The organism is Erythrobacter sanguineus, assembly GCF_900143235.1.
Lineage (GTDB): Bacteria > Pseudomonadota > Alphaproteobacteria > Sphingomonadales > Sphingomonadaceae > Erythrobacter > Erythrobacter sanguineus.
Map to the genome: position 1 here is coordinate 54536 of NZ_FRDF01000016.1, position 43297 is coordinate 97832.

46 protein-coding genes, 2 tRNA genes and 1 pseudogene (1 of these 49 only partly in view) are annotated in these 43297 nt (G+C 64.4%); 25 read left to right on the top strand and 24 right to left on the bottom strand.

The features are described from left to right. Together BUA05_RS12940 and BUA05_RS12945 are read right to left on the bottom strand one after the other, a co-directional pair. On the bottom strand, positions 1-1036 hold the 5' portion of the coding sequence (locus tag BUA05_RS12940; protein ID WP_072675438.1) for a lipopolysaccharide biosynthesis protein. Its footprint begins 461 nt before the window's first position; only the first 1036 of its 1497 coding nucleotides appear in the window; its start codon is at positions 1034-1036; its stop codon lies beyond the left edge, outside the window. Then, the gene (locus BUA05_RS12945; RefSeq protein ID WP_072675439.1) at positions 1029-2126 is read right to left on the bottom strand and encodes a GNAT family N-acetyltransferase; all 1098 of its coding nucleotides are present in this window, start codon (positions 2124-2126) and stop codon (positions 1029-1031) included. The genes BUA05_RS12940 and BUA05_RS12945 overlap by 8 nt, the downstream gene beginning before the upstream one ends. Before the next feature lie 240 nt (positions 2127-2366). Here BUA05_RS12945 and BUA05_RS12950 point away from each other — a divergent pair, with 240 nt between their 5' ends. Further along, the gene (locus BUA05_RS12950; protein ID WP_178139186.1) at positions 2367-2876 is read left to right on the top strand and encodes a flavin reductase family protein; all 510 of its coding nucleotides are present in this window, start codon (positions 2367-2369) and stop codon (positions 2874-2876) included. Here BUA05_RS12950 and BUA05_RS12955 read toward each other — a convergent pair. After that, on the bottom strand, positions 2873-3985 hold the full coding sequence (locus BUA05_RS12955; protein ID WP_072675441.1) for an S-(hydroxymethyl)glutathione dehydrogenase/class III alcohol dehydrogenase: 1113 nt from the start codon (positions 3983-3985) through the stop codon (positions 2873-2875). The two genes, BUA05_RS12950 and BUA05_RS12955, sit on opposite strands and share 4 nt — an antisense overlap. A gap of 55 nt (positions 3986-4040) precedes the next feature. Beyond that, positions 4041-4226 carry a C1orf53 family protein gene (locus BUA05_RS12960; protein WP_072675442.1) on the bottom strand — a complete coding sequence of 62 codons (186 nt, stop codon included), beginning with the start codon at positions 4224-4226 and terminating at the stop codon, positions 4041-4043. Between the two features lie 182 nt (positions 4227-4408). On the opposite strand from BUA05_RS12960, the gene BUA05_RS12965 reads away from it, so the two are divergent. Together BUA05_RS12965 and BUA05_RS12970 are read left to right on the top strand one after the other, a co-directional pair. Continuing rightward, positions 4409-6844, top strand: a complete 2436-nt coding sequence (locus BUA05_RS12965; protein ID WP_086616581.1) for a M1 family metallopeptidase — start codon at positions 4409-4411, stop codon at positions 6842-6844. Continuing rightward, complete coding sequence (locus BUA05_RS12970) at positions 6844-7347, top strand: DUF6702 family protein (protein WP_072675443.1); 504 nt, start codon at positions 6844-6846, stop codon at positions 7345-7347. The genes BUA05_RS12965 and BUA05_RS12970 overlap by 1 nt, the downstream gene beginning before the upstream one ends. 51 nt (positions 7348-7398) lie before the next feature. On the opposite strand, the pseudogene BUA05_RS12975 reads toward BUA05_RS12970, so the two are convergent. From BUA05_RS12975 to BUA05_RS13000, 6 genes and pseudogenes are all read right to left on the bottom strand, one after another. After that, a pseudogene (locus tag BUA05_RS12975) lies at positions 7399-7722 on the bottom strand (antibiotic biosynthesis monooxygenase family protein). Between the two features lie 18 nt (positions 7723-7740). After that, positions 7741-8163, bottom strand: coding sequence for a PRC-barrel domain-containing protein (locus BUA05_RS12980; protein WP_245790199.1), 423 nt, complete (start codon positions 8161-8163; stop codon positions 7741-7743). A 371-nt stretch (positions 8164-8534) separates the two neighbouring features. Continuing rightward, a complete protein-coding gene (locus BUA05_RS12985; protein ID WP_072675444.1) occupies positions 8535-8777 on the bottom strand; it encodes a hypothetical protein in 243 nt (80 codons plus the stop codon). A 113-nt stretch (positions 8778-8890) separates the two neighbouring features. Then, a complete protein-coding gene (locus tag BUA05_RS12990) occupies positions 8891-9490 on the bottom strand; it encodes an exopolysaccharide biosynthesis protein (RefSeq protein WP_072675445.1) in 600 nt (199 codons plus the stop codon). Between the two features lie 85 nt (positions 9491-9575). Then, positions 9576-10025, bottom strand: coding sequence for a CHRD domain-containing protein (locus tag BUA05_RS12995; RefSeq protein ID WP_072675446.1), 450 nt, complete (start codon positions 10023-10025; stop codon positions 9576-9578). Between the two features lie 42 nt (positions 10026-10067). After that, a complete protein-coding gene (locus tag BUA05_RS13000) occupies positions 10068-10652 on the bottom strand; it encodes an HPF/RaiA family ribosome-associated protein (protein WP_072675447.1) in 585 nt (194 codons plus the stop codon). A gap of 348 nt (positions 10653-11000) precedes the next feature. On the opposite strand from BUA05_RS13000, the gene BUA05_RS13005 reads away from it, so the two are divergent. Further along, positions 11001-11483, top strand: coding sequence for a baeRF12 domain-containing protein (locus tag BUA05_RS13005; protein ID WP_158093716.1), 483 nt, complete (start codon positions 11001-11003; stop codon positions 11481-11483). 15 nt (positions 11484-11498) lie between these two features. Here the strand turns inward: BUA05_RS13005 and BUA05_RS13010 are convergent, their stop codons facing one another. Further along, positions 11499-12242, bottom strand: a complete 744-nt coding sequence (locus BUA05_RS13010) for a Crp/Fnr family transcriptional regulator (protein ID WP_084662701.1) — start codon at positions 12240-12242, stop codon at positions 11499-11501. A gap of 338 nt (positions 12243-12580) precedes the next feature. Here BUA05_RS13010 and BUA05_RS13015 point away from each other — a divergent pair, with 338 nt between their 5' ends. After that, positions 12581-12841 carry a hypothetical protein gene (locus BUA05_RS13015; protein WP_143150318.1) on the top strand — a complete coding sequence of 87 codons (261 nt, stop codon included), beginning with the start codon at positions 12581-12583 and terminating at the stop codon, positions 12839-12841. Positions 12842-13241: 400 nt separating this feature from the next. Here BUA05_RS13015 and BUA05_RS13020 read toward each other — a convergent pair whose 3' ends face one another. Together BUA05_RS13020 and BUA05_RS13025 are read right to left on the bottom strand one after the other, a co-directional pair. Beyond that, positions 13242-13499, bottom strand: a complete 258-nt coding sequence (locus tag BUA05_RS13020) for a hypothetical protein (protein ID WP_072675449.1) — start codon at positions 13497-13499, stop codon at positions 13242-13244. 318 nt (positions 13500-13817) lie between these two features. Continuing rightward, on the bottom strand, positions 13818-14588 hold the full coding sequence (locus BUA05_RS13025) for an SDR family NAD(P)-dependent oxidoreductase (protein ID WP_072675450.1): 771 nt from the start codon (positions 14586-14588) through the stop codon (positions 13818-13820). Positions 14589-14873: 285 nt separating this feature from the next. Here BUA05_RS13025 and BUA05_RS13030 point away from each other — a divergent pair, with 285 nt between their 5' ends. Then, positions 14874-15056 carry a hypothetical protein gene (locus BUA05_RS13030; RefSeq protein ID WP_072675451.1) on the top strand — a complete coding sequence of 61 codons (183 nt, stop codon included), beginning with the start codon at positions 14874-14876 and terminating at the stop codon, positions 15054-15056. Positions 15057-15297: 241 nt separating this feature from the next. On the opposite strand, the gene BUA05_RS13035 is transcribed toward BUA05_RS13030, so the two are convergent. Both BUA05_RS13035 and BUA05_RS13040 read right to left on the bottom strand, forming a co-directional pair. Continuing rightward, positions 15298-15384: transfer RNA gene (locus tag BUA05_RS13035), tRNA-Leu, on the bottom strand. 141 nt (positions 15385-15525) lie between these two features. Next, complete coding sequence (locus tag BUA05_RS13040) at positions 15526-16521, bottom strand: MJ0042-type zinc finger domain-containing protein (RefSeq protein ID WP_245790200.1); 996 nt, start codon at positions 16519-16521, stop codon at positions 15526-15528. Positions 16522-16627: 106 nt separating this feature from the next. Between BUA05_RS13040 and ftsE the strand changes: the two genes are divergently transcribed. The 4 genes from ftsE to BUA05_RS13060 are packed head-to-tail and all read left to right on the top strand — an operon-like array spanning position 16628 to position 19538. Continuing rightward, complete coding sequence (gene ftsE / locus BUA05_RS13045; protein ID WP_072675452.1) at positions 16628-17371, top strand: cell division ATP-binding protein FtsE; 744 nt, start codon at positions 16628-16630, stop codon at positions 17369-17371. Further along, entirely contained in the window at positions 17368-18306 is a 939-nt protein-coding gene (locus BUA05_RS13050) for a cell division protein FtsX (protein WP_084662703.1), read from the top strand. The genes ftsE and BUA05_RS13050 overlap by 4 nt, the downstream gene beginning before the upstream one ends. Before the next feature lie 9 nt (positions 18307-18315). Then, positions 18316-18849, top strand: a complete 534-nt coding sequence (locus BUA05_RS13055; RefSeq protein WP_072675453.1) for a YdcF family protein — start codon at positions 18316-18318, stop codon at positions 18847-18849. Beyond that, positions 18846-19538 carry a lysophospholipid acyltransferase family protein gene (locus BUA05_RS13060; RefSeq protein WP_072675454.1) on the top strand — a complete coding sequence of 231 codons (693 nt, stop codon included), beginning with the start codon at positions 18846-18848 and terminating at the stop codon, positions 19536-19538. Before BUA05_RS13055 ends, BUA05_RS13060 begins: the two co-directional genes overlap by 4 nt. A 421-nt stretch (positions 19539-19959) precedes the next feature. Here BUA05_RS13060 and BUA05_RS13065 read toward each other — a convergent pair whose 3' ends face one another. Together BUA05_RS13065 and hisC are read right to left on the bottom strand one after the other, a co-directional pair. Next, complete coding sequence (locus BUA05_RS13065) at positions 19960-20868, bottom strand: prephenate/arogenate dehydrogenase family protein (RefSeq protein ID WP_072675455.1); 909 nt, start codon at positions 20866-20868, stop codon at positions 19960-19962. After that, positions 20865-21971: a histidinol-phosphate transaminase gene (hisC, locus tag BUA05_RS13070; RefSeq protein WP_072675456.1), complete on the bottom strand. Its 1107-nt coding sequence runs from the start codon at positions 21969-21971 to the stop codon at positions 20865-20867. Before hisC ends, BUA05_RS13065 begins: the two co-directional genes overlap by 4 nt. A 133-nt stretch (positions 21972-22104) precedes the next feature. On the opposite strand from hisC, the gene metX reads away from it, so the two are divergent. Both metX and metW read left to right on the top strand, forming a co-directional pair. Then, a complete protein-coding gene (gene metX, locus BUA05_RS13075; RefSeq protein ID WP_072675457.1) occupies positions 22105-23220 on the top strand; it encodes a homoserine O-acetyltransferase MetX in 1116 nt (371 codons plus the stop codon). Then, on the top strand, positions 23217-23804 hold the full coding sequence (gene metW, locus BUA05_RS13080) for a methionine biosynthesis protein MetW (RefSeq protein WP_072675458.1): 588 nt from the start codon (positions 23217-23219) through the stop codon (positions 23802-23804). The genes metX and metW overlap by 4 nt, the downstream gene beginning before the upstream one ends. Positions 23805-23806: 2 nt before the next feature. Here metW and BUA05_RS13085 read toward each other — a convergent pair whose 3' ends face one another. After that, complete coding sequence (locus tag BUA05_RS13085; protein WP_072675459.1) at positions 23807-24199, bottom strand: VOC family protein; 393 nt, start codon at positions 24197-24199, stop codon at positions 23807-23809. 112 nt (positions 24200-24311) lie between these two features. Between BUA05_RS13085 and BUA05_RS13090 the strand changes: the two genes are divergently transcribed. The 4 genes from BUA05_RS13090 to BUA05_RS13105 all read left to right on the top strand — a co-directional run bounded on the left by BUA05_RS13090 (position 24312) and on the right by BUA05_RS13105 (position 28291). Further along, positions 24312-24695 carry a hypothetical protein gene (locus BUA05_RS13090; RefSeq protein WP_072675460.1) on the top strand — a complete coding sequence of 128 codons (384 nt, stop codon included), beginning with the start codon at positions 24312-24314 and terminating at the stop codon, positions 24693-24695. Positions 24696-24771: 76 nt separating this feature from the next. Then, positions 24772-25440, top strand: coding sequence for a glutathione S-transferase family protein (locus tag BUA05_RS13095; protein WP_072675486.1), 669 nt, complete (start codon positions 24772-24774; stop codon positions 25438-25440). Between the two features lie 140 nt (positions 25441-25580). After that, the gene (gene msrB / locus BUA05_RS13100; RefSeq protein ID WP_072675461.1) at positions 25581-25988 is read left to right on the top strand and encodes a peptide-methionine (R)-S-oxide reductase MsrB; all 408 of its coding nucleotides are present in this window, start codon (positions 25581-25583) and stop codon (positions 25986-25988) included. Positions 25989-26107: 119 nt separating this feature from the next. After that, positions 26108-28291, top strand: a complete 2184-nt coding sequence (locus tag BUA05_RS13105; RefSeq protein WP_072675462.1) for a transglycosylase domain-containing protein — start codon at positions 26108-26110, stop codon at positions 28289-28291. Positions 28292-28354: 63 nt separating this feature from the next. Here BUA05_RS13105 and BUA05_RS13110 read toward each other — a convergent pair whose 3' ends face one another. From BUA05_RS13110 to hflK, 3 genes are all read right to left on the bottom strand, one after another. Further along, entirely contained in the window at positions 28355-29881 is a 1527-nt protein-coding gene (locus BUA05_RS13110; RefSeq protein ID WP_084662705.1) for a Do family serine endopeptidase, read from the bottom strand. A 189-nt stretch (positions 29882-30070) separates the two neighbouring features. After that, on the bottom strand, positions 30071-30916 hold the full coding sequence (gene hflC / locus BUA05_RS13115; RefSeq protein ID WP_072675488.1) for a protease modulator HflC: 846 nt from the start codon (positions 30914-30916) through the stop codon (positions 30071-30073). Positions 30917-30921: 5 nt separating this feature from the next. Then, a complete protein-coding gene (gene hflK / locus BUA05_RS13120) occupies positions 30922-32028 on the bottom strand; it encodes a protease modulator HflK (protein ID WP_072675463.1) in 1107 nt (368 codons plus the stop codon). A gap of 132 nt (positions 32029-32160) precedes the next feature. Here hflK and BUA05_RS13125 point away from each other — a divergent pair, with 132 nt between their 5' ends. The 4 genes from BUA05_RS13125 (at position 32161) to BUA05_RS13140 (ending at position 38059) form a co-directional block, all read left to right on the top strand. Continuing rightward, complete coding sequence (locus BUA05_RS13125) at positions 32161-33162, top strand: Mrp/NBP35 family ATP-binding protein (protein WP_072675464.1); 1002 nt, start codon at positions 32161-32163, stop codon at positions 33160-33162. A gap of 3 nt (positions 33163-33165) precedes the next feature. After that, positions 33166-35439 carry a molybdopterin cofactor-binding domain-containing protein gene (locus BUA05_RS13130; RefSeq protein ID WP_072675489.1) on the top strand — a complete coding sequence of 758 codons (2274 nt, stop codon included), beginning with the start codon at positions 33166-33168 and terminating at the stop codon, positions 35437-35439. A 79-nt stretch (positions 35440-35518) separates the two neighbouring features. After that, positions 35519-36553 (top strand): ferrochelatase, encoded by a 1035-nt coding sequence (gene hemH, locus BUA05_RS13135; RefSeq protein WP_072675465.1) that lies wholly within the window; start codon positions 35519-35521, stop codon positions 36551-36553. A 66-nt stretch (positions 36554-36619) separates the two neighbouring features. Beyond that, positions 36620-38059, top strand: a complete 1440-nt coding sequence (locus BUA05_RS13140) for a cytochrome P450 (RefSeq protein ID WP_072675466.1) — start codon at positions 36620-36622, stop codon at positions 38057-38059. 199 nt (positions 38060-38258) lie between these two features. Here BUA05_RS13140 and BUA05_RS13145 read toward each other — a convergent pair whose 3' ends face one another. Further along, positions 38259-38429 carry a DUF1674 domain-containing protein gene (locus BUA05_RS13145; protein WP_072675467.1) on the bottom strand — a complete coding sequence of 57 codons (171 nt, stop codon included), beginning with the start codon at positions 38427-38429 and terminating at the stop codon, positions 38259-38261. Between the two features lie 54 nt (positions 38430-38483). Between BUA05_RS13145 and BUA05_RS13150 the strand changes: the two genes are divergently transcribed. After that, positions 38484-39737 carry an RsmB/NOP family class I SAM-dependent RNA methyltransferase gene (locus BUA05_RS13150; protein ID WP_072675468.1) on the top strand — a complete coding sequence of 418 codons (1254 nt, stop codon included), beginning with the start codon at positions 38484-38486 and terminating at the stop codon, positions 39735-39737. 106 nt (positions 39738-39843) lie between these two features. Here the strand turns inward: BUA05_RS13150 and msrA are convergent, their stop codons facing one another. Next, positions 39844-40398 carry a peptide-methionine (S)-S-oxide reductase MsrA gene (gene msrA / locus BUA05_RS13155; RefSeq protein WP_072675469.1) on the bottom strand — a complete coding sequence of 185 codons (555 nt, stop codon included), beginning with the start codon at positions 40396-40398 and terminating at the stop codon, positions 39844-39846. 96 nt (positions 40399-40494) lie between these two features. Between msrA and BUA05_RS13160 the strand changes: the two genes are divergently transcribed. The 4 genes from BUA05_RS13160 (at position 40495) to BUA05_RS13175 (ending at position 42967) form a co-directional block, all read left to right on the top strand. After that, on the top strand, positions 40495-41391 hold the full coding sequence (locus tag BUA05_RS13160; RefSeq protein ID WP_072675470.1) for a class I SAM-dependent methyltransferase: 897 nt from the start codon (positions 40495-40497) through the stop codon (positions 41389-41391). Positions 41392-41467: 76 nt separating this feature from the next. Beyond that, the gene (gene aguB, locus BUA05_RS13165) at positions 41468-42346 is read left to right on the top strand and encodes an N-carbamoylputrescine amidase (protein ID WP_072675471.1); all 879 of its coding nucleotides are present in this window, start codon (positions 41468-41470) and stop codon (positions 42344-42346) included. Then, complete coding sequence (gene folK / locus BUA05_RS13170; RefSeq protein WP_072675472.1) at positions 42321-42860, top strand: 2-amino-4-hydroxy-6-hydroxymethyldihydropteridine diphosphokinase; 540 nt, start codon at positions 42321-42323, stop codon at positions 42858-42860. Before aguB ends, folK begins: the two co-directional genes overlap by 26 nt. 31 nt (positions 42861-42891) lie before the next feature. Continuing rightward, a tRNA-Lys gene (locus BUA05_RS13175) sits at positions 42892-42967 on the top strand. A 92-nt stretch (positions 42968-43059) separates the two neighbouring features. Here BUA05_RS13175 and BUA05_RS13180 read toward each other — a convergent pair. After that, positions 43060-43297: integrase core domain-containing protein (locus tag BUA05_RS13180; RefSeq protein WP_084662706.1), on the bottom strand; the 238-nt coding region annotated here is incomplete at its 5' end.

The following is a 43297-nucleotide window of genomic DNA, read 5'->3' on the forward strand; positions in this document are numbered from 1 at the left end:
TAGCCATTGCCATGGCGAGGATGGGCAGCAGGGGGACAATCTCGATCCACTTTTCGCCCAGCAGCACCGGCACCAGCACCGGGGCGACAACCGCCATCCCGGCATAGGCCGGCAGCGCCACCAGCATCACCAGCCGGATGGTGGCGAGCAGTGGCTCTGATCCCATTCCCTGCTGGCCCGTGCCCTGCTGGCGCGAATAGGCGGCATAGGCGACCTCGTTGATCGGCGGCACGAACTTGGAGGCGAGCAATTGCGCAAGGAACAGCCCGGTGGTGTAGACCCCCAGCGTATGGGTATCGAGCACGCGCCCGGCGATCATCACGTCGGCTTGGCTCTGCACGAACCAGAACAGTTGGGTCGCGGTCATCACGCCGCCGAAACCGGCGATGTGGCCAGCCCCGGTAAAGCGGAAGCTGGGGCGGATCGGCGCACGCGCGGCCCAGGTCATGCCGATGGCCTCGGTGACGAGCATCGCCATCGGTGCGGTCACCAGCGTCCATACGCCCCAGCCCGACAGCGCCCCTGTCAGCGCCGTGACCGCTCCGGTCAGCGCGGCGGCAAGGCGTACCTGTGCCGGACGACGGAAATCCATCTTCCGGCTGAGGATCGCGTGCGGCAGGGCGCAGAACGGCACCGCCAGATACAGCAGCGATTGTACCCGCAGCAGATCGGCAACCTCGGGTTGTTCGAACCACAGCGCCACCAGCGGCGCGGCAAGAAACTGTATCAGTGCCAGCCCGAAATTGAGCAGGATCAGCATGCCCAGCGTCTGACGCAGGCGTTCCTCGGTCACCTCCTTTTCGCGGATCAGCGCGCTGGCAAGGCCCCAGCCATTCATGGTGGAAAGCAGCACCAGCATCACCTGCGCCATCGCGAACAGCCCGTAATCCTCGGGCGCGAGCAGGCGGATCACGATCAGCGTCGAACACCACGAGACAATCTGGGTCAGCACCTGGCTGCCCGAACGCCAGATCACCGCCGTGCGCACCTGCGCGGCGAGCGACGGGCCAGCGGAAAGGGGATCGGCCTCAGCCATTGCGGGCAGCGTGCTCCCCGCCCGGGCCGTTGCCCCATAGTCTGGCGAGCACGCGCGAGGCGGTGCGGCTGCGCACGAACAGCAGGTCGGCAAAGTCATAGCCGGGGACCGCACCCATCGCACGTTTATAGCCGCTGTCGCCTGCGCCCATATCCATCATCGACTGGCCATCGGCGATCGCATCTTCCAGTGCCTTGTAATTGACCAGCTTGCCGATGTTGCATTCGGCAAAGTCTTCGACATAGCTGCCAGCGATCCCGTATTGCCATGCGCCGTCATCAAGATCGAAGCTGAAGGCTATGGCACGATCATCGAGCATCAGGATGGTGGCGGCGAGATTTTCGGCGATCACCGGGTCGGCCAGCACGCCTTGCCACAGCCGTTGCTGGTGCGGGCGCATGAATTTCGCCCCGCTGCCGTCGGTGGTGCGCGCGATCCAGCTGGCCGCCTCGATCCGGCCCATGTCTTTGATCACGGCATCGTTCCAGTCGTTTCCGCGCACATGCCGCCAGCGCGGGGTGCCGCGCTCCTCAAGCTTGCGCCATGCCACCCGCAGCCGCCGCGCGGTGGAGGATTTCGGCCAGCCTTCGGCCCGCAGGGCATCGCAGTCGATCAGCCATGCGGTGCCCGCTGGCCGCGAGAGCACCTGCCAGCCTGCCAGCCGCGCGGCTTCGACGAGCAACAGGGTCGAGGGATCATCGCTGCGCGCCGGGCCGAGCCGCCACACCGCGCCCAGACTGCGCGCGGCCGGATGGCCGAGCGCCTGCGCAAGCTCGAAGGTATCGGCATCGTCTGCCAGCAGGATATTGCGCAGCGGCCAGTAGCTGCCCGGCACCTTGCGCGCGCCGAGCATAGCTGTGACCAGCGGCGCAGGGCCGAAGCCGCAAGTGGGAATCGCCGCGACAAGCGCGCCATTGTCGCGGCGCACCAGCAGGGTCTGCCCCTTCTCCGATGCGCTGGCGCGAAACCACGCGGCACGCAGGAAATGGTGGCCCGACAGGCTGCTCTGGGCGAGCCTGTCCACCTCGGGCGGGAAGCCCGCGTGGGTTTCCAGCGTCAGCGGGGCAGCTGCGATCTTGGTTTCAAACATCAGTCACCTGCTGTGCCGCTCGGTTGGAGTGGCGCCTTGTCTCCCCCCTAGTGCAGCGGCGTAACCACCCGGTTAACCAAGCACCGATTTCGCGGTGTGTCTGCGCTTGCCCGGAACCTCCGGCCCTACGATTGATTGACAAGCTGCCGATGCTCGGGGCAACGCAGCCGCGCCCGATCCCGCCTGTTGCCCCGCCCGCCCTTCATGCCCTTGCCGGAGACCCCCTTGCCTGCCCCCCCATTGCCTGATCACTCTCCGACCGCACCGGCTGCGTTTCGCCAGCTTATGGGCCAGTTTGCGACCGGGGTTGCAGTGGTTTCGGTGGTGCCGGGGGATGGCGACCCACAGGCCGGCGGAATCGCGGCGATGACGATCAATTCGCTCGTCTCGGTTTCGCTCGATCCGATGCTGGTGTGCTGGAATCTGCAGAATTCATCGAGCCAGTTCGGTGCCTATGCGCAGGCTGAACGGTTCGCGGTCAGCATTCTGGCGGAAGGTCAGCAGACGCTGGCCCGGCGCTATGCCGCGCGCGGCAGCAACGCGCTGATCCCTGATGATTTCGAAACCGGGCCGCATGGCCTGCCCGTGATTGCGGGCGCAATCGGCCATCTCGCCTGCCGCCGCTGGGCGGTGCACGAAGCGGGCGATCACACGCTGATCCTCGGACAGGTCGAGGGGATGGCGCACCCCGAATCCGGCGTTCGCCCGCTGGTGTTCTTCGGTGGACGGTTCGAGGAACTCGCGCCCTAGAACACCACCACGCTGCGGATCGATTTGCCTGCATGCATCAGATCAAATGCGGTGTTGATCTCCTCCAGCCCCATGACATGGGTGATCATCGGATCGATCTGGATCTTGCCGGTCATGTACATATCGACGATCTTGGGCACGTCGGTGCGGCCCTTGGCGCCGCCGAAGGCTGTGCCGCGCCAGTTGCGCCCCGTTACGAGCTGGAAGGGGCGGGTGGCGATTTCCTTGCCCGCTTCGGCCACGCCAATGATGATGCTGGTGCCCCAGCCGCGGTGGCAGGCTTCCAAAGCGGTGCGCATGACCTCGGTGTTGCCGGTGGCATCGAAGGTGTAATCCGCGCCGCCATCGGTCATCGCGACGATTTGGGCGACGGTTTCCTCGCGGCTCAAACCTGATGAATTGAGGAAGTGGGTCATGCCGAATTTTTTGCCCCATTCCTCGCGGTCTGCGTTGATGTCGACCCCGATGATGAGGTTTGCGCCTGCCAGCCGCGCGCCCTGAATGACGTTGAGGCCAATCCCGCCAAGGCCGAACACCACGACATTGTCACCCACCTGCACCTTGGCCGTATTGGTCACAGCGCCGACCCCGGTGGTCACCCCGCAGCCGATGTAGCAGGCGGACTGGAACGGCGCGTCCTCGCGGATCTTCGCCACCGCGATTTCGGGCAGCACGGTGAAATTGCTGAAGGTGGAACAGCCCATGTAGTGATAGATCGGCTGGCCTTTGTAGGAAAAGCGCGTGGTGCCATCGGGCATCAGCCCCTTGCCTTGGGTGGCGCGGATCGCCGTGCACAGGTTGGTCTTGCCCGAAAGGCACGACTTACACTGGCGGCATTCCGGGATGTAGAGCGGGATCACGTGATCGCCGGGTTTGACGCTGGTGACGCCCGCGCCCACCTCGCGCACGATCCCTGCGCCTTCATGGCCTAGAACGCCGGGGAAGATCCCTTCGCTGTCGTACCCGTCGAGCGTGTAGGCATCGGTGTGGCAGATGCCGGTCGCCATGATTTCCACCAGCACTTCGCCCGCCTTCGGCCCTTCGAGATCGAGTTCGACGATTTCGAGCGGTTTTTTCGCTTCAAAGGCAACGGCAGCGCGGGTTTTCATCAGCGGGTTCTCCTTGAAACGCGCCTATTCCCGTCCCTGCGGCGCTTGGCAAGTATCAGCGGCGAGCAGGCACGGCCTCGTGATCATAGGGACAATGGCGGCAGGCCGATCCGCAGCATTTGCCGCGCTTCAGATGCGCCACCCGCGTGAACACGGTGTAGCCCGTTTCGGGATCGCGATAGGTCGTCTCCCCGCGCGTGCAGGCGGCTTGGTGCAGGGCGTGCCACATGGGTTCGGTCATCGTGCAGGGCGATAGAGCGATTGATCGCCAGCGCCAAGAGCGTGACTTCGATGCCGCATGTTATATGATATCCCGCATTGCGCTGGGCGCCGGATTGGATAGTCACTTGCGCAAGCCACGCTTTTGCGCTGTGTCGTGGGGCCAGCGATCTGTCACATTCTCGGAGACCGCCGTTGCGTTTCGTGCTTTTTCTCGCCGCCCTGCTGTTCGCCATCCCCGCCCCGACCGCGGTTCATGCACAGGGCGTGCAGCAGACCAAGGGCAGTTTCGAAGACAAGTTTCGCCAGCTCGATGAAGTGCTGCCCGATCCCAATGTCTATCGCACCGCTGGCGGCGCACCGGGGCATCAGTACTGGCAGCAGCAGGTCGATTACCGGATCGCCGCCGAACTCGATGAACCGCGCCGCCGCATGACCGCGCGGGCGACGATCCGCTACACCAACAATTCGCCCGACACCTTGCCGTGGCTGTGGATGCAGCTTGATCAGAACATCTTCCGCAAGGATTCAATGGCCGAACTCACCGATGCCTTCGGCGGCCCCGGGCGGCGCGGGCCGAAGGTCAGCCTTGGTTCGGCGAGCGAGCCGACCAGGCTTTCAATGGACGAATTGCGCCGCCAGCAGGCAATGGCGGATAATTCCTACGGGTACGACATCAATGCGGTGCGCACCATGGACGGGGTGGATCTGGCGCACACCATCGTCGGCACGCTGATGCGGATCGATCTGCCGGCACCGCTGGCCTCGGGCGAAAGCATCGAATTTACGATCGAATGGGCGTTCAACATCGTCGAGGAAGACGCTGTGGTGGCGCGTTCTGGCTATGAACATTTCCCCGATGATCCGCGCAAGGGCGGCAATGACATTTTTCTGCTGGCCCAGTGGTTCCCGCGCATGGTGGTCTATTCGGACTACGAAGGCTGGCACAACAAGGAGTTTCTGGGGCGCGGCGAATTCACGCTGGAATTTGGCGATTACGAAGTCGAAATGACCGTGCCCGACGATCACATCGTCGCTTCCACCGGGGTGCTCCAGAACCCCGATGCGGTGCTCACCGCAGCGCAGCGCCAACGGCTGGAAACCGCCAGGAACGCCGATGCGCCGATGTTTATCGTCACCCCGCAGGAAGCCGCCGCCGCCGAAGCGGGCAACCCGCGCGGCAAGAAGACGTGGAAGTTCTCCGCCCGGAACGTGCGCGATTTCGCCTGGGCCTCCAGCCGCAAGTTCATGTGGGATGCGCAAGGCCACAAGCAGCCGGGTGCAGAGCACGAAACCGTGCTGGCGATGAGCTTCTGGCCCAAGGAAGGCGGCGAGTTGTGGCGCAAATATTCGACCGCGGCCGTGGTCCACACCATGAAGGTCTATTCGCGTTTCAGCTTTGATTATCCCTATCCTACCGCGCAGAGCATCAACGGGCCGGTCGGCGGGATGGAATACCCGATGATCACCTTCAACGGCCCGCGCACCACGCTCAACAAGGATGGGACCCGCACCCATTCGCTGGCGGAGAAGGTGTTCCTCGTTGGCGTGGTGATCCACGAAATCGGCCACATCTATTTCCCGATGACAGTCAATTCGGATGAACGCCAATGGACGTGGATGGACGAAGGCCTCAACTCCTTCCTTGATTCGGTCGCCGGGTATGAGTGGGACCCGGACATGCCCTGGACCCGCAGCCTGCCGCGCGACATGGTCAGCTATATGGTGTCGAGCCAGCAGGAACCGATCATGACCCAGTCGGATTCGGTCACCAACCTCGGTGCCAATGCCTATGGCAAACCGTCGGCGGCCTATCATATCCTGCGCGACACGGTGATCGGGCGCGAGCGGTTTGATTTCGCGCTTAAGGAATATGCCCGCCGCTGGAAGTTCAAGCGGCCCACGCCGGCCGATTTCTTCCGCACCATCGAGGAAGCGAGCGGCACCGATCTCGACTGGTTCTGGCGCGGCTGGTTCTACACCACCGATCATGTCGATATTTCGCTGGATTCGATCCACCGGCTGAGGATCGACACTGAGGACCCCGATATTGATCTGCCCCGCCGCCGCCGTGAGCGCGATGACGAACCGGATGCGGTCGGCATCGGCCTCAACCGGGATCAGGGACTGCCGATCTGGGTGCTGGAAAACCGCAATGTGCGCGATTTTTATGACAGCAATGACGAATTCACCGTCACCCCCAAGGACCGCAAGAAATATACCGGCTTTCTCGAAGGGCTGGACCCGTGGGAACGCAAGGTGTTCGACCGCGCGGTCAAGGAGGATGCAAATTACTACGTCCTCAACTTCTCCAACAAGGGCGGGCTTGTCATGCCGATCATCCTTGGCCTCACCTTCAAGGACGGCAAGACCGAGAAGATGAACATCCCGGCGGAAATCTGGCGCCGCAATTCGCGTGAGGTGGCCAAGCTGCTGGTGTTCCCCAAGGGCAAGGAACTGGTACAGGTGGTGGTCGATCCCGATTGGGAAACCGCCGATGCCGACATCGAGAACAACCACTATCCGCGCCGCATCATCCCCAGCCGGATCGAGGCATTCAAATCCGAAAGCAGCAAGGCGCGCGTCAGGCGTGACCTGATGGGTGAGGCAGCCGGCGCCGAGCCTGACGGGCGCAAGTGATGCTGCGGTCGCTCGTGCTGCTCGCCGCATTGGTGCTGGCCCCGCCGGGGGCTGCGCCGCTGCTCGCGCACCAGCAGAAGATCGCGATCAGCACTGTATCGGTGAACCCGCGCACCGAACGGATCGAGGTGGTGCATCAGGTGCCGGTGCACGATGCCGAACATGCGCTGCGCGCGCAGGGGATCAAGAGCGCGGACATCGTCGGCAGCGCCGACAGCCGCGAAGCCTTTGCCCGCTATGTCGCGCGCCGGTTCCTGTTCGAGGTGGACGGCGAGGCGGTCAGCCTCGACTATGTCGGCAGCGAAATTTCGGGCGGCAGCCTGATGGTCTATCAGGAAGCCCCCGCACCGCGCGCCGATGCCATGGCACGCGTCAATTCGCAGATCCTCACCGATGTCTGGGCGCGGCAGGAAAACCGCGTCAATCTTGGCAGCGGCACGAATGTGACCACCTTCATCTTCACCGCCGGGGAACCGCCGCGCGAAGTGGTGCTTGCACGCTGAGCCGCCGCGCCGGGCCTGTCGCAGGGATCGCCGGGCCAGCGAGGCCGGCTGTCATTCCGGCACGGGTAACAGCAGGTCATCGGTCACTTCCATCAGCAGAAACGGCTCCTCGGCCGAATCCTCAAGCGCCTCCAGAAATGCCTCGCGCACGGCCTCGTCATCATAGGCCATCGCGGCGTCATAGGCGCGCTGCCAGGTCTCGCGGTCAGGCCATTCGGCAATCCCGATGAACCGCCCGTCCTGATCGCGATGCAGCCGCGACCCGAGCGATCCGTAACGCTCGCGGATCAACCTCGTGCCTTCGCGCCACGCCTGACGAAACCGGGCGTGGTAGCCGGGCCTGACCTTCCACTAATATGCCGCGACAAAAGTCATCGCATCATGGCCGCGCGATCAATAGGGCACGCCCCAATAGCCATAAAGCGTCCTTGCATAGGCGCTGTCCCATGCCGGCGCTGTCCCGCCTTCGATGAAGGGGCTGTTGCGGAACACATCATCCTCTGCCGCAACCACATAGCCTTCCTGCTCGCTGTCATATTCGAGCGCATCCCGCGGCAATGGCCGCAATTCCTCGCCCAGACCAAGAAAGCCGCCAAAGCTCATCAGGGCATATTCGACCTGGCCCGAACGCTTATTGACCATGAAGTGGTCGATCTTGCCGATCCGGTCGCCGTTCGGCCGGAACACCTTGGTGCCCTCGACACGGTCGGAGGCGATCAGTTCATGGTCCGGATCATTGATCGGCCCTGTCCCGTGCTCCTGCGGATTCCGGGCGTCAGGGCTGACGCTGTGGTGCTTGTCTGACGGATTCATCATGATGGCCTCCTATGTCAGTGATTGCGAATGCAGTTCGGAAGGTTCGGCAACCCTCGCAAAGCACCCGCCGGTATCGGGCCGAGATCCCTCCCGGCCATCGTTTCGGCAGCGCGCCGAAGCGGGGTGTCGGGACTGATGGTGCAGACGTTGGTACTTATACCAATGCGCGATGAGCTTGACTCATCGTGCCTTGGTTAAGCCCGTGCGGCGCCTGAGCATTTCCAGCGCGTGATGCGTCAGCATCTTGGCGCGCTGGTATTACGCATTCTTGAACATGCATTTTCTTCTCCCTTCGCCGGTTCCTGCATGGTCAACTGGAACGGCGGAAGCGGACGGCGCGCTCCATGATGGCGCAATCGGTGCGCATCCGGTCAGTATCCGCCGGGCGGATCGCTGGCCGGGAAGCTCTGGTCGCTGTCCTCGTCAACTTCAGTCCATTCGCGCTTCGGCTGATCGCGCATGGCCCGGGGGCCGGCATCGCGCACATCGGTGTGGCTCTTGTGCGGCTGATCGGGCGCAAAGGCAGCGTTTGATGAGCTCTTGTTGCGGGTAAGGAAATGATATCCCAGATAGCCAGCAGCACCGGCCAGCAATAATTTCGGAGTGAAGGACATGAAATTCTCCTGAAAACATAAGAATGATAAAGCATCATCTTCAAGATTTTGTTCAAGGCGGGCGGCTACAATGTTTGAGTTTCAGATGGTTCGGCATAAAACGACTTTGTCCTCTATAATATCTGGGCAAGACCAAAACAGGCGGCAGCAGCGATCAGGGCGAAGGACAGCAGCACCAGCAATCCATCGCGAGCGACCAGTCCCAAGGCCAGAATGGTGATGATCGACGAAGGTATTGTCGCCCCGAACGGGACCACCTCCAGCGGGGGGAGGGCCAATGCGAGCACCCCGCACAAGGCCGCGATCAGCCGGGCGAACGGGCCTTGGGTAAGGCGGGTCAGCCGCGGCCGGAAAACCTTGCTCAGCAGTTTCAGCACGCTTCGCAGCGGCTTCACGACCTGACCAAGGCGTTCCGCCTTCACGCTGCGCCGTGCAAGCAGACCCGGTACCCACAGCGTATCGCGGCCCACCGCCATTTCGGCGGCAATGGTGACGATCCCGATGCTCATGATCGTCGGGCCACCGGGAATATCGCCTAGCGGGCTCAGCGCCATCAAGCCCAGCAGCAGCAATGCCGGACCAAATGCCTCGCGCCCAAGCGCATCGATGATCTGCGTGACCTGCAGGCGATCGGCGCTTTCGCCAAGGTCTTCCAGACGATCGAGAAAAGTGGCGATCCGGGTAAGTTCCCCGCCATTGCCGTCGCGCGTCATCGCCGCTTGCACCCCATTTTCGCACCACCGGGCGTGTGCGGAACCACACCCGCACCGGAACGGTCGAGGCCGGACGGTGGGCGGCTCAATCGCGCAATTGTCCACGGATCGCGCCATCGGGATACCGGGCTGTATGGGCGTTGACGTAGAACAGTTCGGGATTGTTCTCGATCCGGTCGCCGGTCCATTCCAGGGCGTCGGAGCAGCCCTTGTAGCCCCCTTCGTTCGCGCGCTTCAGCGTGAACACCGGCGGGCCGTTGGTGCCCTGCGCGCCGCGGTGAATATGGGCTGCGGTGATCGGGACGATATTGGCGACATTGTTGAGATCCCAGCAGATCTGGTCGAGCTCGTCGGAAACGGTGATTTCCGCTCTGGCCGCGCCGTCCGGATCGCCGCCGCCGATGACCTGGCGCCCGGTCAATGTGGCGTAGTAGGTCTTTGCAGTCTCCTCCGCGATGCCTTCCTCCAGTGTCGCGCAGGCGGACAGCGCGATGGCGCCGGTCAGGACTGCGGCCAGAAGTGATCGCTTCTTCATGATCTGCTCCTTTTTTGCGACCGGGGTTTGCGAACGGGGTCTTCAGCGCGAACGGGCGCCCGGATCATATTCCATCGCCCCGATCGGGCGGACCGTGCTGGCCTGCGGCCCGATCTCGCTTTCGCCCGTCTGCACGACCAGTTCGACGGGATCACGCCGCCTAAGGTCATCGAAATTCCCGTCGACGACACTGTTGCGATGAAAATAGATCAGGCGGTGGTCGGTCGCGATGATCTGGCCGAATCCCCGGTTGAAATCGATTTCGGCGATTGTGCCTTGCAGCGGTCCGCTGTGATGCTTGACCTCGCCGCGATGGCGTTCCTTCCATCGTTCGAGCTTGCGCGTCATCGCGCTGAACGCATCGCGCACGGCAACCCGCGGATGTTCGTGTTCGGGCGCGTCATTCTGTGTGCGCACGACCAGTTCATCACCGGGCACGCGCACCTCGATGGTCACCTCGTGGCGATTGCCGCTGCGCTGGCTCTGATGGGGCGCGCGGACATAGACATGGCAACTGGTTATCCCGCCATAGAATTGTTCAAGATGATCGATCTTCTCGCGGATCAGGGCGTCGATTTCCTCAGACGGCTCCATGTCCGTGAAAGCGATTTCGGCGGGCGTTTCCATCCAGCAGGCTCCCAGACCTATCATTCATCCTGGTGACGGCCGCGGGTGAAACCCGGACGGCTCGCGTCTTTGGGGCAGGCATGGAGGCAGGCATCTGGACAGTGCGGTCTGATTGGCAACTGCCCGGTCATGTGTCCGCTCATGCGGCCCATGACGCAAATCATGCACCGGGGGGCGGAGCGCGCGCATTAACAAAAATCAATTCGGTCGGCGCGCAGCATGATATTGGTCACGGAGAGCCGCGGATTTGCGGGGCTGGGTCGCTGCCGTTGGTCAATGTCGGCGCCCCATGCCGGAAGCATGCGGTTTCCGGCCATCCGGCACCATCGGGAACCGCTATCGGGAGAGGTGAACATCGTGGAAATCGAACATGATACTTGGGTGGTTGTCGCCGACGGAGAAAAATTCCTGCTGCTGCGGAATGATGGCGATGCCAAATATATCAACCTTCAGGTGGTCGAGGAGGAGAACAGCCCCAATGCGCCCGCGCGCGAACTGGCGACTGACCGTGCGGGCCGACGGTTCGATTCCACCCGGCCGGGCCGCAACGGGGTTGTAGCCTCGGGCAAGAGCGGTCTTGAAGAGACCGACTGGCACCGGGTTGCCGAAACGCGCTTTGCCGAGCATCTGGCGGAATTGCTCAACCAATGGGCCGGGCAGAAGCGATTCCGCAAGCTGGTCGTCATTGCCGATCCGCGCACGCTGGGCGCGCTGCGCCCGGCCTATGGTTTCGATCTTGAACCGCTGATCCAGACGGAAATCGCCAAGGACCTGACCAACCTTCCGCTTGACCAGATCGAAGCCTCGATCAGCGCTTTTTCGGATGATTGACCGCAACCGGCACGATCACTGGTATTCTTCGACGCACAGGTATTTGGCATCGAACAGGGCAATGTCGCTGAGCCGGGCAAGGTCGAGGATCTTGAGGTGCCCGTTGGCATATTCGATCAGATCCTGCCGCCGGAGCGCCTGAACCGTCCGGTTGACATGGACCGGGGTCAGGCCGGTCGCCTCGGCGAGATGGCTTTGCGTGATCGGAAATTTAAGGCCTTCGCGGCTTGCCAGTCCGATTGCCCGGTTGCGCAGGAAAAGCTCGATCAGCAGATGCGCAAGGCGCTCTATCGCGGTTCTCTGGCCGGTGTTCAGCAGCCATTCGCGCAGGATCGCGGCATTGGCCTGCTGCTGCAACAACAATGCCTTCCACACACGCGGATGATCATCGGGCAGCGCGCGGACCTGGCTGGGCAGCAATTCGGCAAGACGGACCCGGGTGAGCGCGCTGACCGAACAATCCTGTTCCCGCAGGCTGTCGAGATTGAGGTCGAAGACATCGCCGGGCAGGAGAAAACCCAGAATCTGCCGGCGGCCATCCGGCAGATCCTTGTAACAGCACGCCCAGCCCGAGATCACGGCATGCGCAACTCTGGCCCGCTCGCCTTCGCGGGCAATATCGGTGTGCGCAGGCTTTTCCACCTGCGAGCGATCGCCGAGCGCGGCAATTGCTGCGCGATCATCGGGCGTCAGCGCGACATAGCGGTCAAGGTTTCTGATCAGTGGCTGCAGCGCAGCGCAGGAAAGTGAAAGCATCATCTGGCATCCTTTTGGAACCTCCGCCCTGCCGTGGCAGCCGTTTCAGGCGCAATCCGGGAATCCCCAAGTGAGACCACGGGTCAGCCAGAGCGAAGGGCAAGAACAATCGGATTGGATGATTGGACTTGCCGGGTCATTGGCCGGATCGCTATCCGCCAATGCGATTGTCCGGCAGCATGGTCGGGAACAGGCCAAAGGCCTCCCCGCCCGCCGGGGCTGCACCATGATCGCGGGCCGCCGCTGCGCCGGTGTTGTCGGGATGATCCTAACATAGGTGATATTGGCGCGAAATCCTCTCGTGCATCGTGATGGGCCCAACCCAAGCAGGAAGGCCGGAAATGTCAGCCAGAACAAATGTGAAGATGCCAGTTGCCGCGGGCATGGCCATATGGCTCGGTGCCATTGGCCTGTCGTTTGCCGGATGCGATCAAAGTGTCGGGGATGCGCAGGAAGATCTCGCCGAGACGACGTATGAAGCCAAGGAAGACGTGATCGAGGAGGAGGCTGATCTGCAAGAGGCGCTGGGCAACGATACCGCCAGCGAAGTTCTTGACGAGCGGGCCGATGCCATGGGCGAAGCCGCCGACGAAATGGATTGAGGCCTGGCCTCAGGGCAACAGCTGAACGGATCTGATCATGGCCTGGTTTGTCGCAGCGCTCATCGTCTTTCTGATCCTGGCCTTGCCCGCATGGCCTTATACCAAGGTTCGCTGATGCGAACCCATGCGCTTCCCGCCCCGCCTCCCCGCCCGGCCGCCAATGATGCCATCAGGCTATGGTGGCCGGGCGGGGAGGCGGGGCGGGAGGTATGAGTCGCGCTTGGCGCGACTTCGTATCACGCACGGGGCCGATGGCCTTATCGCCGCGGCGGCCTGTGGCCTTATGCGCTGAGTGCCTTGGCAACAGGCTTGCTTGTCCTGCTGTTTCTGCTGGCCTGGATGGGCATGATTGTGGCGACCTGTCCCTGATCCGCGCGCCTGCGATGGGCGCGCGGCGGGTTCAGGTCGCGGCGGTTGGCAGCATTCCTGCGGCATGGAGTGCGATCAGGAGACAGGCTCCCGCCCCGCCGACCAGCAGCAGCATGGCGATGAGGATCCGGACGCGCGAAACCCGCGGCCGTGCGTCGGCCGGGACCAGATCGGCATAGCCATCGAAGGCCGCAGCAAGGCTGACCAGATGGAATATCAGCCAGACACCTGACATAAGCGAAACCACGAAAAATACGGCTGCGAGCAGTTGGATCAAGGGAAGGCTCATGCGCGTCTGAACTCCTTGGCAAAATGTTTGCAGGGCCTGAAACAACGTGCCCGCCGCTTGTACAGGGATGGGGACAGGACAGAAGCGACGGGCGCGCACGGAACCGACCTCAAAGGCTGCAACCTGAAAAACTGGCCGGCCCGGTCAGGGCATCGCAAGCCGCGATTGGCTGACTGTCGAAGGCGAAAAGACGCTTCACCGCCTCGCCCACCTTGCTGCCTGCGAATGCCCGCCAATGATAGGCGGCCAAGGAAGCAACGAAATAATCCATGTTAAGATCGGCCGATCCGCGGATCCTGTCCGCAGTTTCCGCAGCAATTATCTGGCGGTGTATCCGCCGTCGATCACCAGTTCGGATCCGGTCACGAACTTTGCGTCTTCAGACGCCAGATAGGCAATTCCGGCGGCAATGTCCTCCGGCTCGCCGATCTCGCCGATCGGGTGCAGATCGCGCAGATTCTCGCAAAAGGCATCGCGGCCTTCGTCCGATGCCTCGGCCATTGCCTCGACCAGCGGGGTCCAGATGAAGCCGGGATGGACCGAATTTACCCGGATCCCGTCGTCGGCGAAGAACATTGCATCGGTCTTGCTCATCTCGCGCACGGCACCTTTGGAAGCATGATAGGGCGGAATGTCAGGCGCGCCGACGATCCCGTAGATCGAGGAAATATTGACAATGCTCCCGCCGCCCCGTTTGCGCATGTGGCCAATGGCCGCCTTGGTGCAGAAGAACACCCCCATCACGTTGACGTCCATGACGTTGCGCCATTCCTCGGCGGTCACTTCATCGGTCGGCTTGTCCGGGCCGGCAATGCCCGCATTGTTGACCAGCACATCGATCCCGCCGAAGGTATCGGCCACCTCGGAGAACACTTTCGCGAGTTCGTCCTCGTCGGTGACGTCGAGATGCCAGAATTCGGCGCGCTGCTGGGTCTGGCGGATGTCTTCGCACAGCGCGGCGGCCTGATCGTCCTCGATATCGGCAATGATCACTGTGGCGCCTTCCTCCGCAAGCCTCAGGCACGTCGCCTTGCCGATCCCCTGCGAGCCGCCGGTTACGATGCATACCTTGTCTGCCAGTCCGCGCATGTGATCCTCCCTCGCCATCCTTGGAAAAGGTGCAGCCTATCTCCCGCGGGCCCGCTGCGCATTAATGCAGGTTAGAGCGTTTTCGAGCCGGATCGAATCACCCGGCGACCCGGAAACCGCTCGAAGGCGCGCCATCGGCACCTTTGCCGGATGAGCGCCGCCTCAACCCAGGGACATGCACGGGCTTAGCTATCTGGCGTTTGCCGCCGGATATCGCAGGGTCAGCTTCGTGTTTATCGAGAACGGCCAGCTGGCGATCTGGCAGACCTCAATCCCCGCGACTACATGCTGCTGATGCTGTTTGCAGCGGTGTTCGCTCTGATGGGGCCGGTCCTGGGCATCAAGACCGAATTTGCAAAGACAATGGTGGGCGTCATTGCCACCCTGCTGCTGGTACCCGCTTGGGGAATTGCCCGGCCTTTTCCGATCGTGCGATGTGCCGCGGTGATTACAGAACAAGCTCGTTGAGCTGACGCTTCGATAGTATCCTCATCACGATGTTCCCATGAAGAGAGCATCGCGATGCCCCGGTTTACGACAATACCCAGGCAGCCATGGCGCTATCAGGAACTGCGGGAGTCGCCAAACAGGCTGAACATGGCGGCACATTTCTGGTCGCCATGACGCATGATTTCAGGTGGGCTGGAGGGTGGGCCAGATTTGCAGCCTTGACCCAAGACCTTGAAATACTGATATAAATTGAAGGAATTGGTGCGGTCGAGAAGACTCGAACTTCCACGGCCTTTCGGCCACAACGACCTCAACGTTGCGCGTCTACCAGTTCCGCCACGACCGCACTCGGGTATGTCGGGGCTGCCAAGCGCTTGCCCCGCGGTAGGAGCGCGCCACTAGCAAGGGGTTCGAACCCGCGCAAGCTCTTTGACGTATCGCCAGTTCGGGGCCAAGTGCGGGCTGCGCAAAAGCGCCTCCGCGGGCTTTACCGGGGTGCCCAGCCGAGGTCGGCAACCGCTGCGCCGGGGGGGATATTGGCGATTGCTTCGGTCACGCTGACACTTTCGCCCGGCGCCAGTTCGCGCTTGGCCGGCACCACCACCCAGTCACCAACCTTGCGTTCGCGCGCGTCGCTGAACACGACCATCAGGTTGGGCACTGCCAGCGTCTCACGCGCGGTGTTGCTGATGGTGCCGCGCACCTGGAAGATCTTGTCGCCATTTTCCAGCGTTTCGCTGCGCTGTTCTTCACTCGGGAAATCAAGCTCCAGCCCGGGCTTGCCGACACCAAAGGCCGGGCGGCTGAACGGCGCCCAGTCGGGCACACCGAAGTAATTCACCGCAACCATGGTGCCGGCCGCCAGCAGGGCGAACAGGGCAGCGGCCATGGTCCACATCTTGAGCGTGTTGCGCCGCTGGGTGAAGGGCGCGCGGTAATCGAATTGCGAAACACCGCCTTGATCCTCGTCCTCATCGGCAAAGGGCGGTTCCTGCTCATATTCGCCCAGAGCAGCGTCTTCGGAAAGCGGCGGTCCGGGCGTTCGGGGCTGCTGACCATCCGGCTCGTGCTGGGCAAGGCCGCGGCGCAGGGCGCGCACCGCAATGCTTGCGTCCCCATCCGCGCCGGATGCGGCTTGTTCTGCCTCATCGGTGCGCCAGTGGCTGACCGAAGGACCTTCAGCGCCCGCCGCCGCTGCTGGTTTTGCAGCGCGCGGCTGTTCGGGCGTGCTTGCCGGATCATCGGCGGGTACCGGAGCCGGAGCCGGCGTATCGGCTAAAGCTGCGGGTTGGGGCCGCGGCGGCAGGTCAAGCTCGGCCGGTTCCTGAAACCAGCTATGCTTGCACTTGGCACAGCGCACGGTCCGGCCTTCGCTGCCAATGGCAGAATCCGGCACGGCATAGCGGGTACCGCAGGCAGGGCAGGCGATGATCATTGCACCATCGGCAATAGTCCACAGGCCCGCACGCACAAGAGGCACCATGGCAATGCGAGCCGATTCGGCGCTTTTTTCCACATTGCGGGGCCACTATAGGGCTTGGGACCATGTACGACTTTCCCCGGCCCGGCGGCGCTGATAGGTGCGAGCGATGAACGAACGCGGCGCCGAGATCGTGAAATTCGACAATGTCGGGCTGCGTTACGGCACCGACCCCGAAGTGCTGAGCAATCTCAGCTTCACGCTGTATCCGGGCAGCTTCTACTTTCTGACCGGGGCGAGCGGGGCGGGCAAGACCAGCCTGCTCAAACTGCTCTATCTCGCCCAACGGCCTTCGCGCGGGGCGATCCGGATGTTCGGGCAGGATCTGATGACGATGCCGCGCGAGCGCCTGCCGGACTTGCGGCGGCGGCTGGGGGTGGTGTTCCAGAACTTCCGGCTGGTGCCGCACCTTACCGCCTTCGACAATGTCGCGCTGCCCTTGCGGCTGGCCGGGGCGGACGAAGTGCGGGTGGTCAAGGCGGTGTCGGACATGCTCGAATGGGTCGGGCTTGGCCACCGCGCGCAGGCGATCCCGGCGACCCTTTCGGGCGGCGAACAGCAGCGCGTGGCGATAGCGCGGGCGGTGATCGCGCGGCCGCGGATGCTGATCGCCGACGAGCCGACCGGCAACGTCGATCCCGATATGGCCTTGAAGCTGCTGCGCCTGTTCGAAGCGCTCAACAACCGCGTCGGGACCACCGTGGTGGTGGCGACCCACGATGTCCATTTGCTCAAGAAGGTGCCGGATTCGCTGATCATGCGGTTGAACAAGGGGCAGTTGTCCGATCCCACCGGCGCGCTGCGCTATCCGCCGCGGCCCGCCGCCGCGCCGGTGCCGGGCAGCACCGGATGAACGTGCCGCCGCTTCCCGATGCACTGGACGAAGTGCCCGCCAATGCCGCGCCAGCCCGCATGCCGCGCGCGGCGCGTCTGCTGCCGCGACCGCGGCTGGGCGGGCTGATCCCCTGGGTCATCGCGATCCTGATCGGGCTGGTGGTGATCGCCGCCGCAGGGGGCCTTGCGCTGCGCAATCTTGCCGATAATGCCCGCGCGGATCTCGCCTCGGCGGTGACCGTGCAGGTGATCGAGCCGAACCCCGATCTGCGCGCGCAGCGCGGGCAAGCGGCGCTGGCTGTGCTGCAGGACATGGAACTGGTGCGCACGGTGCGGCTGGTGCCGGGCGAGGAACTGGCCGCGCTGCTTGAACCATGGCTCGGCGCGGCGGCGACCAGCGGCGACGTGCCGATCCCGGTGCTGGTCGATGTCGAGCTGGTTCGGCGGGCCTCCCCAGAGGAAGTCGCCACCATCCAGACCGCGCTGGCAGAGGCTGTGCCTGGTGCGCGGGTCGATGCGCAGGGCGACTGGCTGCGCCCGGTCTACCGTGCGCTCGCCGCGCTGCAATGGCTTGCGCTGGGCCTGATCGCGCTGGTCGCATTGGCGACGGCGGCGGCGGTGTGGCTGGCTGCGCGCAATTCGCTCGCCCAGCATCGCGAAACGGTGGAGATCATTCACCTGCTGGGCGGGGCCGACCGGCAGATCACCCGCATTTTCCTGAGAACGGTGCTGCGCGAGGCGGCTTTCGGTGCGCTGATGGGCACCTTGCTCGGGCTTGGCGCGGTGTGGCTGCTGGGGCAGCAATTCGCCGCGCTCGACAGCGGGATGGCAGGCGGGGGCGGGCTGACCTTGGCGGACTGGATGGTGATCGCCGCGGTGCCGCTGGGCGGGGTGCTGCTGGCGCTGCTGACGGCGCGCATGACCATTGCGCTTGCCCTTCGCGACATGCTTTAGGCGCCGGCGATGATCCGCCATATTCTCTCCGTGCTGTTCCTTGTCTGGGCAATCGGCTTCCTGTGGTTTGCGGTCGCGCTGCCGCGCCCTGCTGTCGAGACGGAGGCGACCGATGCCGTGATCGTGCCCACCGGCGGGGCCGGAAGGATCGCGCGCGGGCTTGCGGTGCTTGATCAGGGGCTGGCGACAAAAATGCTGGTCAGCGGGGTCGATCCCGAGGTCAGACCGGGCGAATTCGCGGCCGAGTTCGACGTTGCGCCCGGTCAGATGGACTGCTGCATCACGCTGGGCTTTGCCGCGGTCGATACCCGCTCCAACGCGGCCGAGACCGCCAAGTGGGTGGCGCAGAACGAGGTGCGATCCTTGCGGCTGGTGACAACCGACTGGCACATGCGCCGCGCTGCGGGCGAGCTGAACCGGACCCTGCCCGATCATGTGAGGGTGATCCGCGATGCGGTGCCTTCCCAGCCCGATCTCGGCACGCTGTTTCTCGAATATCACAAGCTGCTCGCAAGCCGGGCGGCGGGACTGGCGAACCTTTGAACACCCTTGTCGCCGGCCTGCGTTCGCTCGCCTTCTATGTGCTGTTTTATGGCGGCAGCGCGGTGCTGGTGCTGGCGTCTGTGGTGGCGGTGCTGGCGCGGCGTGGGTGGCTGCGTCCGCTGGTGGCGCGGTGGGGGCATTGGCACCTGTGGTGCACGCAAAACCTGCTCGGCATCAAGGTCGTGGTTGACGGCACGCTGCCGCAAGGCCCGGTGCTGGTCGCAATCAAGCACGAGAGCATGTTCGAGGCGATCGATACCCCGCGGTTGTTCACCTACCCGGCGGTGTTCGCCAAGCAGGAACTGTTCCGCATCCCCGGCTGGGGCCATTCGGCGCAGGTCTATGGCCTGATCCCGGTGGCCCGCGAGGAAGGCGCGCGGGCGCTGCGGGCGATGATCGCGAGCGCCAAACAGCGCGCCGCAGCGGGACGCCCGCTGGTGATCTTTCCCGAAGGCACGCGGGTGGAACACGGCGCACAGCCGCCCTTGCAGGCGGGGTTTGCGGGGCTTTACAAGCTGCTGGGCCTGCCCGTCGTGCCGATCGCGGTGGATAGCGGGCGGGCCTATCACCACATCATCAAACGCCCGGGGCAGATCACCTACAAGATCGGCGAGATCATCCCGGCGGGCCTCCCGCGTGATGAGGTCGAGGCGCGGGTGCACGCGGCGATCAATGCGCTGAACGGATAGGCTCACACCGCGCTATGTCCGCTGTTGGACGATGCGGCCTGTGGCGCTTATGTCCGGGATTGGGTGGTTTGCTGCCCTTTTCGTCATCCCAGCGAAAGCTGGGATGACGGTTAAGTCCGTTCCGGGGTCGTTTGCTGAACGGCAGCTTTTTTCTGGTGCCCCTGAAAAGCGGACCTCCTCTCGCGAGCCATAATGGGCCGCGCCTTGGCCTCCCCTGTCCGATTCTTTTCCGGTCATCGCAGGCCCGCTTTCCTACTTGGGCCTGACCTGTCAGCTTCGCCCGCATGATCTGCCCGCTAGCCCCCTTTCCCGCCGCGCAAAGCTGCCCTCTGGCGGCCTTCGCGGGGCAGGCGGTTTTTGCGCTTCTGGACAGTGTCTCATGTGTCTCCAACAAGCGCGGCAGAATGAGGCATGAGGGGCGTCAGGCGCCGTGTTCGCGCCCGAAATCGGGCCGCTCGTCGTCCTGCCCCTGTTCGATCACCTGCCGCCGGATCGCGCGGGTGCGGGTGAACAGATCGAACAAGGTATCGCCGTCGCCCGACCGGATTGCGCGTTGCAGGGCGGTGAGGTCTTCGGAAAAGCGCCCGAGCATCTCCAGCACCGCGCCACGATTGGTCAGGAACACGTCGCGCCACATGACCGGATCGGATGCGGCAATGCGGGTGAAATCGCGGAAACCCCCGGCGGAATACTTGATGACCTCGCTTTGGGTCACGTCCTCCAGATCGCTGGCCGTGCCGACGATGGTATAGGCGATAAGGTGCGGGATATGGCTGGTGACGGCGAGAACCAGATCGTGGTGGGCGGCGTCCATCAGTTCGACCTTGGAGCCGAGAGCGGTCCAGAAATCGCTCAATGCCGCCAGTGCTGCCGGGTCGCAGCCTTCGGGCGGGGTGATGATGCACCAGCGGCCCGCAAACAGGGTTGCGAAGCCCGCTTCCGGGCCGCTCTGCTCGGTGCCGGCGACCGGGTGGGCAGGGATGATGCAGGCGCCCGGCAGCGCGGCGGCCAGCGCTTCGGCCACGGCGGCCTTGGACGATCCGACATCGCTGACGATGGCGTGCGCAGGCAGGGCCGGGGCAAGGTCGCTCGCCGCCGCGCCCATCGCGCCCACGGGGACGCACAGGATGACGAGGTCGGCTTCGGCCACGGCACCGGCGGCGGTTTCGCACACCTGATCGACCAGCCCGCGCTCTGCGGCTGTGGCGCGCACCTGCGGGTTGCGGTCGTGGCCGGTGGTGGTGATGCCAAGCCCGCGCGCCTTGACCGCCAGCCCGATCGATCCGCCCAGCAGGCCAAGACCGATGATGGCGACGCGCCTGATCGTCATGCGGGTTCTCCGCAAAGGCTGCGAAGGCAGGCGATCACGCGGGTCATGTCGTCGGTCTTGCCGATGGTGATGCGCAAGGCATCGGGCAGGCCCTGACCCGGCAGATGGCGCACAGCATAGCCCCCCTCGGCCAGTGCATCGAGCGCTTGCGCGGCGGTGACCGCGCCATTGAAATGCACCAGCAGGAAGTTGGCTTCGCCGGGGGTGATCGACAGCCCGTGGTTGTTCAGCATCCCGATGGCTTCGGCCAGACGCGCGCGTTGTTTTGCATTATGGTCACGGCTGGCGGCAACAAAATCCTGATCGCCCAGCGCTGCCAGCGCCGCCAGCTGCCCCCCGGTGGTGACGTTGAACGGGCCGCGGATGCGGCCCAGCACATCGATCAGGCCGGGCGCGCCCGTGGCCCAGCCGATCCGTTCGGCGGCAAGCCCATAGATCTTCGAGAAGGTGCGCGTCACCAGCACGTTGCCATGGCGCGCGGCGAGATCGAAAGCGGCGGTTTGCAGCGCCGGATCGACATATTCGCCATATGCCTCGTCAACCACCAGCAGCACGTCGCCAGGCAGCCCTGCGTGCAGGCGCGCGACTTCGGCCGGGGGCAGAAAGGTGCCGGTCGGGTTGTTGGGGTTGGCAAGGAAGACAACGCGGGTGCGTTCGGTCACCGCAGCCAGCAGCGCATCCACATCCGCGGTGAGATCGCGGTCGGGCGCCTCCACCGGGATTGCCCCGCAGCGCCGTGCGGCGATATCATAAACCGCAAAGGAAAAGCGGCTGAACAGCACTTCATCCTGCGGCCCGGCAAAGCCTTGCGCGGCGAGGTTGAGCAATTCGTCCGACCCTGTCCCGCAGACGATCCGTTCCGGATCGAGGCCATGCACCTGCGCGATCCTGTCCCGCAAGGCGCGCGAATCCGGATCGGGATAGCTTGCCGCTTCGGCGCGCGCCTCGGCCAGCGCGGTCAGAGCCGCCGGGCTGGTGCCAAGCGGGTTCTCGTTGGCCGACAACTTGATCAACGGCTTGCCGGCAGCCGATCTGGACTTGCCGGGCTGGTAGGCATGGATGCCGAGGATCCACGGCTTGGGTTGGGGCGATGTGGCTGTCATGTTGGTCTGGGCGGCTTGAACAAAAGACGGAGCTTCGACAAGCTCAGCACGAACGGATTATCGAAAAAAATCCCCCTAACCGTTCACCCCACGCTTGTCGAAGGGCTGTTTTTCCGCTTTGCGCATTCTGGCAATGGCACCTGCTGGCTCCTCACCGGTCTATCATCTCCCTCATCCCCTGCCGCTCGACAGCGGTCAGGCGCTGGAGGGCGCGCAGATTGCCTACGAGACTTACGGCACGCTTGCCGAGGACGCGTCGAATGCGGTGCTGGTGTGCCATGCGCTGACCGGCGACCAGTATCTGGCCAGTCCGCACCCGATCACCGGCAAGCCGGGCTGGTGGGAACGGATGGTCGGGCCGGGCAAGCCGATCGACACCGACCGCCATTTCGTGATCTGCGCCAATGTCATTGGTTCTTGCATGGGATCGAGCGGCCCGGCCAGCCTCGGCCCCGATGGCCAGCCTTACGCCATGCGCTTCCCCGTCATCACCATCCGCGACATGGTGCGCGGATTGGTGGCATTGCTCGATGGGCTCGGGATCGAGCGGCTCCACGCCGTGGTTGGCGGATCGATGGGCGGGATGCAGGCGTTGAGCCTCGCCGCCAACTGGCCGGAGCGCGCCGCGCGGGTGCTGGTGATTGCGTCCACCGCGCGCCATTCGGCGCAGAACATCGCCTTCCACGAAGTCGGACGGCAGGCGATCATGGCCGATCCGGCGTGGGCGGCAGGCGATTACTACGCGGGCGACGCGCGGCCCGACAACGGCCTCGCCGTGGCGCGGATGGCGGCGCATATCACCTATCTTTCCGAAGCGGGCCTCACCGAGAAATTCGGGCGGCGCTTGCAGGATCGTGAGGCCAAGGGTTTTGGCTTCGATGCGGATTTTCAGGTGGAAAGCTACCTGCGCTATCAGGGCAGCGGGTTCACCCGGCGGTTCGATGCGAACTCGTACCTCTACATCACCCGCGCGATGGATTATTTCGACCTTGCTGAAGAATTCGGAACCGAGGAACACGGCGGCAAGCTTGCCAATGCCTTTGCGGGCACCGAGGCGCGGTTCTGCATTGTCAGTTTCGATACCGACTGGCTCTACCCGACCTCGGAAAGCCGTCACGTGGTTCACGCCCTCAACGCAGCCGGTGCGAAGGTCAGCTTCGTCGAGCTTTCCGCGCCGCATGGGCATGACAGTTTTCTGCTGGAGCATGACCAGCTTGACCGTGTGGTGAAGGGGTTTGTCGAACAATGACCCTGCGCCCCGACCTCGCCGCGATTGCTGCGCATGTCGCGCCGGGCAGCCGAGTGCTCGATATCGGCTGCGGCGACGGCGCGTTGATGGCGGAACTGGAAAGCGCCAGCGGCTGCGATGCGCGCGGTATGGAGCTGGATGGCGCGCTGGTCGAACGCTGCGTGTCGCGCGGGCTCAGCGTGGTGCAGGGCGATGCCAATGTCGATCTTGCCAATTATCCCGACAAGGCGTTCGACTACGCGATCCTCAGCCAGACGCTGCAAACCGCCACCCGGCCCGACCTGATCCTCGACGAATTGCTGCGCGTCGGGCGGCGGGCCTTCGTCTCGTTTCCCAATTTCGCTCACTGGCGCACCCGCGCCGCGCTGATGTTCGGCGGGCGGATGCCGGTGACGCGCGCCCTGCCGGTAAGCTGGTATGAAACCCAGAACATCCACCACGTCACGGTGGATGATTTCCGCGAACTGGCCAAGGCCAAGGGCGCGGTGATCGAGCAAGCGTGGTTCTTTGCCAATGAAAGCGGAATCGGCGCGTCAGGTGCCAACTGGCGCGCCGAATTCGCAGTGTTCGAGTTAAGCCGTTAACCTCAGCCTGCGCGGTGCAGCATGCACAGCTTGTGTCCATCGGGATCAAGCACATAAGCAAGGTTGAGCGTGCCCATCGCGCCCGAGCGCGGGCCCGGCGGGTCTTCGATCGAGGTGCCGCCTGCGGCAACCGCAGCATCGTGGAACGCCTGCACCTGTTCCAGACTGTCGCAGGCAAACCCAATGGTCGATCCGTTGGCGACCGTTGCCGGCTGGTCGTTGATCGGCTCGCTGATCGCGAAAATCCCGCCGCCGTGGAAATAGAACGCGCGCTTGTGACCGGTGGCGGCTTCATTGATCATCGCCGGGCTTGCGCCGAGCGTTGCCAGCACCGCATCATAGAACGCCTTGGCGCGGTCTATGTCGTTGGTGCCGATCATTACGTGACTGAACATTATGCAGGGTCTCCTCTCATAAGACAGGCCCGCGGATTAGGACGGATTATCCGGCGCGGCAATCTTCATTTCCGGTAGCCACAGGTTCATCGCGCGGTGCATAGGAAGAGGCATGATTCATGTCCTTGCCTCGGTCGCACTCGCCTCCGCCGCACTTGCGCTGCAGGCTGCGCCATCTCCGGCGCCGCCCGTCCGCCTTGAAGATCTTACCGTTCAGGAATCCGCTGCGCTGCGGTGCTCGGTCGCCTTTGCCTATGTCAGCGACTGGCAGAAGGACGGCGATGCCCGCGGCGCGGCATGGCCCGGGCTGGAAGCGCAAGGCGGGCGCGAATTCTTCGTGCGCACCATGGCGCAGCTGATGGACCGGCGCGGGCTTGACCGGCGCGGCGTGTTCGATCTGATCGCGCTGCAGACCGAGCGGCTGAAGGCCAGTCCTGACGATATTCCGGCCATGATGCCCGCCTGTCTGCTGATGAAGTCCGCCGCCGGGCTGTAAGCGCCGACATATCCCCCGCGGCGGCCCCATGCGGCGCTGGATTCCGCGCGCCAAGTGCGGCATTGAAGCAGGTGCAATGTGGCTCCTCCATCAATTCCCGCTCTGCCCGTTCAGCCGCAAGGTCCGGCTGCTTCTGAGCGAAAAGAACATCCCCTTTGATCTGGTGCGCGAGGACCCGTGGGCGCCGTCGGACATGTTTTTCAACCTCAATCCGGCCGGTTGCACCCCGGTGATCGTCAATCGTGAAAAGCATATCACCTTGCCTGACAGCCGGGCGATTGCCGAATATTTCGAAGAGACGGTCGATCGCAACCCGATGATCAATGGCACCGCCACCCAGCGCGCCGAGATCCGCCGGCTGGTCGCGCTGTTTGACGAGAATTTCTACGCCGATGTCACCGCGCCGCTATTGTCCGAACGCATGCGCAAGCGCATCCTTCGCCAGCCGCCCGATAGCGGCGTGCTGCGCAATGCCATGAAGCTGGCCCATGGCCATCTCGATTATCTCGACTGGCTGATCGACAACCGCCCGTGGGTGGCGGGATCGACCATGAGCCTTGCCGATCTGGCGGCAGCAGCGCAGATTTCGGTCGCGGATTATCTCGGCGGGATCGACTGGAGTGGCCATGAACAGGCGCGCGGCTGGTATGCCGTGTTCAAGAGCCGCCCGAGCTTCCGCCCGCTGCTGACCGAGCGGATGGACGTGATCAAACCGCCAGCGCATTATGCGCTGGTGGATGGTTAGAGGTATTTGTTTTCGGCACGCCCTCTGGCGTGCGAAATCCTCGCTCCCTTCGGTCGCTGCGGGCGGGCGCTCAAACTCCTTGGCGGCCTTGCGGATTGTCTGAGACAATCCGATATCAGCGCCCACAGGAGAGGTGACCTATGACTGACGATCCCCGCAGCGTGACCGACGCCGAATGGCGCGAGAAACTCGACCCGATGCAGTATCACGTGCTGCGCGAGGCGGGGACGGAACGCGCTTTCACCGGCGAATATGACAAGTTCTATGACGAAGGCGAATACCATTGCGCCGCCTGCGGCACGCAGCTGTTCTATTCAACCGCGAAATACAATTCCGGCTGCGGCTGGCCCGCCTTCACCCGCCCCGCCGATGACGAGGTGATCGAGGAGCACCGCGACACCGCTTACGGAATGATCCGCACCGAAGTGCGCTGCGGCACATGTGGCGGGCATCTGGGCCATGTGTTTCCCGATGGCCCGCCCGAACAGGGGGGCTTGCGCTACTGCATCAACTCCGCCGCGCTGATTTTTACCCCGGCCGAAGACTGATCCGCACCGCTGAGCCGGGGACGACCGCCTCCCGGCCATTCACCCCCGGTTACAACTCGCCTATGCAAGGCGGCGCTGCGCCCTGTCGTGACGGGCGCTAACGGATAAATCATCAGACCATGTCCAGAAGGGGTGACCGGTTGCAGAAAAAGGGCGCGCGCGGCACCCGCCGGGCGGCGGCGCAGCGGAGCGAAACGCCCGCAGCCCGAAGCAAGGCGGGCAGCGCCGGGGGCAAGCCGCCCTCGCGCCTGCGGCTCTGGCTGAAACGCGGTGCGCTGTGGGGCGGCGGGCTGGCGCTGCTGGGGGTTGTCATGCTCGGCATTGCGGTCGCCATGGCCGCGCGCTCGATCCCCGGCTATTCCGCGCTCAAGGCCAACCAGCCCGGCCAGACCATCATCGTGCGCGCGCGCGACGGGCGCGAGATTGTCGAGCTTGGCCCCAGTTTCGGCGAATGGCTCGATCACGACGAGATCCCCAGCACCATGACGAACGCGATGATCGCGGTCGAGGACAAGCGGTTCCATTCGCATTTCGGGATTGATCCGGTGCGCCTGACAGGCGCGCTGGTCGAAGGTGTCACCGGGTCGCGTGCGCGGCTGGGCGGCACATCGACCATCACCCAGCAGCTTGCCCGCAACCTGTTCCTCAATTCCAACCGCACCTTTGACCGCAAGGCGCGCGAGGCGGTGCTGGCGCTGGCGCTCGAATGGAAGTTCTCCAAGGAGGAGATCCTCGAGCTTTATCTTAACAAGGTCTATTTCGGCGGCGGCGCCTACGGCATTGATTCTGCGTCGCGCAAGTTCTTCAGCCACCCCGCGACAGAACTCAGCGTGGGCGAGGCGGCGATCATCGCCGGGCTGGTCAAGGCGCCGAGCCGCTATTCCCCCACCGCCGATGTGCAGGCCGCGGTCGACCGCGCGCAGGTGGTGCTGCGGCTGATGCGCGAACAGGGCTACATCTCGTCCGATCAGGCGATGGTCGATGTGACTGCGGTGCAATTGAAGCAGGCGGCAGGGCAGAATTCGGTGCGCTATTTCACCGATTGGGTGCTGCCGCAGCTCGACATCATCCTACCCGAAACCTTTGAACCTATCGAGGTCTGGACCACGCTCGACATCGGGATGCAGCGCGCGGCGACGACTGCGATCGAAGCCAACACGCCGCGCGGAGCGCAGGGCGCGCTGGTCAGCCTTGACCGGGATGGTGCGATCCTCGCGCTGGTGGGCGGCACGGATTACGTCGCCACCAATTTCAACCGCGCCACCGCTGCGATGCGCCAGCCGGGGTCATCGTGGAAGCTGTTCGTCTATCTCGCCGCGCTGGAGGCGGGTTACACGCCCGAGGACATGGTGGTCGATACCCCGGTGACGATCGACGGTTGGAGCCCGCGCAATTCCAACGGGCGCAATGTTGGCGAAACCGATGTGCGCACCGCCTTCGCCTTTTCGATCAACACCGTCGCAGCCCAGCTTGGCAATGAAGTCGGGTTCGGCACGGTCGCCTCGATGGCGCGGCGGTTCGGGATTACCTCCGAAATTGCAACCTTCCCTTCGATGGTGCTGGGCTCCTCGGAAGTGCGCCTGATCGAGATGACCCGCGCCTTTGCCGCGATCTCGGCCAAGGGGGTGGGGATCGAACCCTATGGCATCGCCAAGGTGACCACTGCCGATGGCGAATTGCTCTACCAGCACGAGGAACGGCGCGACCGTGCGCTGGTGCCCGATTATGTCGTCGCGGGCATGACCGATCTTCTTCAGGCGGCGGTGCAGACCGGCACAGGCCGCGCCGCGCAGATCGGGCGACCGGTGGCGGGCAAGACCGGCACCACCTCGTCAAACAAGGATGGCTGGTTTGTCGGCTTTTCCTCGGGCGTGACCACCGGCGTGTGGATGGGCCGCGACGATGCCCGTGCGGTGCCCGGATTGCAGGGCGGGCGCGCTCCGGCACAGGCCTTTGCCGCCTTCATGCGCTATGCGGTCAAGGATCGCCCGATCGAGGAATTCGATATCACGGTCGAGCTGCCAGAATGGCAGTTGGAGCCGGATCAAGAGGCGATGTTCGGCGAGCCGGATGATTACTACTTCATCGACGAGCAGGGCAATCTGGTCGAACCCGGGCGGCGCGAGCAGATCCCGAGCCCCTTCGGCATCGAGGGCGAACGCGCGCGCGATGCGCCGGCTGCGGCGAGCGAGGACTTCCTTGAACAGGCGACTGGCGGCGCCTTGCCACAGGACCGGCGCGAGCCGCGTCGCCCGCAAGCGCCGCCACCAGCAGCGGTGCTGCCGCCACAACCGAACGATTAGGCGGGCAGCAAGAAGGGCGCCGGAATCTGCTCCCGGCGCCCCCTGCCTTGCCTGCGCCCGCGATCAGCGCAGACGGATCGGGAAGAATGCCGGTGGCTGGGTACGGCGCTGGATGCGCAGCAGCAGGGCCTCGCGGCCTTCGCTGGTGGCGACATTGACCTGCGCCAGCAGATCCTCGACCGATTCGACCGGCTGGTAATTGGCCGACAGGATGATGTCGCCGCGGCGCAGGCCCTTGCGTGCCGCGTCCGAATTGGGATCGACCGTACCGATCACCACACCCTTGATGTCGACCGGAACGCCCAGCGAGCGGGCGATCTGCGGGGTCATGCCGAGCACCTGCAGGCCCAGCTTCTCCTCGATTGTGCCGTCCGAAGTGCCGGGTGCCATCGGCTCTTCCGCTTCGGGATCGAACGTCTGGGCCTGTTGCTGGAGTTCCGCTTCGCTCGGACGCTTGCCGAGCGTGACGTTGACCGCCACGCGCTTGCCGTCGCGCAGCAGCTCGACCGGCACCTGCGCGCCCGGCTGGAGATTGGCGACGAGGAAGCTGACGGTCTGGTCTGCGCTCACGTCCTTGCCGTTGACCTTGGTGATGATGTCGCCCGCCTTGATCCCGGCGCGGCCGGCAGGACTGGTTTCCTCGACCGTCTGGACCAGTTCTCCCCGGCGCTTTGGCAAGCCGAGCGAGGCGGCGAAATCCTCATCAATCGGTTGCAGGCGCACACCGAGATAACCGCGCTCGATCTCGCGACCTGCCCGAAGTTGCTCGACGATCGGTGCGGCGATCTCGGCAGGAATCGCAAAGCCGATGCCCACACTCCCGCCAGAAGGCGAGAAGATCGCGTTGTTGATGCCGATCACATTGCCGCGCATGTCGAACAGCGGGCCGCCCGAATTGCCGCGGTTGATGCTGGCATCGGTCTGGATGTAGCGGTCATAGGCGCCGCCCTGCCCGGTGTTGCGATAGACCGCCGAAACGATCCCGCTGGTGACGGTGCCGCCAAGGCCGAAGGGATTGCCGATTGCCACCACCCAATCGCCCACGCGTGCCGCGCTCGAATCGCCGAAGGTGACAAAGGGGAAGGTCTTGCTGGCCTTGATCTTGAGCACCGCGAGGTCGGATGCAGCATCAGCGCCGATCAGTTCGGCTTCGTATTCGGTGCCGTCGGGCAGGGTGACAGCGATCGATTCCAGCTTGGCGCGGCTGTCGGGCGAGACCACGTGGTTGTTGGTCACCACAAAGCCATCGGCCGAGATGATAAAGCCCGAGCCCAGCGATTGGGCCTCACGGGTCTGCGGCTGGCCGCCGCCGCGCCGGTTGAACAGTTCAGCGAAGGGGGTGCCCGCAAAGGGGTTGTTGCTGACCTCGATCCGCTGGCGGGTCGAGATGTTGACCACCGCCGGCTGAAGCTGCGCGGTGAGATCGGCAAAGCTCGCCGGCGCGCCTGCAATCGGCACGACGCGGTCCATCAGCGCCTCATCATTCTGCGCCACCTGCGCGCCCAGCGGCGTGCCGGTGATCAGCGAAACCGCCGCGCCGCCAACCAGCAGCGCGCTCGAGAGTCCATACACATAGCGCACTTTGTTCACGTCCTCTTGATCCTTATCCTGTGGTGGAATGCGCGGGATGGCCGCGGCGTTCCTCAAACCTTGTCACTGCTGCCGCGCATGACGGCCCGCAGCCTTGCTGGATGCACCCCAGATTGAGCGTCCCGGCCATGAACGCCAATTGAACGCGCTGCACGTTCACCCGACGTCATGGGACGCTCGTCGAACGGCTCAGCGCTTGCCCCGGAACTGCCGGAAATATTCGCTGTCTTCCGAAAGGACCATGGCCGAATTGCCTTCACCGCTGAGGAAGGTCTGGCGATAGCTCTGCATGGCGCGGTAGAAATCGTAGAATTCCGGATCCTTGCCATAGGCATCGGCATAGATGCGCGCTGCCCTGGCCTGTGCCTCGGCCTGGGTGATCTGGGCATCGCGCTGGCCAGCCGCACGAATGGTTGCCGCCTCTTCCTGGCGGTCGGTTTCCATGCGGGTGAAAGCCGCATCGAGCGGGCGGCCTTCGGGCAGGTCGGCCGCCTTGATCCGCACATCCAGCACCTGCGCGCCATATTCGCGCGCCTGCGCATCAAGCGTGCGGGTGATGTTGGCCATTGCCGTGCCACGCTCGGCATTGATCAGCGAGGCGAAGGGGCGGCGCCCAAGCTCCTGCCGCAGCACCGAGGTGAGGATCGGCACGAGCTGGGATTCGAGCTGCATTTCGGTTCCGGCGCGTTCCACCATCCGCACCGGATCGATGATCCGGTAACGGGCATAGGCATCGACCTGCAGGCGCTGCTGATCGTTGGAAAGCACCTGCTGCCGGGTCATGTCGAGATCGAGCACCCGCCGATCGACCATCTGCACCTGTTCGACGAACGGGATGCGGAACTGCACCCCGGCACCGGTCTGGCCGTAAGGCACTTCGGGCTTGAACTTGTTGAACACCCGGTCAGGCTGTCCGGTGCGGATCACCACCGCCTGATGGGTTTCCGGCACGATAACCATGCTGCCAAGCAGCGCGATGATCAGTGCAATGCCTGCGAAGATCGGAATTCGATAATTCTTCAAGAGATTTTCCATCGCGTTCATTCTCCTCGCGGCGCGGCGGGCTTGGCCGCGCTCTGCGACCTGCGCTGCAATTCGGGCAGCGGCAGGTAAGGGGTCACACCGTCGGCTTCGACGATGGTCTTGTCGGTCTTCGACAGCACCGCTTCCATGGTCTCGTAATAGAGACGACGGCGGGTCACTTCGGGGGCGAGGCGATATTCTTCGTAGATATTGTTGAATTCGCTCGCATCGCCCTGTGCCCGTGCCAGCACCTGCTGTGCGATCGCCTGCGCGCGGTTTACCGCGGCATCGGCATCCTGCTGCGCCGAGGACACATCCTTGAACGCTTCTTCAACGCGGCTGGGCGGATCGGTCTTGTTGATTTCGACCCCCTGCACGATGATCCCTGACCGATAGGCATCGAGCCGGGCCTGCATCCGTTCGCGCACGGTCTGTTCGATCTCGGCGCGGCCTTCACCGGTCAGCACGGTGTCCAGACGCTTGCGGGCGACAGCGGCACGCATCGCCGCCTCGCCGATTTCAAGCAAGGCATTGCGCGGATCGGACAGCTGATACTGGTACAGCGTCAGGTCTGAGATGTTCCAGCGAATGACATAGGACAGATCGACAAGGTTCTGGTCCCCGGTCAGGATCAGTTTTTCGGTGCTGCTGCCGGGGATTTCCTCGGACCGGATTTTTGTGACATTTTCTTTCTGGACCAGGTTGATCGGCCAGGGCGCAGTGAAATTCGTGCCGGGATCGAGCGTGTCGGAATATTTGCCGCCAAGCCAGGTGACCACCGCCTGTTCGCCCGGCTGGACGAAATGCACGCTGGAGAGCGCAATCCACAAGGCCGCGACCGCGCCGATGATGATGGGCAGCCAGCTCTTGCCGCCCGGGCGTTCGGGCAGGCGGAACGTCGGCCCGCCGGGGCCGCCACCGGCGCGGCGCGGGCCTTCGGGGCCGCGGTTCTTGAAAATGTCCTCGATGCTGGCCGAGCGGCGTTTGCCGGGCTCGCCCCCGCCGGGCAGCCATGGGTTGCGCGGCCCATCGCCGCCACCCGCGCCGCGATCGGCGTCCGGGCCGTCTTCGGCAGGGCCATCGCCCTTGCCGCTCCCGCCCCAGGGGTTTTTCTTGCCAGCCATGGCAAGGCCGCGTGCGGCCACGCCAAGACGTTCTCTCCAACCGTCAGTTCTTTGCATAAAGTCGTTATAGGCATGCCTGCTCATGAAAAACAGGGGTTGGCTGCGTGAAATTGATGGTAGAGGCGCAAGCCCATGAGCAAGCCACATCACCCGCCCCGCCAGCCGGATGCCGAAGAGGCGCTGATTCGCGCCGCCCTGACGCCGGAAATCAACCACCGCGTGCGCTCGGCCCGGATCATTTCCCGCCGTGCCGTGATCGTCGCCGAGGCAGGCGACCTGTCCGGATCTGCGCGCGCCGCACTAGAAGCCGATATCACCGCCGCGCTTACCCCGCTGGCGGAATTTGACGAAGTCCGCGTCGCGCTGACCGGTGAGCGTCGCCGCCGCCGGCTGATCGCGGTCGGATCGGGCAAGGGCGGGGTCGGCAAGTCGACGCTGACCACCAATCTTGCCGTCGCGCTTGCCCGGATGGGCCGCAGCGTCGGGGTGATTGATGGCGATATCTACGGCCCCTCTCAGCCCAAGCTGCTGGCGACCGAAGGCCAGAAACCGATGGTCGAGGGCGACAAGCTGGTGCCGCTGGAAAGTCGCCACGGCGTGAAGGTGCTGTCGATGGGGCACATCGTCGCGCCGGGCAAGGCGCTGGCATGGCGCGGGCCGATGACCGGCAAGGCGCTGAGCCAGCTGGTCGATGCCGAATGGGGCGAGACCGATCTGCTGCTGGTCGATCTGCCGCCGGGGACGGGCGATGTGCAATTGTCGATGCTGTCCGCCCACCGCCCGGACGGGGCAATTCTGGTGTCGACCCCGCAGGATCTTGCGCTGATCGACGCCGCGCGCGCCGGGCAGTTGTTCGAACAGGGCGAGGTGCCGATCATCGGACTGGTCGAGAACATGGCGGGATATTGCTGTCCCGAATGCGGGCATATCAGCGATCCATTCGGTTCAGGCGGGGTCGAGAAATTCGCCGCCGCGCTGGAAATCCCCTTTCTTGGCCGGGTGCCGCTGACGCTGGAGACCCGCATCGCGGGCGACAAGGGTGAACCGCCCGCGGCCAGCGATGGCGATGCAGCCGCCCCCTTTGTCGCGATTGCTGCAAAGCTGGCGCGCTGGCTTGATACAGGAACGGTCTGATTGATGCAGGTTTCGCGGCGGGGCGTGCTGGCCGGAGCGGCGGCAGGCGGGGGCCTGCTGATCGGCTGGTGGCTGATGCCGCGCAGCTATGCCAGCCCGCTGGTCGCTGCCAAGGGCGAACATCTATTCGGTGCATGGCTGAAGATCGCCACCGACGGGGTGGTGACAATTGCCGTCCCGCAGCTCGAGATGGGGCAGGGGATCACCACGCTGCTGCCGCAGATTGTCGCCCATGAACTGGGCGCGGACTGGCGGCAGATCGCGGTCGAGCCCGCGCCCGTATCCGGAGCCTATGGCAATGTCCCGCTGGCGCAGAAATGGATCGCGCTGTGGGATCCGCTCGCGGCGGGCCTTTCGGAAAGCACCGATGCGCTGATGGCCAAACGCTTCGCCGGGGCGCAGCGGTTCAACGCCACCGCCGACGGCACCTCGCTTGCCGCCTATGAAATGCCCTGCCGCGAGGCCGCCGCCGCCGCGCGGGCCATGCTGGCGCAGGAGGCGGCCGCGCGCTGGGGCGTGGCGTGGGAGGAATGCGAGGTCGAAGGCGGGCTGGTCATGCACGGCGAACAACGCGCAACCTTTGGCGAGCTGGCCGACGGGGCGGCCGGATATGCCCCGCCCGATCCCCCGCCGCTGCGCCCCGAGCCCCCGCGCGAGGCACCGCTGCCCGCCGATTCGAACGCGCCATCAGCCTATCCCCGGCTCGATCTGCCGTCCAAGGTCGATGGCTCCTACCGCTTTGCCGGCGACGTGCGCCTGCCGGGCATGGTGTTTGCGTCGATCAGGCACGGGCCGATCGACGGTTCGGAACTGACCGGGTTCGACCGCGAGGCCGTTTCGGGGATCGAAGGGATTGCCGGCATTATCAAGAGCAAGCGCTGGCTTGCGGTTGCCGCCGAGACATGGTGGAGCGCGGACGCGGCGCTGGAGGCGATGAAGCCGAGATTTTCCACCTCCGCGCCGATCAGCAGCAACGAAATCGTCGCCAGGCTCGATACTTTTCTCACCGGGGGCAAGGGCTTCACGATTGCCGAGACCGGGTTCGGCCGCGACGCCATGAGCCGGGTCGACATGGCCCGCCGTTACGAGATCGAGCCGCATCATGCCGCACCGGTGGAGACCGCCTGCGCAGCGGCACGCTATGCCGATGGGCGGCTCGACCTGTGGATGGCTGCCCAAGCGCCCGAGCAGGCGCGCATCGCTGCCGCCCGCGCAATCGGCATCGCGACCGAGGACGTGGCGCTTTATCCCATGCCGGCAGGCGGCAGCTTTGATGCGCGGCTGGAGCATGACCACGCGATCGAGATTGCGCTGATCGCCAAGCAACTGGGCCGCCCGGTGCAGCTCACATGGCCGCGCCGCGACGCGCTGATCCGCAGCCGCCCACGTGCGCCTGCCTGGCTGCTGGTGGGCGCGCAGCTTTCCAAGGCCGATGACGGCGCGATCGATGGCTTGCGCCTCCGCATCGCCACCCCGCCTGCCGCGCGCGAATTCGGCAAGCGGCTGTTCGGCAATCTCACCACCATGGCCGCGATCCGCGAGACCACCGGCGAGCCTGATCCGCTCGCCTGTGAAGGCGCGGTGCCGCCCTACGAATTGCCCGGCGTGGTGGTCGAACATGTGCCGGTCGAAATCGGCCTGCCGGTCGGCCGGGTGCGCGGCAATGCCTACGGGCCGACCACCTTCGCGATCGAAAGCTTCATCGATGAGATCGCAGCCAAGCACGGGCGCGAGCCGCTGTCCTTCCGCATGGCGATGCTCGGCAATGACGTGCGACTGGCGGCCTGCCTGCAACGCGCCGCCCAGTTGGCCGGGTGGGATGGCGGCGCGGACCAGAGCGGGCAGGGGCTCGCCTGCGCCCGGATCGGCGATGGGCCGGAAGCGGCGCGGATCGCCTGCGTAGTGACCGCGCGGCAGGGCGAGGGCGGGGTGCGCGTCACCCAGCTCGCCGCCGCTGTCGATATTGGCCGGATCATCAACCACGATATCGCCCGCCAGCAGATCGAAGGCGGGCTGGTGTTCGGGATGGGGATTGCGCTGGGCAATCCGTTCAAACTGCGCGCCGGGATTCCCGAAAGCCTCGATTATGCCGGGCTGGGCCTGCCGCGCCTTGCCGATTGCCCCCAAATGCGGATCGAATTCCTCGCCAGCGAAGCCCCGCCCGCCGATCCGGGCGAGCTGGGCGCGGTTGTTGCCCCGCCTGCGATTGCCAATGCGCTGTTTTCGGCTACAGGCTTGCGGCTCAGACGACTGCCCCTACTTTCGGACGGCATATGACCCGGACAAATCTGCAACACCCGGTCCGGGCAATGGACTTCGCCCGGAAACCAAACGCTCGGCGAACGTTGGGGCGGCAATGACCTGGCAGACCCAGCGCCTTCCGGGCGACCACCCCCCTGTATCGAGTGGCATGATCGGCGTCCTGCTGGTCAACCTCGGCACGCCCGACGGCCCCGACCCGGATTCGGTCAAGCGCTACCTGCGCCAGTTCCTGTCCGATCGGCGGGTGATCGAGATTCCCCCGATTGCATGGCAGCCGATCCTGCGCGGGATCATTCTGAACACCCGGCCGCGGAAAAGCTCGGAAGCCTACACCAAGATCTGGACCGACCGCGGATCGCCGCTGGCCGACATCACCGCCGGGCAGGCCGAGGCGATGATGGGGCGGTTCGGCGACAAGGTTGTGGTCGATTACGCGATGCGTTACGGCAAGCCGTCGATCGAGCAGCGCGTGGGCGAGTTGATGGCCACGGGCTGCGACCGCATCCTGATCGCGCCGATGTATCCGCAATATTGCGCTGCCACCACCGCGACCGTGTTCGATGAGGTCGCCCGCGTGCTGGGCGACATGCGCTGGCAGCCGACGATTCGCTTCGTGCCGCCCTATCACGATGATCCGATTTATCTCGGCGCGCTGGCCGATGACCTGACCCGGCAGGTGCAAGGCCTCGCGTTCCGCCCCGAAGTCATGCTGCTGAGCTTTCACGGCATGCCGCTGCGCACGCTGGAAAAGGGCGATCCCTATTACTGCCATTGTTCCAAGACCGCCCGCCTGCTGCGCGAATTGCTGGCGCAGCGGCCCGCATTTGATGGCGTGCGGTTCGAAACCACGTTCCAGTCGCGCTTTGGCCCGGCGCGGTGGCTCGAACCGTCAACCGACACCACGCTCATCGAGGAAGGGCAGAAGGGCACCAAGCGACTCGTGGTGGCTGCCCCCGGCTTTGCTGCCGACTGTGTCGAGACGCTGGAAGAACTGGCGCTGGAAGGGCGCGACGAATTCATCGAGGCGGGCGGCGAGGATTACGCCGTGCTCGATTGCCTCAACACCTCGGATCATGGCCTTGCGATGATCGATGCGATGCTGCGGCGTGAGCTTTCGGGCTGGATTTAAGCGCCCGACTTATTTACACCAAGGTCAGTTGCGAATCCGAACCTTAACCGGAGCATCGAGACCACCATGGCCACTCTTGCCGAAGCCCCGTCGTCGCCCGAACCAAAGGGTGACACCGCGCCTGCCCGCCTTGGCGAAGGCGCGCCCCGCCACTGGAGCGAAGGGCGGCTGACCGAAGCCGATCTTGCCCATATTCCCGGCGATGCAGGCTGGCCGCTGGTGGGCAACACCTTCACCATGCTGGCTGATCCGCATGCCTTTGCGCAGCGGATGATCGAAACCCATGGCAAGGTCTACAGGAACCGCGCCTTTGGTGGCTGGCAGATCGCGCTGATCGGGGCCGAAGCGAACGAGCTGTTATTGTTCAACAAGGACAAGATCTTCTCGTCCGAACAGGGCTGGGGCCCGGTGCTCGACCAGCTGTTTCCGCGCGGGCTGATGCTGATGGATTTCGACCATCACCGGATTGATCGCCGCGCGCTGTCGATCGCGTTCAAGCCGGAACCGATGCGGCATTATTCGGGCGCGCTCAACCGCGGTATCGCCCGCGAAGTTGCCACATGGGCGGGGCCGAAAGAGTTCTATCCGGCGATCAAGAAGCTCACGCTTGATCTGGCCGCTGACAGCTTCATCGGCCTGCCGTGGGGGCCTGAAGCCGACAAGATCAACGAAGCCTTCGTCGACATGGTGCAGGCCTCGGTCGCACCGATCCGCAAGCCGCTGCCCTTCACCAAGATGAAGAAGGGTGTCGATGGCCGGGCGTTTCTGGTCGACTATTTCACCAGGGAAACCCTGCGCCGCCGCAACGAGGGCGGCGGGCAGGACATGTTCAGCCAGTTTGCTACCGCGACGCGCGAAGATGGTTCGCTGCTGCCGGTCGATGAAGTGGTCGATCACATGAACTTTCTGATGATGGCCGCGCATGACACCATCACGTCTTCGGCAACCTCGCTGATCTATCACCTCGCCACCAATCCCGAATGGCAGGAAAAACTGCGTGAGGAGATCATGGCGGTCACCGGCGGCCCGGATGGAGACGGCAACCCCCGCCCGTTGGATTATGATGATCTGGGCAAGCTGGAACTCACCGAAATGGCGTTCAAGGAATCGCTGCGGATGATCCCGCCGGTGCCATCAATGCCGCGCCGGGCACTCAAGGCATTCGAATATGGCGGGTACCAGATTCCGGCAGGCGCGATGGTGGGGATCAACATCTACTGGACCCACCATTCCGAGGAATATTGGGACAATCCCTTCACCTTTGATCCCATGCGCTTCACGCCCGAACAGGTGAAGGCGCGGCACAAATATGCCTGGGTGCCGTTCGGCGGCGGGGCGCATATGTGCCTGGGCCTCCACTTTGCCTATATGCAGGTGAAGGTGCTGCTGGCCCAATTGCTCCAGCGTTACCGGATTGAGGCGGCTGAGGGTTACAATCCCGATTGGCAGGACTGGCCGATCCCGCAGCCCAAGGATGGGCTGAAAGTCACCTTCACGCCGCTATAAATGTTTCATGTGAAACATTGGCTGCCGGGGGTCTGACAGGGGTCTAGGCAGGGTCTAAACCGATCTGAAACGGGCCTTATGCCCGCTATTCGTCATTGCGAGGAGCCAAAGGCAACGTGGCAATCCATGACCAGCCCTTGCCGGTTACGGCGAGGTTCGATGCTGGATTGCTTCGCTCCGCTCGCAATGACGAACCAGATCAAAAATCCCAGGCGATCCCGTCCTTCTCCCAATCGCCATAGCGGGTGGGGGAAAGCTCGCGCGGTTCGTCTTTCAGCGGATCGGTTGCCTTGGGCGCGGGCACTGGATCATTGGTCCAGTGGGCGGGCTTTTTGAACTGCTTGGCGGCTTCGGACTTCTGTTTGGTCATGCCAGTCAAATGCGCGTGCTGGCACTTGGTTTCAAGAAGGGTTAGGGGCCTGCGATGCCTCAGACCCCCGGACTCCCCGTGCGCCGCGCCGCGCTTCGCCTGCTCGATGCTGTGTTCCGGCGGGGCGAGACGCTCGAACAGGCCGAAGGCGCGGGGCTTGGCGATATCCGCAAGGCCCCCGACCGCGCGCTGGCCAAGGCGATTGCAGGCGAGAGCTTGCGCTGGCTGACCGATTGCGATGCCCTGATCGACAGCGCCACGAAGCAGAACCTGCCCGATGATGCCAAGGTGCGGATGGTGCTGCGGATCATGCTGGCGCAGGCGCTCAGGCTCGACACGCCGCCGCATGCAGTGATCGCCACCGGGCTGCCGCTGCTGGCAGGCGGCCCACGCCGCTTGGCGCACGGGGTGTTCTCGGCGCTGGTGAAGCCGGGGCGCAGCGTGCTGCCCGAAGCGCCGACCCTGCCAGAGCGCGTTGTCGAACGCTGGGGCGCCCAGAAGGCTTCCGCCATCGCGCCGGGGTTGGCCTTCCCGCCCGAACTTGATCTGGCGCTGAAAGATGCCGCCCAAACCGAGACCCGCGCCGTGGCGATGGGCGGGGTGACGCTTGCGCCGGGCCACGTCCGCTTGCCACGCGGCGCGGCGGTGGAGAGTCTCGCGGACTTCAAGGCGGGCGATTGGTGGGTGCAGGATCTCGCCGCACAGATTCCGGCGCGGCTGCTGGGTGACGGGGAGGGCAAGCACGCGCTCGACCTGTGTGCAGCGCCCGGCGGCAAGACGATGCAGCTGGCAGCAAGTGGGTGGAACGTCACCGCGCTCGACATGAGCAAGCGGCGGCTTGAACTGCTGAAAGACAACTTGAAACGCACCGGGCTGAAAGCCTCCCCTGTGCGCGCCGATGCCTTGCAATGGGAGCCCAAGCACCGCTTCGACGCGATCCTGATCGACGCACCTTGCACCGCGACCGGCACCTGCCGCCGCCACCCCGATGTGCTGCACCGCATCGGTGCGCGGCAGATCCCCGAGATGGTGGAACTGCAACGCGCGCTGGCGGCCAAGGCTGCGGAATGGCTGAACCCCGGCGGCGTGATGGTCTACGCGGTATGCTCGCTGGAGGCGGAGGAAGGCGAGGAGCAGGCGGCGTGGATTGATGCCCATTGCGGCCTTGCGCCCATGCCGATCACGGCGGAAGAACTGCCTGCCGGTCTTGCGCCAATGCCAGAGGGCTGGCTGCGCACGCATCCGGGGATGCTCGCCGATCAAGGCGGGCTGGACGGGTTTTTCGTGGCGCGGTGGGTCAAGCCATAACCCTATCGTCTTCCCGGGCGTGATCCGGGATCCCGCTTTCTTCTGCTATCCGAAACAGGAAGCGGGGCCCCGGCTCGGGGGCCGGGGAGACGAGAATGGTTTCTACTCAATCCTTCACATACTTCTGAAAAGACTTCCGCAATTTCATCAGCTTGGGCGGGATCACCGCGAGGCAATAGGGGTTGCGCTGGCCTTCGCCGCCCCAGTATTCCTGATGGTAGTCTTCGGCCGGATACCATTCGGCGGTCTGTTCGCCGCCCGAGAGGCCTTCGATGGTGGTCACCGCCACCTTGCCATTATCCGCATTCCAGCGCGCAATCGCGGCTTCGGCCTCGGCGGCTTGCGCGTCGGACAACGGGAAGATTGCGCTGCGATATTGCGTGCCGACATCGCCGCCCTGACGGTTAAGCTGCGTCGGATCATGGGTGCCGAGGAACACGTCGTAAATCTGGGCGAGGCTGATCGCGTGGGGATCAAAGGTCACCCGGATCGCTTCGGCGTGGCCGGTCGTGCCGGTGCACACTTCCTTGTAGGTCGGGTTGGGTTTGGTGCCGCCGATATAGCCGCTCTCGACCTTGCTCACGCCTACCACATCGCGGAACACCGCTTCGGTGCACCAGAAGCATCCGCCTGCGACAATCACCGTTTCCAAATTGCTCATCGAAATCTCCGCTTATTTCTGGCAGAGATAGGGCGGCGGATCGGAAATGCCACTTGTGTGTTCCGGTTCAACTGCATTTCCCAAGGGAGAATACCCATGAAGAAGCTGATCCTTGCCCTCGCCACCGCGAGCGGCCTTGCCATCGCCGCGCCCGTTCTCGCCGATCATCATGGCGGCAAAGGCGAAAAGGCAATGATGCACGAAGGTATGTCGCAGGACGAGATGGCTGCCATGTTCGCCAAGCACCATGGCGAGGCGGTGTCGGCGGCGATCAACCACCCGACCCGGGCCGAGGATGCCAGGCGCGACGCGCATCGCAACCCGGCCGACGTGCTCGCCTTTTTCCATGTCGGCCCGCACATGAAGGTGGGTGAATATGCCCCCGGCGGCGGCTGGTATTCGCGCCTGCTGGGGCATTATCTGGGGGGTGAGGGCCAGTTGGTCGGCATCTATACCAACCCGCTCACCGCCACCAGCGACCCGGCCCACCAGCAGCGCATCCGCGACATGGCGGCAGGGTTCGGCGCGGAGGTCGCGGGCTATACCGGGCTTCCGGCTGACAAGTTCGCAGGCCTCACGCTCGATGCCATTCCCGATGACCAGAAGGGCACCTTTGACCGCATTCTCGTTTTCCGCGCGCTGCACAGCCCGACCCGGGCCGGCACCGCTGACACCGAAATCCGGGCGATGCGCGAACTGCTCAAGGATGATGGCATGATCGGCATCGTCCAGCACCGCGCAAAGGCCAATGCGCCGTGGTCCTATGCCAATGGTTCAAAGGGCTACCTGCGTGAGGCAGACATGATCGATTTCATGCGCCTGCAGGGCTTTGAACTGGTCGCGCGCAGCGATATCAACGCCAATCCGAACGATACCGCCGACCACCCGCAGGGCGTGTGGGAAATGCCGCCGACGCTTGCCACCAAGCGCGAGGAACTTGCCGGGCTGGGCGAGAGCGACCGCATGACCTTGCTGTTCAAGAAGGCCGATTGATCACGCCCTTGCTGGCCGCGATTTCCAAGCCGTTCGGTGTTCCACCGGACGCGAAATCGCTATAAGGGGCGGCGGCATGACAGCCATCACCGTCGCCGCCCTGCAGCTTCCGCTCGCCTCACCTGACGAGGCCGCCAACATCGCCGCCGTTGCCGCGCTGGTCGAGGAGGCTGCCGCGTGCGGTGCGCAGCTGATCCTGCCGCCCGAATTGTTCTCGGGCGAGTATTTCTGCCGCGAGGAAGACGAGGCGCTATTTGCGCTCGCCCGCCCGACCGCGCAGCACCCCAGCGTGATCGCGATGCAGGAACTCGCTGCGAAGCTGAAGGTGACGATCCCGACCAGCTTTTTCGAACGCGACGGGCACCACTATTACAACACCCTTGCGATGATCGGCCCCGATGGCGCAATCATGGGCACCTATCGCAAAAGCCACATTCCCGATGGGCCAGGCTATCAGGAAAAATTCTATTTCCGTCCGGGCAATGATGGGTTCAAGGTATGGGACGTGGCCGGCGAAGGTGGCGCGATGGTGCGCGTGGGTGTCGGCATCTGCTGGGACCAGTGGTATCCGGAATGCGCGCGGGTGATGGCCCTCCACGGCGCCGAAGTGCTGCTCTATCCGACCGCGATCGGGTCTGAGCCCTATGATGCCGAACTCGATACCAGCCGGATGTGGCGGCGCGCGATGATCGGTCATGCGGTGTCGAACTGCATGCCGGTGCTGGCCAGCAACCGTATCGGCCATGAAGGCCCGGAAGAACGCGTCCAGCGCTTTTACGGCCATTCCTTCATTGCCGATGAATGGGGCGATCTCGTCGCGGAATTCGGCTGCGAGGAACGCGGCGTGCTGGTTGCCCGGCTCGATCTTGCGCGCGCCGCGCGGCACCGGGCGGGCATGGGTTTTTTCCGCGACCGCAGGCCCCAGCTTTATGGCCGGATTGCCCAAGACATCTGATCGCCGACGACATTTGAGCAGCCTCTATCTGATCGCGCTGGGAAGCAATCGGCGGCACGCATGCCATGGCGCGCCGGGCAGGGTGGTGCGCGCCGCACAAGAGGAACTCGCTGCCTTTGGGACGGTGCTGGCCCGCTCGCGGGTAATCGCCACAGCGCCGATCGGCGCGGCGCAGCGCCGCTTTGCAAATGCCGCGCTGGTGCTGGAGAGCGAGCGCGATCCGCCCGCGCTGCTCGCCGCATTGAAGCGTACCGAGCGTGAATTTGGCCGCCGCTCCGGGCAGCGCTGGGGTGACCGCGTGCTTGACTGCGATATCGTGCTGTGGAGCGGCGGGGTGTGGCGCTCCGGAGGGCCCCGCGCGGGCCTCTCCATCCCCCATCCGGCCTTTCGCGATCGGGCTTTTGTGCTCGGCCCGGCATGCGCAATCGCGCCCGGCTGGCGCGATCCGGTGAGCGGGTTGAGCCTCGCCCATCTCCATGCCCGCTTGACCAGCCCGCGCCCCCTGCCTAGGTGAGCGCCCTCGCTAGCCGTTCGCGGCAGCACGTGGGCCCGTAGCTCAGTAGGTAGAGCAGCTGACTTTTAATCAGCGGGTCACAGGTTCGAATCCTGTCGGGCTCACCATATTTTTCAACAATTTGTTGTCCGTCGTCAGAACATTTGGCACAACTTGCGGCGTAGATTAGCGGAGTGCGGACCTCGTCTGGGGGTTGGTTTTAGGCGGCGAGCTTGCGGTGTTGCAAGCGCCGATGTTCGATGGTGTGTCGCTTGATCCTTTCACGCTGATTGAGGATGGAAGCCGCCCTGCCGAGGTAGGCGTCGGCGGGCGTCACGTTGGACAGCGCTTCGTGATAACGCTGGTGGTTGTAGTGCTCGACGAAGGCCTCGATCTGGGCCTCGAGGTCACCGGGCAAGAAGTAGTTTTCCAGCAGGATGCGGTTCTTCAGGGTCTGG

What these genes read in the sequence shown, in the direction of transcription:
- BUA05_RS12945 (WP_072675439.1), bottom strand. Translation starts at nt 2,126, where the DNA reads ATGTTTGAAACCAAGATCGCAGCTGCCCCGCTGACGCTGGAAACCCAC.
- BUA05_RS12955 (WP_072675441.1), bottom strand. Translation starts at nt 3,985, where the DNA reads ATGAAAACCCGCGCTGCCGTTGCCTTTGAAGCGAAAAAACCGCTCGAA.
- BUA05_RS12960 (WP_072675442.1), bottom strand. Translation starts at nt 4,226, where the DNA reads ATGACCGAACCCATGTGGCACGCCCTGCACCAAGCCGCCTGCACGCGC.
- BUA05_RS12970 (WP_072675443.1), top strand. Translation starts at nt 6,844, where the DNA reads ATGCTGCGGTCGCTCGTGCTGCTCGCCGCATTGGTGCTGGCCCCGCCG.
- BUA05_RS12980 (WP_245790199.1), bottom strand. Translation starts at nt 8,163, where the DNA reads ATGATGAATCCGTCAGACAAGCACCACAGCGTCAGCCCTGACGCCCGG.
- BUA05_RS12985 (WP_072675444.1), bottom strand. Translation starts at nt 8,777, where the DNA reads ATGTCCTTCACTCCGAAATTATTGCTGGCCGGTGCTGCTGGCTATCTG.
- BUA05_RS12990 (WP_072675445.1), bottom strand. Translation starts at nt 9,490, where the DNA reads ATGACGCGCGACGGCAATGGCGGGGAACTTACCCGGATCGCCACTTTT.
- BUA05_RS12995 (WP_072675446.1), bottom strand. Translation starts at nt 10,025, where the DNA reads ATGAAGAAGCGATCACTTCTGGCCGCAGTCCTGACCGGCGCCATCGCG.
- BUA05_RS13000 (WP_072675447.1), bottom strand. Translation starts at nt 10,652, where the DNA reads ATGGAAACGCCCGCCGAAATCGCTTTCACGGACATGGAGCCGTCTGAG.
- BUA05_RS13010 (WP_084662701.1), bottom strand. Translation starts at nt 12,242, where the DNA reads ATGATGCTTTCACTTTCCTGCGCTGCGCTGCAGCCACTGATCAGAAAC.
- BUA05_RS13015 (WP_143150318.1), top strand. Translation starts at nt 12,581, where the DNA reads ATGTCAGCCAGAACAAATGTGAAGATGCCAGTTGCCGCGGGCATGGCC.
- BUA05_RS13020 (WP_072675449.1), bottom strand. Translation starts at nt 13,499, where the DNA reads ATGAGCCTTCCCTTGATCCAACTGCTCGCAGCCGTATTTTTCGTGGTT.
- BUA05_RS13025 (WP_072675450.1), bottom strand. Translation starts at nt 14,588, where the DNA reads ATGCGCGGACTGGCAGACAAGGTATGCATCGTAACCGGCGGCTCGCAG.
- BUA05_RS13030 (WP_072675451.1), top strand. Translation starts at nt 14,874, where the DNA reads ATGCTGCTGATGCTGTTTGCAGCGGTGTTCGCTCTGATGGGGCCGGTC.
- BUA05_RS13040 (WP_245790200.1), bottom strand. Translation starts at nt 16,521, where the DNA reads ATGGTGCCTCTTGTGCGTGCGGGCCTGTGGACTATTGCCGATGGTGCA.
- ftsE (WP_072675452.1), top strand. Translation starts at nt 16,628, where the DNA reads ATGAACGAACGCGGCGCCGAGATCGTGAAATTCGACAATGTCGGGCTG.
- BUA05_RS13050 (WP_084662703.1), top strand. Translation starts at nt 17,368, where the DNA reads ATGAACGTGCCGCCGCTTCCCGATGCACTGGACGAAGTGCCCGCCAAT.
- BUA05_RS13055 (WP_072675453.1), top strand. Translation starts at nt 18,316, where the DNA reads ATGATCCGCCATATTCTCTCCGTGCTGTTCCTTGTCTGGGCAATCGGC.
- BUA05_RS13065 (WP_072675455.1), bottom strand. Translation starts at nt 20,868, where the DNA reads ATGACGATCAGGCGCGTCGCCATCATCGGTCTTGGCCTGCTGGGCGGA.
- hisC (WP_072675456.1), bottom strand. Translation starts at nt 21,971, where the DNA reads ATGACAGCCACATCGCCCCAACCCAAGCCGTGGATCCTCGGCATCCAT.
- metX (WP_072675457.1), top strand. Translation starts at nt 22,105, where the DNA reads ATGGCACCTGCTGGCTCCTCACCGGTCTATCATCTCCCTCATCCCCTG.
- metW (WP_072675458.1), top strand. Translation starts at nt 23,217, where the DNA reads ATGACCCTGCGCCCCGACCTCGCCGCGATTGCTGCGCATGTCGCGCCG.
- BUA05_RS13085 (WP_072675459.1), bottom strand. Translation starts at nt 24,199, where the DNA reads ATGTTCAGTCACGTAATGATCGGCACCAACGACATAGACCGCGCCAAG.
- BUA05_RS13090 (WP_072675460.1), top strand. Translation starts at nt 24,312, where the DNA reads ATGATTCATGTCCTTGCCTCGGTCGCACTCGCCTCCGCCGCACTTGCG.
- BUA05_RS13095 (WP_072675486.1), top strand. Translation starts at nt 24,772, where the DNA reads ATGTGGCTCCTCCATCAATTCCCGCTCTGCCCGTTCAGCCGCAAGGTC.
- msrB (WP_072675461.1), top strand. Translation starts at nt 25,581, where the DNA reads ATGACTGACGATCCCCGCAGCGTGACCGACGCCGAATGGCGCGAGAAA.
- BUA05_RS13105 (WP_072675462.1), top strand. Translation starts at nt 26,108, where the DNA reads ATGTCCAGAAGGGGTGACCGGTTGCAGAAAAAGGGCGCGCGCGGCACC.
- hflC (WP_072675488.1), bottom strand. Translation starts at nt 30,916, where the DNA reads ATGGAAAATCTCTTGAAGAATTATCGAATTCCGATCTTCGCAGGCATT.
- hflK (WP_072675463.1), bottom strand. Translation starts at nt 32,028, where the DNA reads ATGGCTGGCAAGAAAAACCCCTGGGGCGGGAGCGGCAAGGGCGATGGC.
- BUA05_RS13125 (WP_072675464.1), top strand. Translation starts at nt 32,161, where the DNA reads ATGAGCAAGCCACATCACCCGCCCCGCCAGCCGGATGCCGAAGAGGCG.
- BUA05_RS13130 (WP_072675489.1), top strand. Translation starts at nt 33,166, where the DNA reads ATGCAGGTTTCGCGGCGGGGCGTGCTGGCCGGAGCGGCGGCAGGCGGG.
- hemH (WP_072675465.1), top strand. Translation starts at nt 35,519, where the DNA reads ATGACCTGGCAGACCCAGCGCCTTCCGGGCGACCACCCCCCTGTATCG.
- BUA05_RS13140 (WP_072675466.1), top strand. Translation starts at nt 36,620, where the DNA reads ATGGCCACTCTTGCCGAAGCCCCGTCGTCGCCCGAACCAAAGGGTGAC.
- BUA05_RS13145 (WP_072675467.1), bottom strand. Translation starts at nt 38,429, where the DNA reads ATGACCAAACAGAAGTCCGAAGCCGCCAAGCAGTTCAAAAAGCCCGCC.
- BUA05_RS13150 (WP_072675468.1), top strand. Translation starts at nt 38,484, where the DNA reads ATGCCTCAGACCCCCGGACTCCCCGTGCGCCGCGCCGCGCTTCGCCTG.
- msrA (WP_072675469.1), bottom strand. Translation starts at nt 40,398, where the DNA reads ATGAGCAATTTGGAAACGGTGATTGTCGCAGGCGGATGCTTCTGGTGC.
- BUA05_RS13160 (WP_072675470.1), top strand. Translation starts at nt 40,495, where the DNA reads ATGAAGAAGCTGATCCTTGCCCTCGCCACCGCGAGCGGCCTTGCCATC.
- aguB (WP_072675471.1), top strand. Translation starts at nt 41,468, where the DNA reads ATGACAGCCATCACCGTCGCCGCCCTGCAGCTTCCGCTCGCCTCACCT.
- folK (WP_072675472.1), top strand. Translation starts at nt 42,321, where the DNA reads ATGGCCGGATTGCCCAAGACATCTGATCGCCGACGACATTTGAGCAGC.